We start from the raw sequence: 57,671 nt of genomic DNA, 5'->3' as shown, positions 1-57,671 counted from the left end.
TTAGCGCTGGTGAAGCAGCTAGTTGAGCAATATGGAGGAACTATTGAACTTAAAAGTGAATTAAACAAAGGAAGTTGTTTTACTGTTTCACTCCCAACAACTCAAATAGACAAAACCTCTAACCTTACTGCTCTTGCTGTCTCTAAAAACAATAATTTATGTGCAGTAAAAAGTAATAAGATTCTTATTATTGAAGACAACGATGAAATGCGTGATTTAATAACTTCACTATTTATTAGTAGCTTCACGTGTATAAGTGCAGCTAACGGAGAGCTAGGTTTAGCTTTATGTAAAAACGAAATGCCTGACTTGGTAATAAGTGATGTAATGATGCCTGTTATGGATGGCTATCAGTTTATTAAAGCACTGCGCAGCGACACGGCTATTAGCCATATTCCGGTGTTATTACTTTCAGCAAAGGCAGATACGCACAGTAAATTAAAGGGCCTAGACTTACTTGCTGATGACTATTTGAGTAAACCTTTTGAGCCGCAGCTGTTACTCAGCCGTGTTCAAGGGTTATTAACGATTAGAGAAGTACTTAATCAACATTTAAAACAACAACTACCTGCTTTATCACAAACAACCCAGCTCGACCCACAAATGGCGCAAAGTAAAGATTATGTATTTACCGAGCGTGTAAAAACGACAGTAAAAGAGCATTACCAAGACGAAGCATTTAGCGTAGAAGAATTTGCAGCAGCGCTCTACCTTAGCCCTCGCGCTTTACAATTAAAAATGAAAGCCTTGTACAACCTAACACCAAGCGATTACATTCGAAATATTCGTTTAGAATTTGCACAAGAGCTTTTAAAAAATAGTGAGCTTGCAATTGGCCTAGTAGCACAGCAAGTTGGCTTTAATTCACAAAGCTACTTTGCCCGGTGCTTTAAAGCAAAATATAATATGTCCCCAAAACAGTTTCGCGAACAATCCTGATAAATTTCGCCTGTGTGACTAAATATTTCGCACCAGTACTATTATTAACCTACTGATTTAACTAAATTAACATGAATTTAAATATTAAAGGAAATGCACTGCATTTCCCTTGAGCATATTAATTAAGGACAGTCATATGTTAAAAGCACCACAAAAACTATTATTAACGGCACTATTAACTACCACTCTGAGCGCTTGTCAAAGCACCTCCACAAATGTTACGTCAGGTCAAAATTCACCAGACATAAACACTGTCGCCCAAGAACAATACAATGGGCCCAAAGCTCGCATTGCTGTTGCACGCTTTACCGACAAATCAAACAACTCAAAATGGTGGCGTAAAGAAATAGGCGACGGTATGGCTGATCAATTAACTACGGCACTCGTATCAACAAATCGCTTTATTGTTTTAGAGCGCCAAGCGCTTGATGCTGTTTTATCAGAACAAGACCTAGCAGCCTCAGGTCGCGTTAGTGCATCATCGGGTGCCGCTTATGGTGAGATTGAAGGCGCTGAAATAGTCGTTATTGCTGCCGTAACTGAATTTGATGACGATAGCTCTGGTGCAAGTGTTGGCAGTGGCGGCTTTATGGGTGATGTATTTAGCTCTGTATCCGCTGGTTTCTCAGGCTCGCATATGGCGATTGATCTTCGTCTAATAGATACACGCACATCACGCATTTTAGCTGCAACAAGTGTTGAAGGTGGCAGTAAAGATTTTGACTTTACTGGAGCCGCAACCAACTTTGGTGGCGCACTTGTTGGCGGTAATATTAGTGGATGGTCTGATACCCCTAAAGAAAAAGCCCTTCGTGAAGTTATTATTAAAGCGGTTGAGTTTTTAGAAACTAAAATTCCAGATACTTACTATCGCTATAACAGTAATAACACTTTAGCATCGGGTTACACTGCGCCGCCACCGGCAGCTGTACAAGCAAAAACAGCCAGCAAGAGCGCTGTAACAGTTGATGTACCCACTCATAGAATGCCACATTATGAAAAGATGGATTTAGCAATGTCGCGCCTAAGCTTGGTATGTTTGGGTTACCTAAGAAACCAGCCTGATTACGAAGAATTTGAAACACAGGATGTTGAGTACGATCGTAAAACAGTTATCGCACTTCGTGAGTACCAACAAGATAAAAAACTAAAGGTAACCGGTTTAGCTGATGAAACAACTAAAAAGTCACTTGATGATAGTGGTTGTATTGCTAAAACGAACAAATCAAGCCTCGAAAGTATAAGCAACATGTTTAAGTTTAATTAATGGCTTTGACTTGGGTAGCTAATAAAAAGAGCTACCCAAGTACTCACTATCTAGTTAGCGCCTTTAACAAGTGGCACTCCGTTATTACCTACCGGAATATAAACAGTTGTATGATTAGGTGACTCAGCCATTTTTATTTGTGCATTAATAGCTTCATGTTGAATGTAATTAGCTGTTAGTGTTGCGTTAATGATCTTCTGAGCTTGAGCAATCCCTTTGGCTTCTTCAACCCTAATTTCAGCGTCTTTTTTGGCAATCTCTTTTTGTGTTTCTTTTTCCGATAATAGCTGCTGAGCTGCCAATTTTTTCTCAACTGCATTAGCAACAATATCGGGGTAATTAATATTGCCTACTACAACGTTTGCAAGTTTAAACGGCGTTGTCGACAAATAACTTTGCAGGCGCAGAGTCACTTCCTTCGCAATTTTCTCACGATTTGTTTTAAGCTCGCCACTATCGTATTTTTGTACTGTATCGCGCACATACGTTCTAAAAGTTTCACGTACAAAGCGTTTATACCAATTTTCGGCGCCGTACTGCTCTACCACAGTTTTAACAGAGCCACTCTCAATAGCAATAACAGCATGAAAATCAAATTTAATATTTAAATCATCATTCGCTAAGATTCTAAATGTCTCGGTATATGTATTAGGTCGCATATCGATGTTTACCACTTCATTTCGCAGTAATGACATACCGTAATTAGATGGGCCCTTCATTGTTCCTTGATAACCACCTTCACCAAATACACGCGGCTTTTCGAATACGTAACCTTCTTCACCTGCGGGTGTGCTTGGGTTAGTACATGCAGTTAATCCAAAACCAACGACTCCTACAACCAATGCACCTTTAAATAGGTTATTAAACAGTGTTTGTGTCCCGGAGTTTCTTGCTCTCATCATCTTTCCTTTAATTACTTTTTAATATTGTATAAACGTCACTTAACAAGCTTGAAGCACCAAACCTAAATGTATTTGCTTGCAAATAATCATCACCCATTATTGTGCGTGCTAGCGCTAAATAATCACTGGCATCGGCAACAGTTTTAACACCGCCGGCAGCTTTAAAGCCCACACATTTATCCGAGTTTTTAATGGCTGTTAGCATAATTCTTGTTGATTCAAGGGTTGCATTAATGGCCACTTTACCCGTACTGGTTTTTACAAAATCGGCACCACCTTCAATTGCCAATTGAGTAGCCTGCGTTATTAGCGCTTCGGTTTTTAGCTCACCGCTTTCTATTATTACTTTTAGTTGGGCGCGCGACCCACATGCTTTTTTACTTTCGCTTACATAGCTAAGTACTGTTTGAACATCGCCCGCTATGAGTTTTTTGTAAGGAATAACCAAATCAATTTCGTCAGCGCCGCGCTCTATTGCAATAAGTGTTTCGTTAATTACATCACTCAGTGGCGCATCACCTGTTGGAAAATTAGTGACCGTTGCAACTTTTACGTGATTAAGCTCACGCGCTGCGAGTGCTATTTTTGCATCATCAACAAAGTCGCTATAAACACATACGGCGGCAGGCGTACCTAAGGTAGGATTTATGTTATCAACAAGTGCTTGAATGCTTTTGGTGGTATCGCTGGTATTTAAGCTTGTTAAATCCATCAGTGCGACTGCTAATGCGGCATCTTTTTGGTGTTGTGTCATTAGAGCTCCGTTGCTTATGTAATACCAATTTTATTAAAAACATAATCATTTTAGCGTATTAAATAACTCACTAACTACGTTAAAAATTATTTATATAGAACAACTATGTATCATAATTTTAGCCTTGTTATTGAGCTATTTTCTCGTCGCTATAATAGATCACTAATTTTATGCAATTGGTATAAGTACAAAATTTGATATGCCTCCATATTAACAAATTAAACCAAACTCGCTATAGCTCATAACCAAACACTATAAGCTGTTTATTTTACTTGTAACTCGGCGCAATCCCTTGTTAACTAACTCTTAGGCCTAAAAAGCCCACCTATTATAACTTTTGGTTATATCAACTTGGTTTTAATTATTTTTTACTTATTGATAGCCGCTATATTCTGCTTATCAGAATAAAGCGTTTTCTTATATTTGAATTTGTTTAGGGGTCTTATTAACGTGCAGTATTTACCTATCTTTACCAAACTCGACAACAAACCAGTATTGGTTGTTGGCGGTGGAGAGGTCGCATTACGCAAATGTCGCGCGTTTTTAAAAGCGAGAGCAAGCGTTACTTTAGTAGCGCCTTGGTTTTGCGACGAACTAAAAGAGCATGCGCATAATAATGAAGTAACGCTTATTGATGCTTATTTTGATGAGTCGCATCTCGATGGAAAAATGCTTGTTATTGCAGCAACCGACCGCGATGAAGTAAACAACAACGTATTTGAACTTGCCAATGCCCGCAATGTATTTGTAAACGTGGTTGATGACCAACCTAAATGTACGTTTATATTTCCATCCATTGTTGACCGCGACCCAATTACGATTGCTATATCAAGTGCAGGCACAGCGCCGGTACTTGCGCGTCGCTTACGCGAAAAGCTCGAAACCCTTATTCCGCATCATATTGGCCCACTTGCAACACTTGTAGGTGGCTTTAGAGACAAAGTAAAAAAACGCTTTAAACATTTTTCAGACCGCCGCCAATTTTGGGAAGGCGTGTTCGACTCATCTGTCGTGAGTAAAGTGCAAACCGGTGATACTCAAGCCGCACAGCAGCAACTAGAGCAAATGCTAGATGCTAAAGCAGAACCTGAAGGCGAAGTATATGTAGTAGGTGCAGGCCCTGGCGATCCAGAGCTTTTAACACTTAAAGCACTGCAACTTATGCAACAAGCCGATGTGGTTGTATACGACTTTTTAGTGTCTGACGAAATTATGGAATTAGTGCGTCGTGATGCTGACCTTATTTGTGTAGGCAAACGTTTGGGCGATCATAGTGTTGTTCAAGACGACACCAACCAAATGCTGGTCGACCTTGCTAAACAAGGCAAAAAAGTGTGCCGCATTAAAGGTGGCGACCCGTTTATTTATGGTCGTGGTGGCGAAGAAGTACAAGTACTAGCTGCTAACAACGTAAATTATCAAATTGTACCAGGTATTACAGCCGCTGCAGGTTGTAGTGCTTATGCGGGTATTCCGCTTACGCATCGTGACCACGCACAAGCCATTCAATTTGTAACTGGCCACTGTAAAAAAGACGGTCAAGAACTTGATTGGCAATCGCTGGCAAAAGCAAATCAAACGCTTGCTATTTACATGGGCGTAATTAAATCGCCGCACATACAAAGCGAGCTTTTAAAACATGGCCGCAAAGCCGACACACCTGTTGCCATTATCGAAAACGGTACACGCAAAAATCAGCGTGTAGTAACAGGCCAACTAGGCGAACTTGCCGACTTAATCCAGCGCAACAGTATTATATCACCTGCGCTACTCATTATTGGTGAAGTAGCCGCCCTGCACTCGCAACTAGCGTGGTTTGGGAAAAACGAACAAACAAGCAGCTTTGCACAGCCGCTAACAGATGTATCAAATACATAACCGAATTTTAAATTTGTAACTTTTAATCATTTTAGTAGGACGACTAACAATGGCTTTAACTCACCTTCAGCAACTAGAAGCTGAAAGTATCAAAATCATGCGCGAAGTCGCCGCTGAGTTTGAGAACCCAGTAATGCTTTACTCTATTGGTAAAGATTCGTCGGTACTTTTGCACTTAGCGCGTAAAGCATTTTACCCTGCAAAAATTCCGTTTCCGTTATTACACGTAGACACCAATTGGAAGTTTCGTGAAATGATTGAGTTTCGCGACCGTATAGCTAAAGAATACGGTTTTGACCTACTGGTACACAAAAATCCAGAAGGCATTGAAATGGGTGTAGGCCCGTTTACGCATGGCTCGGGTAAACATACCGACATAATGAAAACCCAAGGCTTAAAGCAAGCACTTAACAAATATGGTTTTGATGCTGCATTTGGTGGCGCACGCCGCGATGAAGAAAAGTCACGCGCAAAAGAGCGTGTTTATTCGTTCCGCGATAAACACCACCGTTGGGACCCTAAAAACCAACGTCCTGAGCTTTGGAACACTTATAACAGCCAAGTTAATCAGGGCGAAAGCATTCGTGTTTTCCCGTTATCTAACTGGACTGAGCTTGATATTTGGCAATACATTTACCAAGAAAACATCGACATGGTGCCGCTTTACCTAGCAAAAGAGCGCCCTGTTGTTGATCGCGATGGCACCCTAATTATGGTTGACGATGAGCGTATGCCACTTAATGAAGGTGAAGTACCGCAAATGAAATCTGTACGTTTTCGTACATTAGGCTGCTACCCACTTACCGGTGCAGTTGAGTCAACAGCCAGTACTTTAACCGAAATTATTGAAGAAATGCTGCTATCTACGTCATCTGAACGTGAAGGTCGTGTTATTGACCATGATTCAGCCGGCTCAATGGAGAAGAAAAAACGTGAGGGGTATTTTTAATGTCTAGCCAAAATAACGATACATTTAACGAAGTAAAAGAAATAGGCATAGACGCCTACCTAGCACGCCAACAAGACAAAAGCTTATTGCGTATGCTTACGTGTGGCAGCGTAGATGACGGTAAATCAACATTGATTGGCCGCCTACTGCACGACAGCCACCAAATTTATGAAGATCAGCTAGCAGCCCTTCATAAAGATAACGAAAAAGTAGGTAATGCAGGTGAAGATCTTGACCTTGCATTATTAGTTGATGGCCTACAAGCTGAGCGCGAGCAAGGCATTACCATTGACGTAGCGTACCGTTACTTTTCAACGGCTAAGCGTAAATTTATTATTGCCGACACACCTGGGCACGAGCAATACACACGCAACATGGTAACGGGTGCATCAACAAGTGATGTCGCCATTATTTTGGTTGATGCGCGTTACGGCGTGCAAGTACAAACCAAGCGCCACAGCTTTATTTGTGACTCGCTTGGCATTAAGCAGTTTGTTGTTGCCGTTAATAAAATGGATATCGTTGATTTTGACGAAACCGTGTATGAAAAAATTAAGGCCGATTACCTTAAATTTGCTGAGCAACTTAACGTATCAAACATTAAGTTTGTGCCTATGTCGGCGCTTAAAGGCGACAACGTAGTAACTCGCTCTGCTCATACACCGTATTACACTGACAAGCCGCTACTTGAATTACTAGAAGATTCGCCAGCAGCCGAAACAGATACAGGCTTTGAAGCGCGCCTACCGGTGCAATATGTAGTGCGTCCTAATTTAAACTTCCGTGGTTTTCAGGGCACACTTACATCGGGCAAGATACACGTAGGCGATGCTATAAAAGTATTACCGTCAGGTAAAACATCAAGCATTAAAGAAATTGTTACCTTTGATGGCAACCTAGACAGCGCAGAAGCAGGCCAAGCAATTACCGTTACCCTAAATAACGAAATTGATATTAGCCGAGGCGACGTAATCGTACCTGCAAATTCAACGGCCGTTGTTACTAACCAGCTGCAAGCTAAAATTGTGTGGATGCATGAGTCGCCATTAGTATTAGGTAAAAGCTATAACCTAAAGCTAGGCAGCAAAAACACTTCAGCTATTGTTACAAAAATTGATTACACGATTGATGTAAACACGCTTGAGCACGGCACTAGCGACTCACTGCAGTTAAACGAAATTGCGATTGTAACGCTTGAACTAACCGAAACTATTTTGGCAGACGAGTACCACAGCAATCACGAAACAGGCTCGTTTATATTAATCGATCGCTTATCAAACCTAACCGTTGCTGCGGGCATGATTGAACAAGTACTGCAAAGCCAAGCACAGCAAAGTAACTTTAGCGAATTTGAAGTTGAATTTAACAGCTTAGTACGCAAGCACTTTCCGCATTGGCAAGCGCTTGATATTTCTAAGTTATAAGTTAACTTTAGCCTGTTAGGAATTTAAAAGCATGGTAGAACAGCTCGTTTTAACAGGCATTATGCTTACCTTAGTCGGGTGCCTTTTTGGCACCCGTATTAATCCAGCATGGTTATTTGTAAGCGCAATTGGCACCAGCTACTTAGCAGGGCTAATCGATCTTGAAAGCATGTTAATTAATTATGCTAACCCGTCGCTTATCACTTTAGTACTATTGGTGTTAGTGTCGACCGCAATAGAAAAAACCACCCTAATTCAAAAGTTAGCGCAATCGCTATCTAAAGGTAGTTTAGTAAAATCGGTAACAAAATTGGGGTTATCAACCGCCTTTTTATCGTCGTTTACTAACAATACCGCCGTTGTTGCATCGCTTATTACCGCGATAAAAGACAACCCTAATCACTCCCCTTCAAAGCTATTATTACCGCTGTCGTACACTGCTATTTTGGGCGGCACTATTACGCTTATTGGTACATCAACCAACTTAATCGTCAATGGCTTTGCAGTTGATGCGGGCATGGAACCGCTGGGCTTTTTTGACTTTACCTTAGTGGGTTTAGGCGCGTTAAGCGTAGGCCTAATTACCATTTTAGTGATGCTTAAATACTTACCCGACAACGGTAAAAGCGACCAAGAAGTCGTGCCTTTTTACCTAGAAGGCAAAGTACAAGCAAACTCAAAGTTAATAGGCCAAACCGTTGAAGAAAACGGCCTGCGTGATTTAAAAGACTTATTCCTTGCTGAAATTATTCGCGATGGCAGCCGCATTTGCGCAGTCACCCCGCAGCAAATTATTCAAAAAGATGACGTGCTGCTTTTTGTAGGTGACATAAAATCGGTGCCATTACTTACCCGTTTCGACGGCCTAAAAGTAGTACACGAAAATCATCAAAAAGACATAGAACACTTAGTAGAAGTCGTTGTAAGTCAGTCTTCAAAATTTATAGGTAAAACCGTAAAAGAAGCCCGCTTTAGAGAACAGTTTCATGCAGCCGTTATTGCCATTCGCCGTGGTCACGACCGCTTACAAGGCGGCCTTGGGCAAGTGCAATTACAAGCTGGCGACTCACTAATACTTGCCCCAGGCAAAAACTTTTATACCTTGCCTAACTTAAAGCGCGAATTTGTGTATATTTCAGGGTTTGACTTACAAGCCCACCTTGCACCTAAGCAATCAAACATTGTGCTACTAAGCTTTGCCGCAGTACTGGGTTTAAGTATTATTGGCATAGTGCCGCTGGTTAAAGGCTTATTAGTATTACTGATTGGCTTAATGCTCAGTGGCACCATAAAACTTAACGAAGTAAAACGCCGTTTTCCTATCGAGTTACTCGTAGTCGTAGGTAGTGCCATTGGCCTTGCCAAGTTAATGATAGGCACCGGACTTGCCGGGCAAATATCCGACGCCATGTTTATGGTACTTGGCGACTTTGGCCCGTACGGCGCATTTATTGCCATATTTTTAATGACCGTATTATTTACCGAGCTTATTACTAATAACGCAGCAGCTGCCTTGTCGTTCCCTGTTGCTTACTCGCTCGCGGTTGGTTTTAATGTAGACCCGCTACCATTTATTATGGCGGTTGCCTTTGGCGCATCAGCCAGCTTTATATCGCCATTTGGGTATCAAACTAATCTAATGGTTTATAGCGCGGGTAACTATCGCTTAAAAGATTACATAGTGATGGGCTTACCCCTTTCTATTATTTATTCAATCACGGTATTAACCTTGATCCCGCTGGTATTTCCGTTTTAATACCTGCGCTCACAGCATAAGAGACTCTCACTATGGATGAAAATATAGTTTGGCATAACTACGCAACTACAAAAGCACAGCGTAGTGAGCAAAAAAAACATAAGCCCGCTATTTTATGGTTTACCGGTTTTTCGGGCTCTGGCAAAAGCACCGTAGCAAACGCACTAGAAGCAGCGCTTAATCAGCAAGGTACGCACACTTACCTGCTCGATGGCGACAACGTACGCCACGGTTTGTGTAAAGACCTAGGCTTTAGCGACGAAGACCGCATTGAAAACATACGCCGCGTAGGCGAAACCGCTAAACTAATGACCGACGCTGGCTTGTTAGTACTTACTGCGTTTATATCGCCTTTTAGAGCGGAGCGCGATATGGTGCGCAGCCTAGTAGATGACGGCGAATTTATTGAAGTATTTATCGATACCCCACTGGATGTATGCGAAAGCCGCGATCCAAAAGGCTTATACAAAAAAGCCCGCGCTGGAGAGATAAAACACTTCACTGGTATCGATTCAAGCTACGAAGTGCCAAATAATCCAGAAATAATTTTAGATACAAGTAAAAACTCCCTAGACCAATCGGTTACACAACTGATAACGTATCTAAAACAAAAGCACATAATATAGGTTAACCCCATGAATCAAACCGAACTGCTAGAAGAAACCCTCATCCTTGCCCGCAAAGCAGGCCAAGCGATAATGGGAATTTACGAAAAGGATTTTAACGTTGAGTACAAAGCCGATGAAAGTCCCGTAACCGACGCCGATTTAGCAGCTCATAAACTGATTGTGGCAGGGCTTCAACAGCTCACACCCGACATTCCAATACTCAGTGAAGAAAACGCCGACATAAGTTGGGATGTACGCCAAACGTGGAAAAGCTACTGGTTAGTTGATCCAATCGACGGCACTAAAGAATTTATTAAAAAGAACGGTGAATTTACCGTAAACATCGCCCTAATTAAAAACGGCACTCCTATTTTAGCCGTAGTAGATGCACCTGCCCTTGGCGTATCGTACTTAGCCGCCGAAGCAATTGGCGCATTTAAAGATAAAGGCGATGAGCGAATTGAGCTTAAAGTAACCACCAAACCTAACAAAGGGTTAATTCGTGTTGTAGGCAGCCGCTCGCACCCATCACCCGATTTAGCCGAGTTTGTAAAACGCTTTGACGAGGTTGAAATGGTGTCTAAAGGCAGCTCACTAAAGCTGTGTTTAGTCGCTGAGGGCAGCGCCGATATTTACCCGCGCTTGGGCCCAACCTGCGAATGGGATACCGGAGCAGGCCATGCAATCGCCGAAATAGCCGGTGCTAAAGTCACTAAGCTTGATGGCAGCCCACTTATTTATAACACCAAAGATGAATACTTAAATCCGTATTTTATTGTGAGTGCGTTGGAAGAATAAAAGCTTCGAGCTGTTAGCCACGAGCAGCTCAATGTAAATCTAAACACCGTAGGTTGGGTTGAGTGGAACGAAACCCAACATGGTTGAGCACTAAACTATAAAGCCTTATACAATAGGCTTTGGTTTCTAATTTCCTCAAGAAGAGGCTTTAGCTACATTCTATTTGAAAATAGTAACCTCATCACAGAGTAAACTAAAACGCTTTGCTGAGAAATATAACAGTATTGTTCGCTCTCACGATAGAGTTTCCTAACTCCTCCGACCTAAACAACATTTAAATTCTCATAAGCAGGTAGTTTAGACGTATTAATGAGAGCTACATTGCTGTTTGTGGGGGCTTCGATGCTAAAACTTGACAGCTGCTCTCCGAAGTAATGGAACTCCCTTTGACTTGTTAGATCTGAAAACTGTTGTTTTGAGTGGTAACTCTGATAACTTTTCATTAAGTAAGTTAATATAAGTTTTCCGAGATCATTAGAATTAAGTTGATCTAACATGTCTTCATATTCAACAGGTACTATATGTGTATATCCTAGATATTTTAAAAGGCGATCAAAATTAACTCTACCATCTTTAATAAACAATAGTTTATTTATTACTTCATAGAAATTTTCTAGGTCTAAGTTATTTGCTATTAACCAAGTAATAGCTAAGTCTATATTTTCGTTTATATTTCTTCCCGGTTCAGCAAACTGCAAAATGCAGGAACTTGGAGTATCAGCCTCAAAAAATTTAACTAAACCTTTTGTGCTATCTTTGCAACAGCGAGGTATGAAAAAAAACCGTTCAACCCCCTGGCTATATTCTTCAGAGAGGGACAACCATTCATTTAAGAATACAACAATACTTTGCGATTCCCTCAACTCAATAATTTTAGCAATTAAGACTTGATCACTTAACTCTCCATTACTAGGTATTTGTTCTAATAATATTCTATTTAAATAATCTATATTCCAAGTCATGCACCCCAAACTTTGTTGTGTATGGCGATTCATATTTAAATTTATCTCTTCTCTATTATTTAAAATCGACTTCTTTTCATGCTCACTAGTCAAAGGATCATTAAGCCTCTGTTTTTGGATAAGCCATTGATACCTTTCTAGAAGAGGCTTTGTACAGAATAAGTGCTTTAATAATTGCTCTAAATTATCGTCTATATTACCCGTTTCATTTGAAGACATCTTTTCAATAAGTGACTTAATTCTTTTACCTTCATACTCTTCAATTATTTTAGGTCTATTTATTTTCATCTTAATAAATGCAGAATAATTCACTTCTTTCAAGCTAATAGCTTGTAATAATGACATAAAGTTAACCTCGCCCATCAACTTTTTAGGTTGCCACACTTGGTCAACTCTGCGTAATATTTTTTTCATTATCCTTAATGAGGTAATAAACTCATTTAAGTGCCGTATATCTTGGTTATTTTTTGAGAACTCAGGTGTATTTCCTCTTAGAGTAAAAATATCACCATCTCGCTTTTCAAGTAGCCCACTATTACCAAAAATATAATAACTTTTATGAGCCGTATTTTTATGAGGGGAAATTGCACTTTCAACACTTAATTTAATGTAATTAAATATCCTTTCAGTCAAATCAATGGTAAAAATATCTTCCCTATAATCAGTCGCCTTTGAAATAACTTCAGCGGCAACTTCATTTTCATTCCCCATCACGACGATAAAATTGATATGACTCAAATCTCGATTTTTCAATCTATCCAACAGTGCAGCAATATCATTTAACCGTTTTTCATTTTCATCGCCTGCTCCACGATCTACATCTTGCAGGGTGATCAGTAATTTGTGGTTGGTTGCATCAAGAACGTCATTAAGCTTTTGAAAACTTCCCTCAATATCAACGGGGCCTGCGAGTAACGTAGATGCAAACTGAAATACACTACCGCCAGACTTCAACGCTTCGGTGTAATGCTTAGGTAACGCACGAAAGGCACACATATCAATATACTGGCTTATATCGTCGATAATATGGCTCAATACAACATGCGCAACACTGCCGCTGGCTGCGCCCCACGTTGATATATCGCTGTGTATCCAAGTACTCTCTTTTTCAGCGGGTTTTGCCAAATCATTCGCAATACTTTCGACTATACTGCTTTTTCCGCAACCATAAGGCCCACAAAGAGCTATGTGTTGTGCTAAATCCTTTTCATCTTTATTACCACCATTTTGCAGCCGCTTGGTGATACGCTTTGCATACACCTGTAAGTCGGGCTCTAATCTTTCTGTGCTTTTGATAGTTGAATCATCTTTAAACCACTTTCTGAAATTTTCTAACGTTTTTAGTTCTGGGCTTTCTTTAGTTTCAATCGGCTCAATTTCAGAAGTAAAATTTTGTTGTTTGCTCTGCCTGTGTTCATCGCACAATAAGTAAATCGCTAAAATTAAATAGCTACCAGCTAGATAAATGAAAGCATCAAAAGCAGGGGGCATATCAGCTAGGTTGACTGCACAAATGATAAAGGCTGCACTAAGAACAACTAATACAGCCGTAAAAATTGGCTTTTGGGTATAGAGCTTTGTCTGATAAATGACAGTTATGAGCATGCCAACAAACGTAAGCACTAGGTATTTTAAGCTTATAAAGCTTTGTGCGTATAGCGCAGCTTCATCAAGTTTTGGGGCTGTATTTAGTATGTAAAAAGCAGCTATAAACAATGACGCTAATACAGCAATTGTTACCGGCGGATATCGCCAGCTAAATACAACACTGCGTTTGGGGTGCGATATATAAAACCTATCAAGCAGGAGCTTTATGCCAATACCCGCTAAAAATGCGCTACTGTAATGCAGGATTGGATTGGCATGTAAAATAGCGCTCCAACTTGAATATGTCTTTTGTACAAAACCGACTTTACTTAAAAATACAGTAATTGTTGCAGCAGTAATTGCGCACAATAAAAGAGAGAGCCAGCGTGTGGCTGTAATAGGGAGAGCTTTAACTTGCGACAACTTAATATCCTTATCAATACGTTACCTTGCCAGTGTATATCAATTGAATATTATTGGATAAGCAAGTTTAAGAAATAAAGTCGCCTCTTGGCTTTACCGCTCGAATGACGCTATGGCTTGTTGGGTTTCGCTTCGCTCTACCCAACCTACGCTTTGATATAAAAATGGAGTTTTATTCCTTTAGGTCCTGTTTTGAGTTTAGGGCGAAAATCAAAAAAGAATGTACCGATCCTATTCCTTCTACAACCCTTAACGATTTTGCTGGGCGATAAAAGCAAGCGAGTGCTGATTGAATAAGTCAGGGCGTTCCACATTGCAGACATGGCCGCAATGGTGAATCGTTTGCAGTACGCTGTTTTTATGACGCTTAACCATTTCTTTAACAGGGCCAAGGAACATATGATCTTCCTTACCCATAATATACAGAATGGGAATATCAATGTCTTTTTCTTTGAAGTACTGCATTAAAGGATTTACGTCCATGGCTAATTTAAACCATTTTATAAACTCTTTTTGGCACAAGCGTTTTGCTTCACGAACAAACAAAAGCCGAGATTCTTTATGGCGCTTTTTAGGCATCATAATAAAAGCAAATAAGCGATACAGCCACATATAAGGCAAGAAGTGTTTAAAAGTATTACCTAAATAAACCAATGTATTACTGCGAGTATTAAAACGAGTAACCGCTCCACCTAGCACCATACTAGAAACATATTGCGGCGCAATTTCAGCAATATTTCGAATAATAATTGTGCCCAATGAAATGCCAACAAAGTGTGCGCTGTTGATATTGTTATGATCTAACACATCGATAATGTCTTTAGAGACATTATTAAATGAATAATTATTATCAACAAAGTTTTGTACTAAGTTATTCGATTTACCGTGACCACGAAGATCTAGCAACAATACATTATATTCTTTTTTATAGGCTTTAAGCTGACGAAACCAGATTGCCGAACTACCACCTGCTCCATGGACAAATACAACCCATGTTTTACTGGTTTCGTGCGCAAAAGTAGTATGGAAGAGAATGTCTTTGCTCATTGCAGTTAGCGGCCTATTTACTTCGTTTGGCATATTCAATTGTAGGAAGTATAACGGAGTTTAATAAAAATCTCTTATGAAGTTGAGAGCAATGGCTTCTACTTAACAACTTTTGGGAGCAGATTTTGATTTTTAAATGAAAACCAATAAAAATGACCTTCCCCTATTTTCACGGCATTGCGCCTCTCTTGGCTTTGCTGATCGGATGACGCAATGCAGTGTTGGGTTTCGCTTCGCTCTACCCAACCTACTCTTCAATTATAATATGGGTGTTGCTATTTAAGGCTTTTGCTCACTTTTACACCACTGTTTCGTATTCATGACACTTACCCTCCAATTGAGTCTAATTAATTAGTCTAAAAATCTCTTCAAAACATGAAAAATGTCTCTAAAAACTATACCCTTCGGCGCAGTTATTATTTAAATAATGGATGAGCACACACACATGACAACATCTCAAGATGCAACGCTTTCAAATGCATCACCAAACACACACACAAATTCAAATACAAAAACTAAATGGAACCTGCACGATACGCAGTGGACATTAAGTTTATTTGGTACCGCCGTTGGTGCGGGTATTTTATTTTTACCTATTAACATTGGTATTGGCGGTTTTTGGCCGTTAATTATTATGGCGTGTTTAGCGTTCCCAATGACCTTTTTTGCGCACCGTGGATTAGCGCGCTTTGTACTTTCATCAAAAAATAAAGATGCCGATTTTACCGATGTAGTTGAAGAGCATTTTGGTGTGACTGCAGGCCGGTTAATTTCCTTGTTGTACTTTTTATCTATATTCCCAATTTTGCTTATTTACGGTGTAGGTTTAACCAATACCGTTGATAGTTTTATGGTTAATCAAATGGGGATGGAATCACCTTCTCGCGTGCTACTTTCGGGTGTATTAGTTGCAGGTATGATTAGCTTAATGATGGGCGGCGAGCGCTTAATGCTACGTGCCTTTGCTATTTTAGTGTATCCGCTTGTGGGCATATTGTTCTTTTTATCACTTTATTTAATCCCTAGCTGGCAAATGCCAGATATGACGGTGCCTGAAATAGGCAGCTTTGGTAAAACGTTGTGGTTATCGATTCCTATTATTGTGTTTTCGTTTAGCCACGCAGCGGCTATCTCAAGCTTTGTAAATGTGCAACGCGGTCATTACGGCGAACAAGCTACACGTAAGTCTGAGGCGATTTTAAAGCGCACTAGCTTGCTACTTATTACCTTTGTACTGTTATTTGTGTTCTCTTGCGTGCTGTCGCTTACAGGCGAGCAAATGGCAGCGGCTAAAGCGGCTAACGTATCGGTTTTATCCTACCTTGCTAATATTACTGATAACTCGTTTATTGCCACACTTGGGCCACTTGTTGCCTTTATTGCTATTACATCGTCGTTTTTGGGTCATTTTTTAGGTGCACGCGAAAGCTTTACAGGTTTAGTAACTAAACAAACAGGCTTAAGTGCTGGCGTTACCGATAAAATTGGTGTGTTAATCATGTTTTTAGCTATTTGGTTTTGTGCTGTTAAAAACCCAAGTATTTTAGACATGATGGATCAGTTATCGGGCCCTATCATTGCGATGATTTTATTCATTATGCCAATGATTGCAGTTTATAAAGTGCCTGCACTTCATAAGTACCGCAACCGTTTAAGCACGCTATTTATATTAGCGGTTGGCTCACTTGCTGTATTTGCACTTTTATACAGTATGCTTAAGTAATAAAACTGTTTATACAAAAGCCCGGCTACTTTTTAGCTGGGCTTTTTTGTGTGCGGTTTATCTCAAATTGTTTTTTTATAGTCGCTCTTCAGGCATGTTATAAATTAACTAGCCTAAAAATAAAACAATTATGCACTTTACTAAACAACTCCTACTTTATGTAAGCTTGCTAACTACGCTTGTTTTAAGCCTCTTTGTTAAAGCTGATGACGCTCCCACTATTTTATCGATGAAAGAGCGCGCTGCGTTTATAGATAAAATAACTGAGCTTAGAGTTAATACCTTAATGCCCTCATTAATGAAGCAGCACAACACTGATATGTGGCTACTTATAAGTCGTGAATATAACGAAGATCCAATATTAAAAACAATGCTGCCTGCAACATGGCTTTCAGCCAGACGCACCACTATTTTGCTATTTGCACTTAATAAACAAGGTGGTGTTGATGCTTACGCTATTGCGCCTTATAAAATAGGTAACGTATTTAAAAAAGGGTGGGATAAACAAACACAACCAAGCCAGTGGGCAGCACTCAATACACTTATTGAGCAATACAAACCTCGCAACATTGCGCTTAATACTTCTACCGACTGGGCACATGCCGATGGCCTTGTGCTAGGCGATTACAAAACATTAATGGCTAACTTGCCCGCCACTTATCACAATAAAATAATTTCTGCCGAGCCGCTTGCTGTTGCCTGGTTAGAGCAACGCATTCCTGAAGAAGTTAAAATGTATAAACATATTGTGGCTATTGCCCATCATATTATTGCAGAGGGGTTTTCGGGTAAAACAATTACGGTTGGTGAAACAACTAGCGATGACTTGGTATGGTGGTTTAGAGAGCGCGTAAAAGAGCTAAAACTACAAACATGGTTTCACCCAAGTATTGCTATTCAGCGCGCCGATGCGAAGTCGTTCGATCATGAAGAAAGCTTTACCAATGGCTACGATGATAACGTTATACAAGCCGGTGACTTGCTTCATGTAGATTTTGGGATTACTTATTTACGCTTAAATACCGACACGCAGCAGCATGCGTATGTGCTCAAAGAAAACGAAACGAGTGCGCCTAGTTACTTAGTTGAAGCACTAAAAAGCGGTAATAAACTACAAGACATATTTACCAGTCAATTTGCGGTAGGTAAAACCGGTAATGAGGTTTTAGCTGCAGCACGAAAAGCCGCTATTGAGCAGGGATTAAAGCCCACTATTTATACCCATCCTCTTGGCTATCATGGCCACGCTGCTGGCACTACATTAGGTATGTGGGATTCTCAGCAAGGTGTACCGGGAGATGGTGACTATCCGCTGCATTTAAATACGGCTTACTCAATTGAGCTTAACAATGCTGTGTTTATAAAACAGTGGAATAAAGAAATAAGAATAATGCTAGAGGAAGATGCTATTTTTGATAAAAGCGGTGTCTGGTATTTAAATGGCCGACAAACACAATTATTGCTTGTAAAATAAAGCAAAAAAAATGGCGCTCACTGAGCGCCATTTTTAATTTAATTCGTTGCTATTATTCTGTATCTGGCAGGTTACGGCCATAGAATATTTCTTGCATTTCACGGGTCAGCTTTGAGCGAATTTCGTCTTCTTCGCCCTCTGATAAATCTGCCGTAGAAAGGCCGAATAAATACGTGTTTAGATCGGTTTCTTTTAACATCATTTTGGTATGGAACAGGTTTTCTTGATACACGTTCACGTCCATCATTTGGTACGCTTCTTTTGTATCTTCTGTCATGAAGTTTTGAATCGAGCTAATAGCATGATCAATGTAGTGCTTAACACCGTTTATGTCGCGGGTAAAACCACGAACGCGGTAGTCAATTGTTACTACGTCTGATTCAAGGCTATGAATTAAGAAGTTTAACGCTTTAAGTGGCGAAATAATGCCACAAGTAGACACTTCAATATCAGCACGGAATGTACAAATACCATCATCAGGGTGAGCTTCTGGGTATGTGTGTACACAAATGTGGCTTTTATCTAGATGCGCAACAACTGAATCAGGTAATGGGCCTGGTGCTTCGTCAGCATCGTAATTTTGCTGCTCTTCTACTGGTTCTTCTGAAACCAAAATAGTTACACTTGCGCCTTGCGGTTCATAATCTTGGCGCGCTACATTTAAAATATTAGCACCAATAATATCAACAACTTCACCTAAAATGTCGGTTAGTCTATCTGCACTGTACTGCTCATCGATATATTCAATATATTCTTTACGTTGTTGCTCGGTCTTTGCGTAACAAATATCATAAATACTAAAGCTTAAACTTTTGGTTAAATTGTTAAAGCCATGAAGTTTAAGTTTATCGAAGGGTTTGTTCATAATAAACCAACCTATAAATTAGTGGGTTCTGCACCTGCAGAATGAAAAGTTCGCGGATTTTATACGAATTTCCCTCGTGGAAAAAGCGTTATTTTGCTTGATCTTGCACAACTTCGTGGCTATGCGTAATTTCTACTGTTTTATCAAGCATTAATGCAACTGAGCAATACTTTTCAGCAGAGAGTGAAACGGCGCGTGCAAGGTGCTTTTCAGACACATTATTGCCTTTAACAACAAAGTGTAAGTTGATTTTGGTAAACACACGTGGGGCTGTTTCGGCGCGCTCTGCACTTAGTTGTACTTGTACATCTGAAAAATCTTGTTTGGCTTTTTTTAAAATACTAACCACATCAACTGATGAACAACAGCCGACAGACATTAAAACCATTTCCATTGGGCTTGGTGCTGCACTATCGCTGCCGCCATCAAACACAACATTGTGGTTAGAATTAGAACGACCAATAAACGTATCGCCTTCAACCCATTTTACATTTGCTTGCATTTTTATATCTCAAAAAAATATTTTCTTGATTGTAAGCAAGTTAGCCGTAGTTGCAAATGAAAATGCAACGCAGGGCTATAAAATGGCTAAGATTGTTGTGTTAAAGCGCTATCAAAGAGGTTTTTTACTAAACCTGCAAATTCATCTATAAAGGCATGCTGTTCAACCGTGACAGGCTGTGAGGTGATGCTGCTGAGGACTTCTTCTAAATCGTAAACAATGCCATCAACTTCGCGTACAATTTGACTACGCTGCTCTGTGTTGAGGTTTGTGTGCTGCTCGCAAATAAGCATCACATTTTGTGCAATAACGTCTTCGATTAATTCCATTACTGTTGGGGCACCTGGTTTTATTTCGCCTGGCTTCTCAAACAATGCTAAATTTTGAGTTAGATACATGATCAAATCATCGTACCCTTGCCTATCTAAAACCATTTTTGTACCACCTTTGTATAATTAATTATTTTTGATTTAAGCAGAAAGCGCTGTTGATTGCTAGCTTTGCGCGTTAGCAATACAAAAAAAGCAGCCGAAGCTGCTTTTATAATAATTAAGTAGTATTACTACTTAATCTATTTTTAAGCCTGGGCTTAGTGTTGCTGGCATAGCTACTTTTTCAAGCTCTACCGAAGCAACTGGGTATGCACAGTAATCAGCTGCGTAATACGCACTTGCTCTGTGGTTGCCCGATGCGCCAATACCACCAAACGGTGCTGCGCTTGATGCGCCAGTAATTGGGCGATTCCAGTTAACAATACCTGCACGAATACGACGTAAGAAATGGTCGTAATCTGCTGCACTGTCACTTAATAAACCAGCCGATAAACCAAAGGTTGTATCGTTTGCTTTATCAATGGCTTGGTCAAAGTCGTCAAAGCGGAATACTTTTAAAAGTGGTCCAAAATGCTCTTCATCTGGGAAGTCACTAATATTTGTACACTCAATAATACCTGGTGTTACAAAGCCAGTATTAGCTGTGTGCTCAAGTTCTACTAATACTTCACCACCAAGCTCAACAAGCTCTTTTTGCGCTTTAACCATGCCTGCAGCTGCAGCTGATGAGATCATAGAGCCCATAAATGGCTGGTCTGCATCATCGTAGTTGCCTACTTTAATCGCTTTAGTTGCAGTGATAAGGCGCTCTAAAATTGCATCGCCTTTGCTACCTTTAGGTAAAAACAATTTACGTGCACATGTACAACGCTGGCCGCTTGAGATAAACGCTGATTGAATAATATCGTGAACAACCGCTTTAGTATCTTCAACGTCAGTAATAATAAGTGGATTATTACCACCCATTTCTAGCGCTAAAATTTTACCCGGTTGACCCGCAAACTGTTCATGTAAAATATGACCAGTACGCGAAGAACCCGTAAAGAACAAGCCATCAATACCTTTGTGGGCAGCAAGGGCTTTACCCGTTTCTACTTCACCTTGTACAAGGTTAATGACACCTGCTGGTAAACCTGCTTTTTCCCACAGTTTAAGCGTAAGCTCAGCTACTTTAGGAGTAAGTTCAGACGGTTTAAACACAACCGTGTTACCTGCTAAAAGCGCTGGCACAATGTGGCCATTAGGTAAGTGACCCGGAAAGTTATACGGACCAAATACGGCTACAACACCATGTGGCTTATGACGAATCATCGCACGGCCAAGTGGCATTGCGTTTTCTACGTCGCCAGTGCGCTCTAAAAATGCTTTTTCAGAAATGGCAATTTTACCAACCATAGCACCCGCTTCTGTGCGAGTTTCCCACAGTGGCTTACCTGTTTCTTGTGCAATAGTAATAGCGAGCTCTTCGCTGTTTTCTTTTAATTGCGCTGCAAATGCTTTAATTATTTCTAAACGCTCAGTAAAGCTTTTATCAGCCCATGCATAAAACGCTTCGCGCGCTGCATTTACTGCGGTGTCTACTTGCGTCGCAGTTGCCGATGAAGCCTGCCAAATAACGTCGTTATTTGCAGGGTTTACTGAATTAAATTCTGTGCCTTGGCCTTGTGACCATTGACCATTTATAAATTGTGCAGGATGAGTCATATACTTTCTCCTAAATTAAATCGTGGTTGCACTAACAATATCGCCAGTTTGCAAATGCAGTGCATCTGCTATTTCTTGCGATAAAATAAGGCTTTTTGCGCGCTCGTCAAATGTCATTGGTGCAACGGTTGCTCTGAAACCTTCAAGCTTTTCGTTAGCTAGTAACACCATAGTGTCGCCAGTCATTTCGCCAATTTCAACGTTAAAGTGATTTGCATTACGAATAGTCGCAATGTTATCTACTTTTGCTTCAACCGTTGGGCCACCGTCAAAAATATCTACGTAGCCATTAAACGTAAAGCCTTCGCTTTTTAATAACTCGATTGCTGGGCGAGTGTTGTCGTGTACTTTACCAATTACGGCTTGCGCATCTTTACTTAGCAAGTTTACGTAAATTGGGTATTTAGGCATTAGTTCAGCAATGAAAACCTTTTGGCCAATACCTGTTAGGTAATCGGCTGTTGGAAAATCCATAGAGAAAAAGTGCTCTTCAAGCCACTGCCAAAAAGGGCTGCTGCCGTTTTCGTCAGACACACCGCGCATTTCTGCAATCACTGTTTGCGCAAAACGCTCTTGATGCTGTTTTATAAACATAAAGCGCGCTTTTGAAAGTAGCTTACCGTTACAATTTTTACGATAACCATCTTTTAAAAACAATGTGCAAAGCTCTGTAGCACCTGTGTAGTCGTTACATAGCGTTAGAATATCAACCGCTTTGTATACGCCTAATGTGCGCGAAGAGTGAATCACTTTACTTAAGTGATAATGATAAAATGCATCATCAAGCCCTACCGCAGCTTCAATTGCAGATGTCCCTACAACTTCACCGGTTTCGCTATCTTCAAGAACAAACAGGTAGCCTTCGTCACCAGGTTGTGACGTTTGTTTAGCAAAAGAGCTTACTGAATGGTCGATCTTTTTTTGCAATAGTTCTTCGTTTAATGGCAAAGACGTAAAACCATGCCCTGATTCATGGGCAATTTTCAGTAATGCTGAATAATCATTTTGCTGGATTGGGCGAAGGATCATCATGAGTCCGCTTGCTCCCTTATAAATAACGGTAAATAGGAATTGCAGGGCAAGCAGTGCTTGCCCTTTATTGGTTGGCTTAAGTCGCTTATACGTTTACTACGCTTGCTACTGCTTTTTCAAAGCGTGCCATACCTTCGCGAATGTCCGCATCAGGAATTACTAAAGATGGAGTGAAACGTATTACGTCTGCACCAGCAACTAATGACATAAGGCCTTGCTCAGTACCTGCCACTAAAAACTCTTTTGCACGACCTTTATATTGCTCGTTCACTACTGCACCAATTAATAAACCTTGGCCACGGATTTCGCTAAATACGTTATATTTTTCGTTAACCGCAGTAAGTAGTTCATTAAATAATGCTGCTTTAGCTTTTACGCCAGCAAGTACTTCTGGCGTATTTACTGTATCAAATGCAGCTTCTGCAACAGCACACGCAAGCGGGTTGCCGCCATAAGTAGAACCATGAGTACCTACTTTAAGATGCTGTGCAATTTCAGTTGTTGTGATCATAGCGCCAATAGGGAAACCGCCGCCAAGTGCTTTAGCTGAAGTTAAAATATCAGGTACTATGTTTAAGCCTTGGTATGCGTATAAATCGCCAGTACGACCAACACCTGTTTGTACTTCATCAAAAATAAGCAGTGCGTTATGCTTAGTACATAAATCGCGAACGCCTTGAGCAAACTCGTCAGTTGGTGAAACAATACCGCCTTCACCTTGAAGAGGTTCCATCATTACGGCACATGTTTTGTCGCTGATTAGCGCTTCAAAAGCAGCTAGGTCATTGTAATCACAATGTACAATGTCGCCAGGCTTAGGACCAAAACCATCTGAATATGCAGCTTGGCCGCCAACAGTTACGGTAAAGAATGTACGACCGTGGAAACCTTTGTTGAACGCGATGATTTGTGATTTTTCTGCGCCAAACTTATCAAGTGCAAAACGACGCGCTAACTTAAGCGCTGCTTCGTTTGCTTCTGCGCCTGAGTTGGCAAAATAAACTTTTTCAGCAAATGTAGCATCAACCATTTTTTTAGCTAGGCGAAGTGCCGGCTCATTGGTCATTACATTTGATAGATGCCAGATTTTTTCGCCTTGCTCTTTTAATGCGCCTACTAATGCAGGGTGGCAATGGCCAAGACAGTTAACTGCAATACCACCAGCAAAGTCGATAAACTCTCGACCTTCTTGATCCCATACGCGAGAACCTTCGCCTCGAACAGGAATTACGCTTGAAGGTGCGTAGTTAGGAACCATTACGTGATCAAATAATTCGCGATTGACTGTCATTTTATTTCCTCTTAATTGTGAGCAACACAAAACATCAAAATAGGTGTTTGGTTAATATTTGTAACCAACTTTATAGGCAAGATCAGTAACCTGATAATTGCGCAAAATTGCTTTGTGGTTCAATTTTCAGACGCACATTATTTCAGAATTACTTATATCTGTCTCGTTAAAAACTTTCATGTATCCCTTGAAAATAAAGGGCTAAAGATATTATTTCATAGATAGTGAATAACTATTTGCATAGCCATTCATACTTGGTTTTAGACAACTAACCGCATGAGCGCAGAGGCAAGCACGCTTTAATCGGCAAATATGCAATATAACAATAGAGTGAGAATGAATGGTTAGTCGCAAAAAAATTAACAAAAAATTCAGATTTTTAGTCAATTTGAATAGCTAAATTGGTAAAATTACTCGATTGGAGGGTTTTTAGTTCCGTTTTAGTGAACTTAAAGTACGAAAACCAGCTTAGAGTTTCATCAGGCTCAATAAGTTGATGCTCTTTTAAATTAAGATATTGAGAGTAGCAACGTGCCTTTAGCATTACTTCTGTTAATGGCAGTAATGTATCGCCCTTATCTACCCCATTTACTAGCTGCTGCATTACACCTTTAAACGGTAAATATTTAAAAGCCATTTTGTCTATTACTTTGGCGCTTACTTCTATCGACTTATTGCTAAGTAGAGTGGTTAAAAATAGCGGGTCGGGCTGTAGCTCTAATAATGCGGTGTGTAAATCTTTTTGGTTTTCATTTCGGGCTAACTGCACTTTGCGTTGCCATACTTTCTCAAACGTTTTTAAGTACAAGCGCACTAATGCAATTCGCCCTACATCTAAAAGCATTCCAAGGGTAAATGCATGTACGTCATTCACATTATTAATTTGTGCAATTTTTTGCGCAGCAATCGCGTTTGCCATCGCGCTGTCGCGTAGCCGGCGTTTTAATAATGAAAATGGTTCGGTGCTATGTGGCATCCAATGACGCGCAGCAAATGTAGGAATAACTAGCTGTAAGTTATCAAGGCCAATATAACGAAGGGCAAGCGATGGTTTATCTACTTTTACAGACGTGTTTTTACTACGCTGATTACGATAGTAAGGTAAATTAACAAGCGTTACTAACTCTCTACCCAACCAGCTTATATCATTAACTAGTGGCTCTAAACGCCCTACTGATGCCGACTTTACAGCTAATATATCGAGTATATTGGCAATGCCATCTTCAATGCCTATAGTACTGTGAATTACACTATCTATATCTTCGAGCTGCTTATATATAGCTGTTTCAATTGTTTTGTGTAGTTGCTCACTCGCTTGAGCGCGGTACTTATGATGTGCAGTACTGCTTTGCTGGCGTTTATTCTGTGCGGCCACTTCAACCTGAAGCAAAGTGCGTTGCTTCATGGGTTCGCCGTAATCTATATCTAATGTATGGATGAAACCAATTTGCTGATGCGCAAAGCTGTGCCCAAGCAATAAGTCATGAGCCCGTTGGTTTAGTATTTTGGCAGTACGCTGCTGGGCTACAAGTTCAGTCATGACATCCATTAATAAAGTATTAAATGCTCTGTGTATTATAACATTAGAAGCGAGTTAAAAAGTTATCAAGCAGTTCTAAGCCTTGATCAGTTAGAATAGCTTCGGGGTGAAACTGCACACCTTCGATTGCTAGTTCTTTATGAAGTAACCCCATAATTTCGTCAAACTCACCTTGCTCAGTCTGAGTCCATGCGGTTACTTCAAGTTCTTTAGGCAAAGTTTGTGCTTTAACCACTAAAGAATGATAACGACATACTGTTAACGGGTTAGCTAAACCTTTAAACACCCCTTTATTAGTGTGAACTATGGGTGATGTTTTACCGTGCATTACTTTTTTAGCACGAATTACATCTCCACCTAAAGCTTGTGCAATAGTTTGATGCCCCAAGCAAATTCCTAAAATAGGATATTGCCCTTTTAGTTGCTCAACAACATTTAGTGAAATACCCGCTTCGTTAGGGGTGCATGGCCCTGGCGATAACACGATGTGTTTCGGGTTCAACTGCTTTATTTGTGCAATGCTTAGCTCGTCATTACGTTTCACTAAAACGTCTTGATCTAAACGCTGAAAATATTGCACTAAGTTGTAAGTAAACGAGTCGTAGTTATCGATCATTAACAGCATTACACAACAAACCTTATAAATTATTGACCACTTACTTCACACAAGTGGTACTAAGCGCTGCATTCTACCACTATTAATTAACCAACATAAATTAGCAAAAAGCGTTAAAAATTAACTCTTTTAGCTAAAATGCATAAAAGCCTTTAGCGGGTATTGGTTTACTTAACCTGAACTCTGGTTAAGAGATTTATTAACGTATTGAATCACGGTGATATTTAAATTTATTTTCTCTAGCCAGAGATTCCTTGCAGCTTGAGCAATAATATCGAACCCTAAGCTTTTTACGAGTAGTTAATACTCCTATTTAGGCTGTATACCCCAACAATAAATTATTGACCTCTAAAGTACATGCGTTTATTGATCGCTCTATTAAATACTTTAGTGAAATACCTTACTGAGCAAAATAAACAGATTGTTTGCGCTACATCAAATTAGCGGCTCAATGGTTGAATTATATCTATGTAAGCCCCAGTGTATTATATGAAAGGCAGTAATTCACTTATACAACTCACTTACTTGTGAGCTCATTTATATCCTATTAAGGAGCGAATATGTTAGGCGAAGACCACTCATTAACTAATGACTTTCCAGAGTACTTAAAGACCATTGCCGAGTTAAATGAAAGCGATACTGAATTTGCAAAAAAAGCAGATAAGTACGACAAGCTAGATAAAGAAATTAGAGTGTTAGAGCTCAAAGATGCCCCCATAAGCGACGAGCAAATGCATCAGCTAAAACACGAACGTACGGAATTAAAAGATTGGCTATACGAGCGCTTGCAGCAAGAGCAGTAATGCCACTAAAAAAAGAGCTCACTGATGAGGTGAGCTCTTTAGATCAACAATGGCTATTTTCTCTAAAACTTTACAAAGCCACCCACAGGTTTCATAAATACACTGCTTGGGTTAATAACATCTTTGCGTTCCTAGCCAGTGCTATCGGTAGCACCGGTAAGTAAAACTGTTTTATTTATGTTGCTCTCTCCTAACTTTGTTTTCGCTATATTAGCAGCCTCCCTACCGCTGATAATTAGGTCAATAATCGAATCAGTTTATCTAATCAATTGATAAAGCTAAGTCTATGTTAGTCAATATAAAAGCATTCCTTTAAAAGGCAGGTAAGTGTTTAAGCTGAATGTTTTTTATGCTTTTATTTGAATTACCCAGCAATCATAACTATTGTTTTTAAACCCCCTTAATAGTAGTATTTATCATATAAATACACTTTTCGAGAAATAACATGAAAGTTTTAGTTACTGGCGGCATGGGTTACATAGGTAGCCACACATGTATTGCATTGCATGAAGCAGGTATTACGCCTGTTATTTATGATAACTTATCTAATGCAAGTGCGCGGGTACTTGACCAACTCGAAAAGATTACTGGTACTCGGTTTGAGTTTATATTGGGTGACATTCAAGACGAGCAACAATTTAAGCTCGCTCTAAAACATACTAAAGCCGAAGCTGTTTTTCACTTTGCGGCTTTAAAAGCCGTTGGCGAATCAACTGAGCAACCACTGCGTTATTATCAAAATAATGTGTCGGGCACATTAAGCATGCTACAAAACATGCAAGATGAAGGCGTTAACCATATTATATTTAGCTCATCGGCTACTGTGTACGGTGAGCCAGACTACCTCCCTATTGACGAAAAGCATCCTATACGCGCAACTAACCCTTATGGTTGGACTAAAGTCATGGTTGAACAAGCCATGCAAGACGTATGTAATGCCAACAGTCAATTTATGGGGATTGCGCTTCGTTACTTTAACCCAGTAGGTGCACACCCAAGTGGTTTATTAGGTGAAAGCCCTAATGGTATTCCTAATAACTTAATGCCATTTATTGCTCAAACTGCAGTAGGCAAACGTGACGTGGTTAATATTTTTGGTGACGACTACGACACCGAAGATGGCACAGGCGTGCGCGACTATATTCATGTTTTAGATTTAGCTAAAGGTCATGTTGCGGCATTTATGCAGCATAAAACAGATACCGCCTTTCATGCTTACAACTTAGGCACAGGGCAAGGTTATTCTGTGCTTGATATGATCAACGCATTTAGCGCATCAGCCAATAAAGATATTCCGTATAAGATTGCGCCGCGCCGAGCAGGTGATATTGCCTGTAACTACGCCGATGCCACAAAAGCGCAAAACACACTTAACTGGCACGCAGAACTAACACTTAGCGACATGACAAACGACACATGGCGCTGGCAAACTAATTACCCAAGTGGGTTGGAGAGTTAACATGGCTTTATTAGAAAGTACTCACAGACGTAAAAATCCGCTAACGGGTCGTTGGGTATTAGTGTCACCACATCGTAATAACCGCCCATGGTTAGGCGCAACAGAAGCCGTTAACGAAAACGTACTACCAAAACACGATGACAGCTGCCCACTTTGCCCAAGTAATACCCGTGCAAATGGCGACAGCAATCCAGATTACAAATACACACACGTATTTAGAAATGACTTTGGCGCATTAACACCTAATGCCAGCGAGCAATTACAAGCCTTAGAGTCAGACAGCGATTTATTTATTGCCGACGAAGCCAGTGGCGAATGCCGCGTAATTTGTTTTTCTCCAGAGCACAATAAAACACTACCAGAGCTTAGCCAAAACGCATTGCACGAAGTAGTAAAAACCTGGAAACAAAATTACACAGAGCTTGCACAGCAGTACGAATGTGTACAAGTTTTTGAAAATAAAGGCGAGATCATGGGTTGCTCGCAACCTCATCCTCACGGCCAAGTATGGGCTCACTCGCATTTATCAACCGAAATAGAAGCCGAAGATACCCAGCAGCTTGCCTATTATAAAAAGCATGGTACAGCTATGCTTGCCGATTACGCGCAAAAAGAGCAAGCAGATCAAACACGTGTTGTATTTGAAAACGAACATTGGCTTGTTGTGGTGCCATTTTGGGCAGCATGGCCGTTTGAAACAATGCTAGTAACTAAAGATAATATTCAAAACTTTAGCCAGCTAAACGATGTGCAAACCGACTCTTTGGCTCAGGCACTTAAAGTATTAACCACTAAGTACGACAACGTATTTAATTGCAGCTTCCCATACTCAATGGGGTGGCACAATGCACCGGCTAACAGAGGCTCTGATGAGCAACATTGGCGCTTACATGCTCATTTTTATCCGCCGCTACTTCGCTCTGCTACTGTTAAAAAACACATGGTAGGCTACGAAATGCTAGGCGAAAGCCAACGCGACTTAAGCGCAGAAACCGCTGCTTCTATTTTAAAAGCAGCCAGTACCACACACTATAAAGATACAGCAGGACACACAGATGAAGCTTAACGAATTCCAACAACAATTTTTGTCACTGTATGGCGCGCCTGCTCAAGGTATTGCTGCAGCACCGGGCCGTGTAAACCTTATTGGCGAATTTACCGACTACAACGACGGTTTTGTTTTACCGTGTTCGTTAGAGTTTCGTACCCAAGTAATGTTTAAAGAGCGCGACGACAATATTATCACTGTGCATTCTTTAAATTATCCAGGCGAGCAAGACAGCTTTAGCGTTGATGAAGAAATTACTGAAGGCCAATCGCAATGGGGTAACTACATTCGTGCTGTTACTTATGTTCTTAAAAGAGCGGGCTACAAACTACGTGGCGCCGACCTACTAATTGACAGTAACTTACCGCAAGGTAGTGGCTTGTCGTCATCGGCCGCACTAGAAGTTGCAGTTGGCGGTATGTTTAACCATATTGCACAGCTTGGTTTACCGCCAGAGCAAATTGCGCTATTTGGCCAAGAAGCCGAAAATGACTTTATGCATTGCCAATGCGGCATTATGGATCAGCTTATTTCAGCTAAAGGCGAAAATGGGCATGCACTATTAATCGACTGTGAAAACCTAGCAACTAAATCAGTTAAAGTTCCTGATGATTTAAATATTGTTATTGTTAACTCTAACTACCCGCGTAAGTTGGTTGATAGCGAATACAACCAGCGCCGTATTGACTGCGAACAAGCAGCTGTAAAAATGGGTGTAGAAACACTTCGCCAAGCAACCATGACTGCCCTGCAAGCAGTAAAAGCGACATTAAGCGAAAACGAATATAAACGTGCACACCACGTAATTAGCGAAAACGATCGTGTAATTGCAGCAACAACTGCACTACAGAATAACGATATGGATGCACTTCGCACCCTAATGGCAGCATCGCATCAATCACTTAAACACGACTTTGAAGTAACCGTACCTGCAACCGATGGCCTAGTAGAGATTTGTAAAGAAGCCATGGGCGACCGTGGCGCAGTACGTATGACGGGTGGCGGCTTTGGTGGTGCTATTGTATGTTTGTGTCGCGATGCGGAAGTACCACTAATTAAAGCTGCGGTAGAAAAGCATTACTTTGAGCGTTTTAGCCTAAATGCTGATATTTACGTATGTTCAGCGGGCTCAGGATTACAAATTACGTCTTTTTAAATAAACTTAAGGAATAAGCATGGCAAAGGTTAATTGGGGAATTATTGGGTGTGGCAATATAGCTCACACCTTTGCTAAAAGCATTGCGCATTGCAGTGATGCACAGCTTATTGGCGCGGCTTCAACGAGTATGCAGCGCGCTAAAGAATTTGCCACACCGTACAATATTCAAGGCTACGAGAGCTATCAAGCTCTTATGCAGTGCCCAAATATAGACGCTATTTATATTGCCAATACGCACGATCAACACTTTAAAACTATCGCCCAATGCTTAACACACAATAAGCACGTGCTAAGCGAAAAACCGATTACCGTTAATGCTAAGCAATTGCAAAACCTCACTGAGCTTGCCAAGCAACAAAACTGCTTTTTAATGGAAGGCGTTTGGATGCGGTTTTTACCAGCCATAGTAAAATTACAACAACTCCTAAGTGAAGGTGTTATTGGTAATGTGCACAGTGTTAATGCCAACTTTAGTTTACCTGGCAGCTTTGCCGACACTCACCGATTAATGAACCCTGTAACAGCGGGTGGCGCCCTGCTCGATTTAGGTATTTACCCTATTTCGATTGCTGATGTGGTATTTAATAAAGCCCCTGAACACATCAAATCCTTTGTATATAAAAGCACAACCGGCGTTGATGAGCGAAGCACTGCTATAGTTGATTACGGTAACGGGCAATTTGCATCTCTTGCCAGCGCACTGCAGCAAAATGGCCCAACAGAAGCATGTATTAATGGTGAGCTTGGCTATATTCGAATACCTCAGTTTGTAGGTGCAAAAACGCTAGAGCTACACATAAACGACCAAGACCCTCAGTACTTTAAATACGATTTTAGCGACGATGAAAACTTTAAGTTTGAAATTGCACATGTCACGCAGTGTATATTACAAAAACAAACCCAAAGCTGTGTATTACCACTGGGTACTAGCTTACGAGTTATGAACATAATGGATACCTTACGAGCACAATGGCAGTTGCAATATAGCAATGCCATCGAGTCAGCTGAACTGACAAATTAAAAAATAAAAATACACAACAAGGACACACAATGACACACACACTCAAGGCGCTTTCAAAAGCCATATTACTTGCTACGTGCAGTTTATCTGCCAGTGTAGCTGTTGCTGAATCTAATAAACCAGAGCAGCTATACCCGCCAATCACTAGCGAAGTACTCCCAGAGCTTGCAGCTAAAGGTAGCTACAATGTAGGTGTGCAAACACTTGATTTAGTTAACCCTGCGCAATTTGACCCCGCTACACAAGGTCAAAAAGATCGCCCTTTAAAAGTAGAAGTGTGGTATCCGGCTGCAAATACAGCAAAAGCGCCACTTAGCAGCTACACAGATGAAACTCGCTCAGGTAAAGAGTTTACTCTGCAAGCCGATGCAATGCGTGATGTCGCCATTAATAATAAAGAACACTACCCTGTGATAGTGCTTTCGCACGGTTATACCGGTTACCGTACAATTATGTACTACCTTGGCGAGCATTTAGCGTCGCACGGTTACATTGTGGTAGCTATTGATCATACTGACTCAACCAATGCCGATGTTGATTTTAAAAATGCGCCGTTCTCTGGCTTTTTTAGCACGCTTATAAATCGCTCACGCGATCAGCAGTTTGTTATTAATTACTTTAATGAGCAAAACAACTTTGCAAGCAAGCAAGTAGATAACAAAAGCGCAGGCGTAATTGGTTACTCAATGGGTGGCTATGGCGCTGTAAATACGATAGGTGGTTGTTACGCTTTTAATGAGCAAACAACGGCTATGTTTACGGGTATGAAAGACCCTGTTCAAATTGAAAAAGTACAGCAATTACTAAACAGCTGCGCTGGTGGGCAATACAAAAACCCAAAAGTAGACCCACGTATAAAAGCGATGGTGGCCTTTGCGCCTTGGGGCGGACAGCACGCTATATTTGATGCCAAAGCGATGGGAAATATTAAAGTACCTTCGCTTTATGTCGCCGGTAACTTAGATGACATTTCTGGCTATGAAGGTATTAAAAACCTTTATAACCAAACAGGCAGCAAAGATAAATACATGCTTACTTACAAAAATGCACGCCATAATATTGCACCACACCCAGCCCCTGCTATTGCACAAAGCAGCAGTGAGCTAGATATAGGCCATTACTACGAGCCTTCGTGGTCTATGCGCACAATTAACGAAACCAACAAGCATTTTGTACTTGCGATGATGGACTGTCATGTAAAAGGCATAACCACTCAATGTGAATACTTAGATTTACCACAAAACGGCGACCAAGCTGTTGTTGACGGTAAACCACTACCACAGTGGCGCGGGTTTGATAATCGCTTTTCTACCGGTATGGATTGGCAGCAAGCTAAACCACACGCTAAATAACTTACTCAACACGGCTATCTTTTTTTATAGCCGTGTTCGCACTTAAAATCACCTCAAAGTAAAACGTGTTTTATTAAAGAGTTACCTGTTAAAAAAACACGCTTACTTTTTAATCAGGAATTTTAAGAAAAAATCATTGCCATTAGCCTCAGTTAAAGGCAATCTAGCTATATATAAGATAAATAATATTAATAATTATGTCCAAATACATACTCTCAATTGATCAAGGAACCACAAGCTCTCGGGCCATCTTGTTTACAAAAGATGCAGACGTTTTTGGTACAGCACAACAAGAATTTTCGCAGCATTTTCCACAAAATGGTTGGGTAGAACACGACCCTAACGATATTTGGCAAACAGTGCTTAGCACTAGTCGCGAAGTGTTAACTAAAAACGATGTAAAGCCTGAAGAAATTATTGCCATTGGTATCACCAACCAGCGCGAAACCACTTTAGTGTGGAACAAAAAAACAGGCAAAACAATTTATAACGCTATTGTATGGCAAGACCGTCGCACAAGTGACTATTGCGAAAGCCTAACAACTGATGAGCTTTGCCAAACGATAAGCGAAAAAACAGGCTTATTGCTCGACCCTTATTTTTCAGCCACTAAAATTCGTTGGATTTTAGATAACGTTGAAGGCGCACGCGAACAAGCCCTCGCAGGCGAACTCGCCTTCGGTACAGTTGACACTTACCTACTTTGGCAGCTAACAGGCGGCAAAGAGCACCGCACCGATGCAACCAATGCATCACGCACCATGTTATTTAATATTCACACCCAGCAGTGGGATCAAGAGCTTCTAGAGTTATTCGATATTCCAGAATCTATGCTGCCAGAAGTAATGGATTCAGCTGACGAGTTTGGTTCAACGAGTGCTGACATTTTTGGCGCGCCAATTCGTGTTTGTGGTATTGCAGGCGATCAGCAAGCTGCGCTTGTTGGCCACGCATGTTTTGAACAAGGCATGGCAAAAAGTACTTACGGTACTGGCTGTTTTTTAATGCTTAACACTGGCGAAAAAGCACTGACCTCAGAAAACCGCTTATTGACCACTGTTGCTTATAGATTAAACGGCAAGCCAACTTACGCCATTGAGGCAGTATATTTATGGCTGGCGCAACTATGCAGTGGATTGTTGAAGGCTTAAAGCTACTTAGCCATGCTGGCGAAAGTGAGTCGATGGTTAAAGATGTACCGCTCGATCATGGTGTATTTTTAGTGCCTTCGTTTACGGGTTTAGGTGCTCCTTATTGGGACCCTAATGCACGTGGCGCTATTTTAGGGCTAACACGCGATTCGGGTATTAGCACCATAGTTGCTGCAGCGCTGCAATCAGTTGGCTACCAGACCAAAGATTTACAAAAAGCGATGGAGCGTGATGGTCTTCGCCCAAGTGTGCTTCGTGTAGATGGCGGTATGGTAAAAAATAATTGGGTTATGACCTTTTTATCAAATATTTTAGGCGCAACAGTTGAGCGCCCAACTGTGACCGAAACCACTTCTTTAGGCGTAGCATATTTAGCAGGCTTACAAACGGGTGTGTACGAGTCAACTGAGCAGTTATCTAAAATGTGGACATGCGACCGTCGTTTTGAGCCAACCATGAGTGCCGACGAGCGTAACGACCTATACGCAAAATGGCAGCACTGCGTAGCTCAAGTATGCTTAACGAATAAAAACTGCCCATAGTAAATACTAAGTGGTTAAGGCCAATACTTTAACCACTTTGCTTTTTTAACTTAGCTAAAGGCTAGATTTAAAAGGCATGCTTTACTGCTTTAAATTGAAAATGGATTGGCGTCAAAATTAACGAATAAAAAACTGGGTTTTCTATTGTCAAATGAAAACAGCAGCTTTATGATGCTTATGTCTTATTTATATTACAAATAAAAAGGTTAGCTCGGTGGAATTAGCAGATAACGAATATGACTTACTAGTCATCGGTGGCGGTGTAAACGGCACTGGAATAGCAGCTGATGCAGCAGGCAGAGGATTAAAAGTACTCTTGTGCGAACAATCAGACCTTGCCTGTGCAACATCTTCAAATAGTTCTAAGCTGATCCACGGTGGTCTACGCTACCTTGAGCATTACGAATTTAGATTAGTAAAAGAAGCCCTAGCAGAGCGAGAAGTGCTACTTAAGAACGCACCCCATATTATGTGGCCACTTACTTTTAGATTGCCGCATCAAAAGCATTTACGCCCTGCATGGATGATTCGCATTGGTTTGTTTATGTATGACAACCTAGCGAAACGCGAAACACTAGCGGGTTCTCGAAGCATTAAATTTGGCGAAAATAGCGTTTTAGAACCCTCTATTACCAAAGGGTTTGAATACTCTGATGGCTGGGTTGACGATTCTCGCTTAGTCGTTTTAAACGCCCTTGCGGCGCAGGAAAAAGGCGCCGTTATTACCACACAAACTAAGTGTGTAAATGCTAAACGTGAGCACGGTAAATGGCAGGTAACGCTTGAACAACAAAAGAGTAAAGCTAAATACAGCATTTCAGCCAAAGGTATCGTTAATGCTGCAGGCCCGTGGGTTGCTAAGTTATTTGATGAAGCCCTAACAGAAAAATCGCCACAAAATATTCGCCTTGTAAAAGGTAGCCACATTGTAGTGCCTCGCATTCACGATGAGAAACAAGCTTATATTTTACAAAATAAAGATCAGCGTATTGTGTTTGTTATTCCGTTTGAAGATGACTTCTCACTTATTGGCACAACCGATGTAGAACACAAAGGTGAAGCACAAGACGTTAAAATTAGTGATGAAGAAATTGATTACTTAATTGATATTACTAATACCTACTTTAAACAACCGATTAAACGCGAAGACATAGTACATACCTTTTCAGGTGTACGCCCATTACTTGATGACGAATCAGTTAATGCGCAAGCCGTTACACGCGATTATAAATTAGAGCTTTCGAGTGATGCTAAACAAACACCTCTACTGAGTGTGTTTGGTGGAAAAATTACAACTTATCGCAAACTTGCCGAAGCTGCGGTTAATAAGCTTGAAGACTTTTACCCACAAATGAGCAAAGCATGGACCAAGCATAGTTCGCTCCCTGGTGGCGATTTTAGCTCTGTAGAAGCACTTAAATCAGAGCTAAAAGCAAAATATGAATGGTTACCTGAAATAACACTTAAACGCTTTGTACGCACTTATGGTACTCGTGCTAAAAATATATTAGGCAGTGCAACTGGGTTGAGTGATTTAGGCCAAGATTTTGGCCATGGTTTATTTGCAGCAGAAGTAGATTACTTGCTAAATGAAGAGTGGGCAGAAAACGCATACAATATTTTATGGCGCCGCAGCAAATTAGGACTACGTTTTAATGAGGCACAAGTTGCTGCGCTTAATGATTATATTGAGCAAAGCAAAGCGGCTAAAATTGCTTAATAACCGCTAAAGTAATTGGCTGTTATAGTCCTAAAAAATTCCCGTGCAACCCCTTTATAATTTAATTATTATAGAGGGGTTTATTTTTTGACTCTAAATTAAATAAGTAATTAAAGCCGCTTAGCGTGGCTGTTTTAATATCAAACTCAACACACTTAACACCAATTTGTTTAAGCGCTGTGGTAAAACACTTATTAAGCTGCTTTGTGCCAATCACCACTACTTGTGTATCACTCAATAATTGCCACTCGCTTGCATGGCGAGCTGCTCGTACATCGCTGCCAATTAATACACCCGACAAATAAGCTTTGGCTTGTACTGGCGTTAACTCTTTTGAAAGCTGGCGTGTACGCACACTAAAAATACCATGAGCCAAGTTACCGCTATCACTACCTAAAGTTAGCTCACAGCCTTGCTCAAATGCTTTAAAATCAAACTCACCTTCTGCGCAGTCATTAGGAATTAAAACACTTTGATGACATAACAAATCGTATAACTCGCCGGTCATGGCTGTTTTAAAGCAAATGATTTCGCCGTTATTTATAAGCACCCATTTGGTATGTGTGCCAGGCAAACATAATAATATTTTACCTTGTTGATATTCTGGATTTTGCTTTAAAAACCCTAAAATTTGCAGCTCTTCGCCGCGCATTACATCAAACAAGCCGTTTTGCAGCGTACACTTTGTGCCAGGTAACGCTTTAATAATATGTCCATCGCAATCAAAGCTAACCGCAGCATTAAGTAGCCCTTCGGGATTAATTGGGCATTCTAAATATGGCGTTTCGTGCCAGCCGATGCTTGAGGTAATTTGCCCTGCAATATATATAGGTAAACTCCCATATTCTTGCTTCCACACCGAAATCGTGTCGATTAGGGTTTGCTCAAAATTTTGATTCGCCTTAACAACGCCAGGGCCATCACGTTGTGCTAATAATTTAAGTGTTGATTGCGCTTGTACTTCGCACAAATAAGCACGTAAATGGCTCGTGCCCCAGTCAACAGCAATAAAAAGAGATGAATTAGCCAAGCTTTAAAGCCTCCCACCGTCAATTTTAATACTTTGCCCGGTGATCATACTGCTTTCATCGGCGGCTAAAAAGAGTGCCAAATTAGCAACATCTTCAGGAGTTACTAATTTTTTAAGCGCCATGGCTTCCATCCACTTAACTTGCTCTTCTTCGGTAAACCAGCTTGCTAGTTGACGGTCGGTAGCCACCCACCCTGGCAAAATAGCGTTAACGCGAATACCAAACTCGCCGTAATCGCGAGCCAATGCCTTAGTCATACCAATTAGCCCTGCTTTTGCGGTTACATAGCCTGCCATTTGTGGCTGGCCCATAATCGCGTTAATAGAGCTAAAATTAATGATACTGCCGGCTCCATCGCCTTTCATAAAAGACATAGCAACTTGAGAGGCAAAAAATGCAGGGTTTAAGTTTATTTGTAAGCACTGATCCCAGTCTTGCACTGTAACGTCTTCGCTCGCTTGGCGGCGGTCGTTCGCTACATTATTGACTAGTACATTAATGGCACCAAAAGCGGCGCATGCATCCACAAGTGATTGCTGAAGTGCATGAGAGTCAGTTACATCAACTTGCCTATACCATAGTTTTGCATTGGGTAAATCACGAATAAGCGATTGCGCTGCCTTATCATCAATATCTATAAATGCTACTTTTGCATTTTGGTTTACAAAGGACTTAACCATTGCTCTGCCAATGCCTGATGCACCACCAGTAATAAAAATAACTTTACCAGAAAGACTATGATATTGAGCTAGGGTGTTCAAATTCAACTCTCCATACAGCGCATTTTCAATTTTAATTAAACCCTTTATAAACTTACATTTACAGTATAAATAGCCAAACTAAGTTGTTATTGCTGTGCTAAAATATTTAACTAATTAAAAGTTTATATCATATCCTTAAGTACATTAATATGATATATGATATATAATAAAGCAATATATCAACTCGGAATCCTGCGCAATGAAAAGCCAACCCCGTCAAAATTTAACACAACAATTAACCCACGATTTGGGTTTTGCTATTGTGCGTGGTGTTTACCCTGTAAGCGAAGGCCTGCCTTCTGAAGCCGATTTATGTATAAAGTATGATGTAAGTCGCAGCGCTACCCGCGAAGCGGTAAAAATGCTCTCTGCTAAAGGATTAATTTCATCCCGTCCTAAGCAAGGTATTCGTGTATTACCTGAAAGTAGCTGGAACATGTTTGATACCGACGTACTACGTTGGATTTTAAGCAGCAAGCCATCACTGTCATTATTAAAAGAGTTTACTCAAGTACGCGTTGCCCTTGAGCCACAAGCGGCCGCTCTTGCAGCACTAAATGCAACTGCTGAACAACTCGCTGAAATTGATAACGCCTTAGCCCGTATGGCTGAAGCAGACGAAGGCTTGGACGACCCACTAGAAGCTGACATTGCTTTTCATACCAGTATATTAGTTGCCAGTAACAATCGCTTTTTTGTGCAGTTAACTGAGTTTATTAGTACTGCCCTTAGAGTAAGTATTCGTTATACAAACCACATTAAAGGTGTACCGGGCGCAGACGTTGCTAAGCACGCTGATATTTTAGAAACCATAAAGTCACGCGATCCTGAACGCGCTAAAAAAGCAGTAGAAACAATTTTAGAAGAAGCACTACAGTTAATTGAATCTAAATTAGTTTAATGTTAGTTCAACATATTGTATAAATATTGAGTCCATCGAATTTACTCTTTGCAGTATATTTTATGGACTTTTTTATTGCCTATAAGGCTTAATACCAATCCGCAATAATACTTAATCATTTTGCGGGGCTAAACGTGTCGCTACCTGCGTTAAAAAATTCTCATTTACGACTGCATGGATGCAGAAGGTAGAGCAATGCAGGAGCAATTGCCGAGAACAACTAAATAGCGAATTTTTTGCCTAGCTACCAACACGTTTTTCCGCCCTCAAAATAGATCATTTAATTAAGCGAATTGGTATAAATTACAGGCGTTAAAAAATCCGATATCAGTCTCCTGATATCGGATTTTTAATTATTTAAATCAGATTAATAACTCTGGTTATTAACTGAGATAAAACGCCTTTTGCAGGCTAGAATTACAATCCTAATTTCTTCTCAAGATAGTGGATGTTAGTACCACCATTTTGGAAGTTTTCATCTGCAAGAATTCTCTTATGCAAAGGAGTATTAGTTTTAATTCCGTCAATTACTAGCTCGTTAAGTGCATTGCGCGCGCGGGCAATAGCTACATCACGGTTTTCACCGTAAGTAATTAACTTACCAATCATTGAATCGTAATGTGGTGGAACCGTGTAGTCAGCGTAAATATGGCTGTCCCAACGAATACCTAAACCACCTGCTGGATGGAAACGTGTAATTTTACCCGGTGACGGGATAAACGTTTCAGGATCTTCAGCATTAATACGACACTCAATAGCATGACCACGAATAACAACGTCGTCTTGAGTGAATGATAACGGTTGACCCGCTGCAATTTTTAACTGCTCTTTCACTAAATCGATACCAGTAACCATTTCAGTTACAGGGTGTTCAACCTGAATACGTGTATTCATTTCGATGAAGTAAAACTCGCCGTTTTCGTATAAAAACTCAAACGTACCTGCACCGCGGTATCCAATTTCGATACATGCACGTGTACAGCGCTCGCCAATGAATTTACGCGTTTCAGCAGTAATTCCTGGTGCTGGAGCTTCTTCAACTACTTTTTGGTGACGACGTTGCATAGAACAATCACGTTCACCTAAATGTACTGCATTACCTTGGCCGTCTGCTAATACTTGAACTTCGATATGGCGTGGGTTTTCAAGGAATTTCTCCATGTAAACCATGCTATTACCAAAGAATTGCTTAGCTTCTTGCTGTGTTAATGCAATTGAATCAATAAGTTCAGACTCGCTGCGAACAACACGCATACCACGACCACCACCGCCACCAGCGGCTTTGATGATTACCGGGTAACCGATACGCTTAGCAATTTGCATGTTGCGTTCTTTATCATCTGATACCGGACCGTCAGAGCCAGGAACACATGGAACGCCGGCTTTACGCATTGCTGCGATAGCAGACACTTTATCACCCATAAGGCGAATAGTGTCGCCACGAGGACCGATAAATACAAAACCACTTTGCTCAACTTGGTCGGCAAAATCAGCATTTTCTGCAAGGAAACCGTAACCAGGATGAATCGCTACAGCGTCAGTTATTTCAGCCGCAGCAATAATGCGCGGAATATCTAAATAACTTTCAGTTGCTGATGGTCTACCAATACAGATGGTTTCATCTGCAAGCAATACATGCTTAAGATCGCGATCTGCCGTTGAATGCACAGCAACCGTTTTGATCCCAAGCTCTTTGCAGGCGCGCAATATACGAAGTGCAATTTCACCTCGGTTTGCAATGACTACTTTATCTAACATTAGAGTTGGCCTTTTAGGTTACGCTATTATTCAATGATGAATAGAGGTTGATCAAATTCTATTGGCTCGCCATTTTCAGCTAAGATAGCTCTTACTGTACCGGCTTTATCTGATTCAATTTGGTTCATCATTTTCATAGCTTCGATAATACAAAGTGTATCGCCAACTTTAACTTGCTGACCAACTTCTACATATGCTGGAGCTTCAGGAGACGCAGCAGAGTAAAAAGAACCAACCATTGGTGATTTAACTTGATGACCCGTAGGCTCAGCTGGTGCTGCTTCAACAGCTACAGGAGCCGCTGCAACTGGTGCTGCTGGCGCTGGTGCATATTGCTGTGGAGCAAATTGCGGGTAACCTGGGCCTGCACTCATGTTGTTACGGTTAATACGTACTGATTCTTCACCTTCAGTGATTTCTAGCTCAGCAATACCTGATTCTTCTACTAATTCGATAAGCTTCTTTATCTTGCGAATATCCATTACACGACCCGCCTGTTAGTTTGTGTGTTAATTTAAATTAAATTGCGCTTTGCAACCGGCTCACAGCGGCATTCAATGCTGCGTGATAACCCATTGCGCCTAATCCACATATCACGCCTTGTGCCACATCAGAAAAATACGAATGATGACGAAAGGCTTCACGTGCGTGCACATTACTTAAGTGCACCTCAAAAAACGGAATATCAACACTCAACAGTGCATCACGTAATGCGACGCTAGTATGCGTAAATGCAGCTGGGTTGATAATTATGTAATCAACCGCTTGCCAAGCATCGTGAATTCGTTCGATGAGTGCTTGCTCACTATTACTTTGAAAATGCGTTAACTCAACATCTAGACTATTAGCAGCACTGGTTAGCTCCTCCATAATCTCACTCAGCGTCTGAAAACCGTATTTATCCGGTTCACGTTTACCAAGCATGTTTAAATTTGGACCATTTATAACTAAAAGGTTAAATTTTGCAGCCATAATACGCGATATATCCTATAAGTAATGAGTTAAGCGGTTACTAACTAGTTTTTCACTTTTAAGTAAGCAGAAAAAGCAATGTAGCAACAATTTCTCACGTTAACCAACTATTATAGTGATTTCGACGTAAATAGCAGCAAAATACTGGTCTTATCAGTGTCGTGGGTACAAATATAAAAAGAATTAAGAAGGTGCCACTTAGTCAATTCAAGTGGCACTATTGCACTATTATTGTGCGCTGGCGCGCACAACTGCTAGGTGTTTAGCAAAGTCCTCAGCATTTAAAAAGCCCGTTACGCGCTGCGTACTAAGCTCTTGTCCTTGAGTATTAAAAAACAAAATACTAGGTAAACCAAACACCGTGTACTCTTCCATTAGCTCAATTGTTTTATTATCACTCTCAGTTAAATCAATTTGAATAAGCTGATAGTGGCTAAACTCACTTTGCACTTTGGCATCAGGAAAGGTGTAATGTTCAAACTCTTTACACGCCACACACCAGTCGGCATATAAATCGACCATAACCATTCGACCTTCGTCGTTTGCTTGTGCAACTGCTTCTTTTAATTCTGCTAAATCAGCAACCTGTTTAAACTCATTATTTTGTGAGCTTACCTGTACTGTTTGTACTTGAACTGGCCAAAAGTAGTTTTTAGTTAACGTAAAGCCTGTAATAACTAATAGAGTTGCAGCAAACCATAATGCAGTTTTTAACTTGCTTTGTGTTTGGCTACTTTGCCAATGATGTAAGTACAGTGCTGTTGCTAATGCAAGCACACCTGCCATTAATAATATAATGTCGGCGCTTACTAGTCGCTCAAGTAATATAAGCGGCACAACGAGCATCACAAAACCAAACAAGGTTTTAACTTGCTCCATCCAACCACCCGCTTTAGGAAGCAATTTACCGCCAGATGTACCAAGTAATAAAAGTGGTAACCCCATACCTAAACTGAGCACGTACAGTGTTAAACCACCTACTAAGTAATCACCACTTTGCGCTACAAATAACAGTGCCGCCGACAGTGGCGCAGTAGTACAAGGTGATGCTATTAAGCCCGAAAGTACACCCATTAAAAATACGCCAACGTAGTTGCCGCCTTTTTGGCTGTTACTTACTTGGGTTAGCTTGCTCATCATACTGCTTGGCAGTTTAATTTCGTACCAACCAAACATCGACATAGCCAATAATACAAACAATAAACTAAAACTGATTAACACAAATGGATGCTGTAAATACCCCTGCACTTGCCCACCAAGCGCCGCAACAACTAAGCCTAGTGCTGCATAGGTAACTGCCATGCCTTGTATATATACAAACGACAACGCAAACGCTTTTTTAGTTGAAAGGTTTTGCTGACCCGCAATTAAGCTCGACAAAATTGGAAACATTGGGAATACGCATGGCGTAAAAGCAAGGCCTACACCAACAGCAAAAAATATGAGTAAATTAGTTATTAAGCTCTGACTGGCTAATTGCTCAGTAAAAGTCAGTTCTTTTTCGGTGTCACCTGAATTTGTTGTAGGTTCAGTAGTTGGCTCGTTGAGTGCTGCAAATGTACTTTGCGCTGTTGCCGCTTCATCTGTAGCGCTATTTTGATCTACATTTTTAATCTGTGCGCCACTAATTACGCTAAGTGGGATACTAATCACTTCTGGTGGATAACAAAGCCCCGCTTTTGCACAGCCCTGATAGCGAACCTTAACAACCGCTCCCTCAGTGATATTACTTAACTTACTAACAACGCTCGCGGTATTAAAAAAGACTTCTGTTTTACCAAAAAATTCATCTTCAATAATTTCGCCACTACCAGAGTCACCTACTTGAATGTTTGCACCCTTGGCAATAACTTCTATTTTCTTTTTATATAAATAATAGTCTGGTGCTATATCCCAACCTACAAACAAGGTGCTGCCTTGCTGGTCAAAGTCAAATACAAACGCTTGGTCTACAGGTAAAAAAGTGTGTTGAGGAGGCCCAAGTAGATCACCAAGCACATTATTAGTCGCAGCCTTTACAGGTACGGTTAATAATGTAACCAACAATAAAAAGAAAAAACGCATTAATTCAGTACCTCGTCCATCCAATTAAAATACGCCAAATTTCCCGTAGAAACTTCTAAAACCTGAATCTCTGGCACTTCGTAGCTATGTAGCTCTTTTATTGTTAGAAACACATCGTTCATTTTGTCTGCTTTTGTTTTTATAAGTAGCTTGGCTTCAGTTGCTTCTACCACTTCGCCTTCCCACATATAGATAGAACCCATGTTAGGTAAAATATTTACACAAGCGGCCAGCTTTTTCTCTACTAGCGCCCTTGCAAGGGTGCGTGCTTCGGCTTCATCTTTGCAGGTCGTAAAAATCATTTTAAATTGCGTACTCATTATGAACCTTTACTTATTGGACAGTGTCTAGCTTCATAGTATCTGATAGCCGATACAATGTGTAGACGCTAAAATATCAGTAAAATGACGATACCTATGCCCTAACCTTGAAAAGAGACCTCGTCACCCTCATTTATATTTCATCAACTCTTTTGAGTGTCATTATTTAGAGAGCGCTATGTTTAGATTTTTATTTGTGTTGTTTATTATCATCCCTATTATCGAAATCGCTTTGCTGATTCAAGTAAGCGACGTGATTGGTGGATTTGCAACAATTGCACTTGTTGTTATTACTGCGATTTTAGGTGCCAAAATGGTTAAAACACAAGGTATGGGTGCGCTGCAAAACGTACAAGCGCAAATGGCGCAAGGGCAAATGCCAACCAAAGAATTATTTACCGGAATATGCGTTGTAATTGCAGGTGTATTGCTCCTTACTCCTGGCATTATGACCGACGTATTTGGGCTACTATTATTAACCCCTGCAATTCGTAACAAATTGGCTGCAGGCCTTGCTAGCCAAGCAACTGTTAGAATGAGCGCTGGCATGCAACAAGGGCCATCGCCGTTTGCTGGGCAGCAACATGCTGAACGAGAGCAAGGGCAAATGGAACAACCAACCACTATTGATGGTGAATATGAGAGAAAAGATTAAAAATTTATCGTTTTTTCTCTTGGAATTTTACACTCTACCCCCATTAATGAATGCAAATTAGAAAAGCTTTTTTCTGTAATGTACAGAAACTGTTAGGAGAACTAAAAAACATGAACATTCGTCCTTTACAAGATCGCGTAATCGTTAAACGTCTAGAAGAAGAAACAAAATCTGCTGGCGGTATTGTATTAACTGGCTCTGCAGCTGAAAAATCAACTCGCGGAGAAGTTGTAGCCGTTGGTAATGGTCGCGTTTTAGAAAACGGTGACGTGAGAGCGTTAGAAGTTAAAGCCGGTGACACTGTGTTATTTGGCTCATATGTTGAAAAAGTTGAAAAGATCGAAGGTCAAGAGTACCTGATCATGCGTGAAGATAATATTTTAGGCATTGTAGGCTAAACCTACTTTTCGTTTATAAACATTTAAGAATTTAGAGGAATTTAAAACATGGCAGCAAAAGAAGTACTTTTTGCAGGTGACGCACGCGCTAAAATGCTAACTGGCGTAAACATCCTGGCAAACGCAGTAAAAGTTACATTAGGTCCTAAAGGCCGTAACGTTGTACTAGATAAATCATTTGGCTCACCAGTTATCACTAAAGATGGTGTATCTGTAGCAAAAGAAATCGAACTTGAAGACAAGTTTGAGAACATGGGCGCACAAATGGTTAAAGAAGTTGCATCTAAAGCAAATGATGCAGCCGGCGATGGTACAACTACCGCTACAGTACTTGCACAGTCTATTGTTAATGAAGGCCTTAAAGCTGTTGCAGCGGGTATGAACCCAATGGATCTTAAGCGCGGCATCGACAAAGCAGTTATTGCTGCTGTTGCAGAGCTTAAAGCGTTATCTGTTCCTTGTTCTGATACTAAAGCAATTGCACAAGTAGGTACTATTTCAGCTAACTCTGATAAAGAGATTGGCGACATCATTGCACAAGCAATGGAAAAAGTAGGCCGTAACAGTGGTGTTATTACTGTAGAAGAAGGTCAATCACTTGAAAACGAACTAGATGTTGTTGAAGGCATGCAGTTTGACCGTGGTTACTTATCTCCTTACTTTATCAACAGCCCAGAAAAAGGCACTGTTGAACTAGATAACCCATTTATTCTACTTGTAGATAAAAAAATATCTAATATCCGCGAATTATTACCAACATTAGAAGCGGTTGCTAAAGCAAGCAAACCACTACTAATCATCGCAGAAGACCTTGAAGGCGAAGCACTAGCTACATTAGTAGTTAATAACATGCGCGGTATTGTTAAAGTATCAGCAGTTAAAGCACCTGGTTTTGGCGACCGTCGTAAAGCAATGCTACAAGATATCGCTGTATTAACTGGCGGTACTGTTATTTCTGAAGAAATCGGCTTAGAGCTTGAAAAAGCAACAGTTGAAGACCTAGGTACAGCTAAGCGCGTAATTATTACTAAAGATGATACAACAATCATTGATGGTGCTGGTGAAGAAGCGGGTATTAGCGGTCGTGTTTCACAAATTAAAGCACAAATCGAAGAAGCAACATCAGACTACGATAAAGAGAAACTACAAGAGCGCATGGCTAAACTAGCTGGCGGTGTTGCAGTAATCAAAGTAGGTGCTGCTACTGAAATGGAAATGAAAGAGAAAAAAGACCGCGTTGAAGATGCATTAAATGCAACTCGTGCAGCGGTTGAAGAAGGCGTAGTACCTGGTGGCGGTGTTGCACTTGTACGTGCAGCTAGCAAGCTGGTTGATTTAGTTGGCGACAACGAAGATCAAAACCACGGTATTAAAGTTGCACTTCGTGCGATGGAAGCACCACTTCGTCAAATCGTAACTAACGCTGGCGAAGAAGCATCAGTTGTAATTAACGCAGTTAAAGGCGGCGAAGGTAACTACGGTTACAACGCAGCAACTGGCGAATACAACGACATGATTGAAATGGGTATCCTAGATCCAACTAAAGTAACACGCTCTGCATTACAGTTTGCAGGGTCTATTGCGGGTCTAATGATCACTACTGAAGCAATGGTAGCTGAAATCCCAAAAGATGAAGCTGGTGGCGCTGATATGGGTGGCATGGGCGGAATGGGTGGTATGGGCGGCATGATGTAATCACCCCCTAAACACCTAGCTCAAATAAAAACCCAGCTTCGGCTGGGTTTTTAGCTATTGGGCACAAATAAAGTAAAAGCCACAGGTGTGGCTAATTAATAAAATGACTTCGCGTATCCCTTTGCTTCTTAAATGCATGCCAAGCCATACTCAGAGTTAATTTTATTTATTAAAAATTATTAAGGATATTAAGATGAATAAAAAACCTGAACTGATCATCTCATCACTCGATGCAGATAGATTGTATGACTTAATGGAATCATTGCCTGCAGGTAGCTTTGCTAATAAAGAAGAATTGGAAGCTGAACTGGCACGAGCTACAATAGTCGAACCTAAAGATATGCCATCGTCAGTTGTAACGATGAACTCAACTGTAAACTTTATTGTTGAGTCTTCTAAAGAAGAATTTACGTTAACCTTGGTGTACCCAAAGAACAGTGACTCTAGCGGCGATAAAATATCGATATTATCACCCGTTGGTAGCGCATTACTTGGGCTAAACCAAGGCGACGAAATTGAGTGGCCTAAACCGAGTGGCGGCTTAATAAAGGTAAAAATAAAAGAAGTAACCTATCAACCAGAACGTGCTGGTGAATTACACAGATAAACACTTTATGCACTTAGTACTAAAAAATCGATTTAAAGTAAACCCAGCCTCGGCTGGGTTTTGCTTTTTATTATAAAGCAGATTGATATTGTTTAATTTATACCCACATCTAAGTTACGTATAACTAAGATTTATATTAAATGGATTTATTAAATAATAACGGAATATTCATCTTCTTTGTTTTTGTTGCCCTTGTGACTGGGTTATTTTCATTCGTAGTTTGGGCTATGCTCAAAATGGTCACGTGGGGTAAAAGTATGTCTAAGGGGGCTTATTTATTTTTGGCATTCTTTCCGCTTATTTCTATTATTCCTATCCCACCGCCTACATACGAAAATGTACAAAAAGCAAAACAAGAACAAAGAAAACGCAAAGAAGACTCAGGTGATCCACCCGATGATGAAGACGAACTCGTAAGTTAATTCATATTACATACTGCGGGCATATACCTGCGTAATCGTTTACTAAATATGATAAAAAGCACATTTATTTAATAGTACGGAGTGAGCTAAACATGACTAACGTTCAACAGCATATCGGCAGCATTGCATTAGTTGTTAAGGACTACGACGATGCCATTGAGTTTTATACTCAAAAGCTTAACTTTGAGTTAGTTGAGGATACTGATTTAGGAGAGGGTAAACGCTGGGTGTTGATTTCACCTCCAAATTCAAACGGGGCTAGTTCAAATGGGACTAATTCGAGCAGGACTAATCTACTGCTTGCTAAAGCCACAACACCCGAACAGATCAGCGCTATTGGTAATCAAACGGGTGGGCGCGTGTTTTTATTTTTGCATACTGATGACTTTTGGCGAGATTATAATTTAATGCTTTTTAAAGGCGTTACATTTAACGAAGAGCCTAGAGTAGAACCCTATGGCACCGTAGCGGTTTTTGAAGACTTGTATGGTACAAAATGGGATTTATTACAGCTTAATAATCAGTGAGATAAAATGCTGTTAAATATAAAAGCAAAATTTTTATTAAGCGCAGGAGTTATTGCATCTGCAGCGGCTGTATGGCATTTACTTTGTATATGGGGTGGCACTAGTTGGTTTATATTTGCTCGCGCCCCAATACAAATAATAGAATCATCACAGCAAGGTACATTCCTTGCGCCTTTAGGTAGTATTGCAATAGCTGGACTCATGTTTGCCTGTACTGCATTTGCCTTATCAGCAATTGGCTTAGTGCGTAACATAGTACTTACTAGAACCGCTTTAACTGCTATTGCAACCTTGTGTATCATACGAAGCTTAATAATTATCCCTGCATTAATACGAGCCGATACGTGGAATATTATAGCGAGCAGTGTTTGGCTTTATGTAGGTGTATGCTTTTTAGTGGGTGCAATAACGTTCCACAATTTAAAGCCGAACACTGATAGTTGAGTGACGCTTAAACTCACGTCACTTTATTAACTAACTCTCTTACAATTGCGAATAAATCACTGGGTAGCATTCCCCTTTGCCCGTCTCGCTCACTTGCAATATCACCGGCTTTAGCATGCAGTGTTACACCATAGCGTGCTGCTTCATCAATAGTTAAACCTTGGGCAAGCAATGCCCCAATAATACCAGTGAGTACATCGCCACTGCCGCCAACGGCCAATGCCGGGTTGCCATCTTCACATACCCACGTGTGCTGGGCATTATCTATTAATGTTCCTGCGCCTTTTAATACACAAGTCGCGTTATAGCGTTTAGCGCAAAGGCGGGCATAATTAAAACGATCAGATTCGATTTCGCTGGTGCTAACACTTAGCAGTCGCGAAGCTTCGCCGGGATGTGGAGTAAGTACGCATTGCTCTAACGTGTATGATGAAGCTTGCTTAGCCAGTAAATTAAGGGCATCTGCATCTATAACCAATGGCATTTTATTGTTTTGGCAATATTGCATTACTTCATCGAATGTTTGTTGTGCCCACTCGTCTTGCCCAAGCCCTGAGCCAATAACAACGCAGCTTGCCCACTCTAGCGCTTGATGTAAGTTATTACTGCTTACCATAAGTTCTGGTCTGCCAATACTAATAGGCGTTATTGAGCTTTCGTGTGTATACACTCTTACCATGCCAGCACCCGTTCTAAGAGCTGCTTCACTACTTAACCTAATTGCACCTGCAGTACCTTGATTGCCACCAACACATAAAAGTTTACCGTGGCTTCCTTTGTGACTATTGATTGCCCGCGTGGCTATTCCTTTAAAGCTATTGATATTAACAAGGGTTCCTGAAGATTGAGCGATACAAGTAAACGCATCGCCAATTGCTAAATCATCAAATACTAACTTACCGCTATATTGTTTACCTGCCGTCGTTGCGAGCCCTTGCTTAATGCCCACAAAAGTAACGGTTGAAGTCGCTTGTACTGCACATCCTAAAGGCTGCCCTGTATTTGCTTCAATACCTGATGGAATATCAATGCTTATTACGGGCTTATCACTGTTATTTACAGCTTTTATTATATTCGCAAAATTATCGCGCACTGCGTTTTTAAGGCCAGTACCAAGGAGCGCATCAATAACTATATCGCACTTATTAAGAGTGTCTTTTGTAAAATGAGAAACCACCCCACCCGCTTCAATCCATAACTGCTGCGCTTTTGCTGCATCACCGGTTAATACTTTATTAGGCTCAGCTGCGCATACTGTTACCTCTTTACCTGATTGCATAATAAGCCTAGCTACAATGTAACCGTCTCCAGCGTTGTTACCATGGCCAACAATAACTAATGTATGCTGTGCATCAAATAACTGCCATTGCTTATATATGGCCTCGCCTGCACGCTGCATTAGGGTAAATAAATCACAATGACTATTTTTAGCAGCTAAAGCTTCACTATCTCTTACTTGTTGTGCGGTAAATAAAGTTTTATTGAGCATGACGGATCCTGTAATAGGTGATACTTCACCTTATCAAATACTTATATCTAGCGGCTAGTTCTGTTAATAATTTTAAACTGCAATTTTATTTAAAGCGTAACTTAGTAAAACACTCCCGAGCCAATTTGGGCATGACCAACATGAGCACGACTAACTTGAGCAAGGTGAGCTAATTAAAGTACAATGCAGTTAATTAAAGGCTTGGCTTACTTGTAACCCAAGCCTGTTTATTTTTAGGTAGATAAAAACATGGCACAAACTCGCGGTAACTTATTTATTTTGTCAGCCCCTTCTGGTGCTGGTAAATCAAGCTTAATCAATGCGTTATTAAAAAAACACGCTGACATGAAAGTATCTGTATCACATACAACTCGCGCCCCTCGCCCAGGTGAAGAAAATGGCGTGCATTATCACTTTGTATCTACAGACGAATTTAAAGCGCTTATTGCCAAAGATGACTTTTTTGAATGGGCTCAAGTATTCGATAATTACTACGGCACATCAAAGCAGGCTATTGAGTCGCAACTTGATGCCGGTATTGATGTGTTTTTAGATATTGATTGGCAAGGCGCTCAGCAAGTGCGCAAAATTATGCCAAGCGTACAAACTATTTTTATTCTACCTCCTTCAAAAGAAGAATTAGAACAACGCTTAAATAACCGTGGCCAAGATTCGGCTGAAATTATTGCCTCTCGTATGGCAAAAGCACAATCTGAAACATCACATTATAACGAATACGACTTTGTAATTGTTAATGATGACTTTGAGAGCGCACTTGCCGACATAGAAATAATTGTAATGGCTCAGCGCTTAACACTAAAAGCGCAAGAAGATCGTCACCAAGTTTTACTAAATAGTCTGCTTAAATAATTTAAGCTTACTTAAATTAGGCTTAGGCAAGTAAAACTGATAAAAATTGAACACTGGCTATTGGCGAAAGTGGCTCCTTGGAGTAAACTACGTCTTTGCTTTTAAATTATTTTTGGAGTGCTGTGATGGCCCGCGTAACAGTTGAAGATGCAGTAGATGCAGTTGGTAATCGTTTTGACTTAATTTTAGTTGCGGCTCGTCGTGCCCGCCAAATTGCTGTTGGTGGTAAAACTCCACTAGTAGACCCTGAAAACGATAAGCCAACGGTAGTTGCTTTACGTGAAATTGAATTAGGTTTAGTTGATAGCGCTTCAATGGACTTAATTGACCGTGAAGAACAACAACACCAAGAAGCAGCAGAATTAGCTGCTGTTGCTGCCATTGTTGGTGGCAACCAATAATCGACCTCCCGGTCTGATTTAGCCAACGGCGCAGTATTTCTACTATAGCCGTTGGCAATCCTTTCATTTCATCGTATATTCGTAGCTTACCTAATTTGCTTCACTAGGGCCTGTTTATCTTTCGAGGTTAAATTTGCAGCAGTATGCTTGGTATTTAGGCAAGGCAGAGCCTATGTAGTGTGGTTATTTCCCATAAATAGGCGATAACGCAGTATAAATGCCAAACATGTGCTGCCCAAAGGGTTCTGCCTAGGGGCAATTTACTCTTTGTTGCTCGATTTTTACTTAGCCCGCTAGGCTAAAAACCTCGCGCCGCGATTAAATCGCCCCTAGATTGAACAAATTTTAATCCTGAAAGGTCAACAGGCCCTAGAACATTGGAGTGTGAATGTATCTTTTTGAAGGTCTTAAAAAGAAAATTTCAGAATACTTGCCCGCTGCTGATGTAGAGCTGGTTCAAAAATCTTACGTGGTAGCCCGAGAGGCCCATGAAGGACAAACTCGCTCAAGTGGCGAACCTTACATAACTCATCCAGTAGAAGTAACCCAAATTCTTGCAGGCATGCATCTTGACCATGAAACGCTCATGGCCGCGCTAATGCATGATGTAATTGAAGATACTGATTTTAGCCAACAAGATTTAGCCGAAATTTTTGGCGAAACTGTGGCAGAACTCGTTGAAGGTGTAAGTAAGCTCGATAAGCTCAGCTTTAAAGATAAAAAAGAATTCCAAGCTGAAAACTACCGCAAAATGATTATGGCAATGACTCAGGATATTCGAGTTATTTTAATCAAGCTTGCTGATAGAACGCACAATATGCGTACTTTAGGGGCACTGCGCCCAGATAAGCGCCGCAGAATAGCACGTGAAACGCTTGAGATTTACGCGCCAATAGCAAACCGCTTAGGTATTCACGATATTAAAAATGAGCTTGAAGACTTAGGTTTTCAAGCTTTATATCCTATGCGTCATCGCGCACTTAAATCTGAAGTAGCTAAAGCACGTGGTAATCGCAAAGAAGTTATCACTAATATCCAACATGAAATAGAAGCACGTCTTGAAGAGTCAGGCATTAAAGCGACTGTGTCAGGCCGTGAGAAACATTTATATAGTATTTATAAAAAAATGCTTAATAAAGAACTGCTATTTAACGAAGTTATGGATATTTACGCGTTTAGAATTGCAGTTGATTCTATGGATACGTGTTATCGCGTATTAGGTGTGGCTCATAGTCTTTATAAGCCTATAGAAACACGCTTTAAAGATTATATTGCTGTACCAAAAACTAATGGTTACCAATCGCTTCATACTTCATTAGTTGGCCCACACGGGATACCTGTTGAGATTCAGATTCGTACTCACGATATGGATCAGATGGCCGACAAAGGTGTAGCGGCGCACTGGATGTATAAAAAATCAGGTGATGGTGCCGGTAATACTTCGCAGCAACGTGCTCGCCAATGGATGCAAAGCTTATTAGAGCTTCAGCAAAGTGCGGGTTCATCGTTTGAATTTATTGAAAACGTAAAAACTGAGCTATTCCCAGAAGAAATTTACGTATTTACACCTGATGGTCGTATTGTTGAGCTACCAATGGGCGCTACCGCAGTCGATTTTGCGTATGCAGTGCATACTGATGTAGGCAACACTTGTGTAGGCGCTCGCGTTAATCGCAAGCCACATCCTTTAAGTCGGCCATTAGATACAGGGCAAACCATAGAGATAATAACAAGCTCAGGTGCCCACCCTAATGCAACATGGCTAAACTTTATTGTTACTGGTAAAGCACGCTTAGGTGTTCGTAATTACCTTAGAAGCCAGCATCATGAAGAGGCTATGCTTTTAGGGCGTCGTTTACTTGATTCGGCATTAGGCGAAAACAAACTAGATAGCATTGCTGATGAAAATATAGCGAGAGTACTTGAAGAGCACGAACTAACTACGCTTCTTGAATTACTTGTAGAAATTGGCTCTGGTAACTTAATGAGTATGTTAATTGCCAAGCGCTTATTGCAAAATGACAATGACGATTTAACTGATATAACAAGCCAAGCTAAAGCGACCATTATTGGTACTGAAGGCATGTTAGTGAATTACTCTAAGTGTTGCCGACCTGTACCAGGCGATGCCATTACAGCTCATATAAGCCAAGGTAAGGGCCTGACCGTTCACCGCCAAGAATGTAAAAATATTCGTGGTTGGGAAAATGAGCGCTCTAAATACTTAGTTGTAAAATGGGACGATAACCCAGAAAAAGAATATATTGCAGCTCTGAGAGTTGAAATTATTAACCATCAAGGCGCGTTAGCTAAGCTAACCAATGTTGTCGCTACAACCCAAGCCAATATTGTCGAAATTGCCACCGATGAAAAAGAAAGTAATTTATACGTGATAGATTTGGGGGTTACCGTTAAAAACCGTATCCACGTTGCTAACATTATGCGCCGCATTCGCGTTATGCCTGATGTACAAAAAGTCTATCGTAAAAAATAAAATAGGAAACACATGAATAAAGCATTTATCTCTACCGACAAAGCACCTGCAGCTATTGGCACTTACAGCCAAGCAGTTAAAGTAGGTACCGCTGTTTATTTATCTGGTCAAATTCCATTAGTTCCAGAAACGATGGAAATGATTTCAGAAGATTTTAGCGAGCAAACGCATCAAGTATTTAAAAATATTGCTGCGGTATGTGAAGAAGCAGGCGGAAAAATTCACGATTTAGTTAAAATCAATATTTACCTAACTGATCTATCTAACTTCGCCACTGTAAATGAAGTGATGAGCCAATACTTTAAACAACCTTACCCAGCGAGAGCTGCATTAGGTGTTCGTGCACTACCAAAAGGTGCACAAGTTGAAATAGACGGAATAATGGAATTACCTTCTACCAATTAAGTATTACAGGCTATAGAGCTTCTCTATAGCCTTTATTTTTCGCTCCACACTTCGTTTTATCTGACTTCTTGACTCAAATGTAAATTTCTAGCAATCTGTAGTTGTGTTTTAAAAAACAAACTTAACTTAAGTAGTAAAAAAGGATTAACTCGTGTTTAAGCTTGCCAACAATGGAAATGTTTTACTTGATGTAAAAGAACATATTCCTCCCAGCGCTGCATTTATTTTAGAGGCTCTCGAAAAGTCAGCTTTTTGCGACTGTAAAATAGATCATGACGCTATTAATGATTTTTTTAAAAACGAAAACACACAACAAACTCTCGTTGTAGCAACAAAACACAATGCCACTTTAAATGTAACAATTAGCGACGATAAAATGCTGGCCATTGGCGAGCTAACGCTTGCCCAAGGTGGAAAGTTATTAAGTTTAGAAGATGCAAAAAAACAACTCGTTAAAGCAGGCATTGTGCGTGGGTATAAACAAGCTTTTTTAGAACAGCTGCTGCAAAAACAATCTGAACACTCTGCGGGATCTGTAGTTAAAGGGATATTAGCTAAAGGTAGGCTCCCAAGCGATGGTTTAGCCACTAAACTAATAACAACCGTAGAGACTTTAAAAGACCGCTTAAAAGCGCCCAAGCTCAAAGAAGATGGCAGTGTGGACATGCGCGACTTTGGCAAGCTTGCAAGCGTAGAACCTGGCTCTGTGCTTATTCGCCAGCAACCAGCAACCCCCGGTAAAGAAGGCTTTACCGTAATAGGTGACATACTGCCCGCAAAGCCCGGAGAAAATAAACAATTAGTGGCAGGCGAAGGGACTGAAATATCAAAAATGAATCCGCTTGAGTTAGTCTCTACTATTGCTGGTGTTCCGGTTGAAATTAATAATGGTATGCGTGTCGACGATATTTTTACCATTTCAGATGTAAATGTAAAAAGCGGCCATATTGATTTTCAAGGCAGTGTTATTGTTACTCGCAATATAGACCCTGGGATGAAAGTAACTGCCAAAGGCGATATTACTATATTTGGCACGGTTGAATCTGGCGAGCTTACCGCAGGAGGAAACATCACGGTTAAACAAGGCATTATTGGCCATCAAAAAATGGATAGTAAGTCACTTTCTTGCAAGCTAATTGCGCTAGGTGATATTCATGTATCTCACTCGCAGTATTGTTACCTCGATGCAAATAATATTTTTATTGATCGCCAAACAAGCCATTGTGTAATAAAAGCTAAGCGCTTACTGCAAGTTGGTCAATCAGACTTACCTAAGGGTAAAATATTTGGTGGTGAAATACTTGATGCAACAACTCTCATTGCTGGCGAAATAGGGAATGAATCAGGCGCTAAAATGATTATTAACCTAGCGGCTTCTGGCGCTGAAATAACAGCGGATACTGATAATTGCTTTAAAGACTTAGCTAAAACAGATGCACAATTAGATACGCTGCAAGCAGCGCTAGAAAAAACTGATTTAGTGAAGGATGCCGAAAAGAAGAAAATATTAATTACTAAAATTGGAGCTACTCAAAAACATTACTGTGAGCAAGCAGAGAAATTAGAAAAACGTCTTTCAAACTTAGATCACGACTTACACGATTTACTTAGCGACGCTAATTTAACGGTGAATTCTGTTTTGCATTCAGGTGTAGAGATTCATATTTTTGATAAAGTACTTAAAACAATCCGCAATTACCCTCCGTGCAACGTTAAACTTTTAAATAATAAAATTGAAATAGAGTTTAAAACACACTAAAAAATTGAGTGCTCTATTGAGCACTCAAATTAACTCACTTTTTTACAATTTAAAGTAAGCCACTTACCGTATCATAAGTTTGACTTGGCCATACACCCACTTGTACTTGGCCAATATGCTGCTTTTGTAGCAATAGCATAGCCAAGCGAGACTGCCCTATTCCACCGCCAATCGTTTGCGGAAATTTACTTTGTAGTAGCGCTTTATGCCAATCAAACTCTAAGCGGTCTTCATCTCCAGTTGTACTTAACTGCGCTTTTAAAACCTCAGGGCTTACACGTATACCCATTGATGATATTTCAAATGCATCTTCAAGTACTGGGTTCCATACTAAAATATCACCATTTAAACCCATATATTGATCGCATGTTGGCGTAGACCAATCATCGTAATCTGGGGCTCTTACATCATGAATTTTGCCATCTCCAAGCGCGCCACCAATACCAATCAAAAATACAGCACCATATTCTTGTGCAATGGCTTTTTCGCGTTGCTTAGCACTAAAGTCAGGATACATTTTACGTAGCTCTTCACTGTGCACAAACTTAATATCGTCCGGTAAAAAAGGCGTTAAGCCATAAGACTCTCTTACAAAAGCTTCCGTCTCTTTTATCCCTTTATAAATAGATTGAACAGTTTGCTTTAGTGTAGCCAGCGAACGCTCTGTCGTTTCGCTAATTACTTTTTCCCAATCCCACTGATCAACATATACAGAATGAATAGGACTTAATGAATCTTCGTCTGGGCGCAAAGCCTTCATTTGAGTGTAAATACCCTCACCAACACTAAAGCCATAAGTTGCCAGTGTTTTACGTTTCCACTTAGCCAGTGAATGCACCACTTCGTAGCGGCTATCTGTAATCGCTTTCACATTTACAGCAACTGCGTTTTCATGGCCGCTTAAGTTATCTTGCGTACCGTCGCCAACCTTAGCCAAAATTGGGGCTTGAACCTCAACCAGCCCAAGTTGGGTTTCTAGTTGTTGTGAAAAAAATTGCTTAACTTTACTTATTTGCTGCTGTTGCTGCACATAGTGTGAACTCATAATAATTGGCCTCATTCCCAGTTAT

Annotated in this window: 51 protein-coding genes and 1 pseudogene (1 of these 52 running past the window's edge); 31 read left to right on the top strand and 21 right to left on the bottom strand. The window is 40.5% G+C overall.

Annotated elements, in window-relative coordinates; translation table 11 throughout:
* Positions 1–939, top strand: partial view of a hybrid sensor histidine kinase/response regulator transcription factor gene (locus tag CXF76_RS19710; RefSeq protein WP_101164437.1) — the 3' end only. The gene continues 3,042 nt to the left of window position 1, outside the view; only the last 939 of its 3,981 coding nucleotides appear in the window; its start codon lies off the left edge, out of view; the stop codon is at positions 937–939.
* Positions 940–1,075: 136 nt separating this feature from the next.
* A complete protein-coding gene (locus CXF76_RS19705) occupies positions 1,076–2,206 on the top strand; it encodes a CsgG/HfaB family protein (protein WP_101164436.1) in 1,131 nt (376 codons plus the stop codon).
* A gap of 50 nt (positions 2,207–2,256) precedes the next feature.
* Here the strand turns inward: CXF76_RS19705 and CXF76_RS19700 are convergent, their stop codons facing one another.
* Both CXF76_RS19700 and deoC read right to left on the bottom strand, forming a co-directional pair.
* Entirely contained in the window at positions 2,257–3,105 is an 849-nt protein-coding gene (locus tag CXF76_RS19700; RefSeq protein ID WP_007580116.1) for an SPFH domain-containing protein, read from the bottom strand.
* 10 nt (positions 3,106–3,115) lie between these two features.
* A complete protein-coding gene (gene deoC / locus CXF76_RS19695; protein ID WP_101164435.1) occupies positions 3,116–3,862 on the bottom strand; it encodes a deoxyribose-phosphate aldolase in 747 nt (248 codons plus the stop codon).
* Between the two features lie 450 nt (positions 3,863–4,312).
* On the opposite strand from deoC, the gene cysG reads away from it, so the two are divergent.
* The 6 genes from cysG to cysQ are packed head-to-tail and all read left to right on the top strand — an operon-like array spanning position 4,313 to position 11,275.
* Positions 4,313–5,740 carry a siroheme synthase CysG gene (gene cysG, locus CXF76_RS19690; protein ID WP_101164434.1) on the top strand — a complete coding sequence of 476 codons (1,428 nt, stop codon included), beginning with the start codon at positions 4,313–4,315 and terminating at the stop codon, positions 5,738–5,740.
* 49 nt (positions 5,741–5,789) lie between these two features.
* A complete protein-coding gene (cysD, locus tag CXF76_RS19685) occupies positions 5,790–6,689 on the top strand; it encodes a sulfate adenylyltransferase subunit CysD (protein ID WP_007580110.1) in 900 nt (299 codons plus the stop codon).
* Positions 6,689–8,113, top strand: coding sequence for a sulfate adenylyltransferase subunit CysN (gene cysN, locus CXF76_RS19680; protein ID WP_007580108.1), 1,425 nt, complete (start codon positions 6,689–6,691; stop codon positions 8,111–8,113). The genes cysD and cysN overlap by 1 nt, the downstream gene beginning before the upstream one ends.
* Before the next feature lie 31 nt (positions 8,114–8,144).
* Positions 8,145–9,869 (top strand): SLC13 family permease, encoded by a 1,725-nt coding sequence (locus CXF76_RS19675; RefSeq protein WP_010555007.1) that lies wholly within the window; start codon positions 8,145–8,147, stop codon positions 9,867–9,869.
* Positions 9,870–9,901: 32 nt separating this feature from the next.
* On the top strand, positions 9,902–10,495 hold the full coding sequence (gene cysC, locus CXF76_RS19670) for an adenylyl-sulfate kinase (protein ID WP_101164433.1): 594 nt from the start codon (positions 9,902–9,904) through the stop codon (positions 10,493–10,495).
* Positions 10,496–10,504: 9 nt separating this feature from the next.
* On the top strand, positions 10,505–11,275 hold the full coding sequence (gene cysQ / locus CXF76_RS19665) for a 3'(2'),5'-bisphosphate nucleotidase CysQ (RefSeq protein WP_101164432.1): 771 nt from the start codon (positions 10,505–10,507) through the stop codon (positions 11,273–11,275).
* A gap of 263 nt (positions 11,276–11,538) precedes the next feature.
* Here the strand turns inward: cysQ and CXF76_RS19660 are convergent, their stop codons facing one another.
* Both CXF76_RS19660 and CXF76_RS19655 read right to left on the bottom strand, forming a co-directional pair.
* Positions 11,539–14,247 carry a P-loop NTPase fold protein gene (locus CXF76_RS19660; RefSeq protein WP_101164431.1) on the bottom strand — a complete coding sequence of 903 codons (2,709 nt, stop codon included), beginning with the start codon at positions 14,245–14,247 and terminating at the stop codon, positions 11,539–11,541.
* A gap of 249 nt (positions 14,248–14,496) precedes the next feature.
* On the bottom strand, positions 14,497–15,294 hold the full coding sequence (locus CXF76_RS19655; protein ID WP_101164430.1) for an alpha/beta fold hydrolase: 798 nt from the start codon (positions 15,292–15,294) through the stop codon (positions 14,497–14,499).
* Positions 15,295–15,739: 445 nt separating this feature from the next.
* Between CXF76_RS19655 and CXF76_RS19650 the strand changes: the two genes are divergently transcribed.
* Both CXF76_RS19650 and CXF76_RS19645 read left to right on the top strand, forming a co-directional pair.
* A complete protein-coding gene (locus CXF76_RS19650; protein ID WP_101164429.1) occupies positions 15,740–17,017 on the top strand; it encodes an aromatic amino acid transport family protein in 1,278 nt (425 codons plus the stop codon).
* A 130-nt stretch (positions 17,018–17,147) separates the two neighbouring features.
* Entirely contained in the window at positions 17,148–18,491 is a 1,344-nt protein-coding gene (locus tag CXF76_RS19645; RefSeq protein WP_101164428.1) for a M24 family metallopeptidase, read from the top strand.
* A 52-nt stretch (positions 18,492–18,543) separates the two neighbouring features.
* On the opposite strand, the gene speD is transcribed toward CXF76_RS19645, so the two are convergent.
* The 8 genes from speD to CXF76_RS19605 all read right to left on the bottom strand — a co-directional run bounded on the left by speD (position 18,544) and on the right by CXF76_RS19605 (position 26,382).
* Positions 18,544–19,356: an adenosylmethionine decarboxylase gene (gene speD / locus CXF76_RS19640; RefSeq protein ID WP_007376266.1), complete on the bottom strand. Its 813-nt coding sequence runs from the start codon at positions 19,354–19,356 to the stop codon at positions 18,544–18,546.
* An 88-nt stretch (positions 19,357–19,444) separates the two neighbouring features.
* A complete protein-coding gene (locus CXF76_RS19635) occupies positions 19,445–19,858 on the bottom strand; it encodes an OsmC family protein (protein ID WP_002958863.1) in 414 nt (137 codons plus the stop codon).
* Positions 19,859–19,944: 86 nt separating this feature from the next.
* Entirely contained in the window at positions 19,945–20,292 is a 348-nt protein-coding gene (locus CXF76_RS19630; protein WP_007580087.1) for a DUF3802 family protein, read from the bottom strand.
* A 132-nt stretch (positions 20,293–20,424) separates the two neighbouring features.
* Positions 20,425–21,894, bottom strand: coding sequence for a succinylglutamate-semialdehyde dehydrogenase (astD, locus tag CXF76_RS19625; protein ID WP_024589580.1), 1,470 nt, complete (start codon positions 21,892–21,894; stop codon positions 20,425–20,427).
* Positions 21,895–21,909: 15 nt separating this feature from the next.
* The gene (gene astA / locus CXF76_RS19620; RefSeq protein WP_024589579.1) at positions 21,910–22,926 is read right to left on the bottom strand and encodes an arginine N-succinyltransferase; all 1,017 of its coding nucleotides are present in this window, start codon (positions 22,924–22,926) and stop codon (positions 21,910–21,912) included.
* A gap of 85 nt (positions 22,927–23,011) precedes the next feature.
* On the bottom strand, positions 23,012–24,217 hold the full coding sequence (locus tag CXF76_RS19615; RefSeq protein ID WP_101164427.1) for an aspartate aminotransferase family protein: 1,206 nt from the start codon (positions 24,215–24,217) through the stop codon (positions 23,012–23,014).
* A 379-nt stretch (positions 24,218–24,596) separates the two neighbouring features.
* Positions 24,597–25,757, bottom strand: a complete 1,161-nt coding sequence (locus CXF76_RS19610) for an HDOD domain-containing protein (protein ID WP_101164426.1) — start codon at positions 25,755–25,757, stop codon at positions 24,597–24,599.
* A 43-nt stretch (positions 25,758–25,800) separates the two neighbouring features.
* Entirely contained in the window at positions 25,801–26,382 is a 582-nt protein-coding gene (locus CXF76_RS19605; RefSeq protein ID WP_101164425.1) for an anthranilate synthase component II, read from the bottom strand.
* Between the two features lie 551 nt (positions 26,383–26,933).
* On the opposite strand from CXF76_RS19605, the gene CXF76_RS19600 reads away from it, so the two are divergent.
* The 8 genes and pseudogenes from CXF76_RS19600 (at position 26,934) to glpD (ending at position 36,628) form a co-directional block, all read left to right on the top strand.
* Positions 26,934–27,176, top strand: coding sequence for a YdcH family protein (locus tag CXF76_RS19600; protein ID WP_007580070.1), 243 nt, complete (start codon positions 26,934–26,936; stop codon positions 27,174–27,176).
* Positions 27,177–27,621: 445 nt separating this feature from the next.
* Positions 27,622–28,635, top strand: coding sequence for a UDP-glucose 4-epimerase GalE (gene galE / locus CXF76_RS19595; protein WP_101164424.1), 1,014 nt, complete (start codon positions 27,622–27,624; stop codon positions 28,633–28,635).
* A gap of 1 nt (position 28,636) precedes the next feature.
* Positions 28,637–29,701 (top strand): UDP-glucose--hexose-1-phosphate uridylyltransferase, encoded by a 1,065-nt coding sequence (locus tag CXF76_RS19590; RefSeq protein ID WP_101164423.1) that lies wholly within the window; start codon positions 28,637–28,639, stop codon positions 29,699–29,701.
* Positions 29,691–30,839, top strand: coding sequence for a galactokinase (galK, locus tag CXF76_RS19585; protein WP_101164422.1), 1,149 nt, complete (start codon positions 29,691–29,693; stop codon positions 30,837–30,839). The genes CXF76_RS19590 and galK overlap by 11 nt, the downstream gene beginning before the upstream one ends.
* A gap of 19 nt (positions 30,840–30,858) precedes the next feature.
* Entirely contained in the window at positions 30,859–31,863 is a 1,005-nt protein-coding gene (locus CXF76_RS19580) for a Gfo/Idh/MocA family protein (protein ID WP_101164421.1), read from the top strand.
* 29 nt (positions 31,864–31,892) lie between these two features.
* A complete protein-coding gene (locus CXF76_RS19575) occupies positions 31,893–33,215 on the top strand; it encodes an alpha/beta hydrolase family protein (RefSeq protein ID WP_101164420.1) in 1,323 nt (440 codons plus the stop codon).
* A gap of 197 nt (positions 33,216–33,412) precedes the next feature.
* Positions 33,413–34,908: pseudogene (glpK, locus tag CXF76_RS19570) on the top strand (glycerol kinase GlpK).
* 214 nt (positions 34,909–35,122) lie between these two features.
* Positions 35,123–36,628 carry a glycerol-3-phosphate dehydrogenase gene (gene glpD, locus CXF76_RS19565; protein WP_101164419.1) on the top strand — a complete coding sequence of 502 codons (1,506 nt, stop codon included), beginning with the start codon at positions 35,123–35,125 and terminating at the stop codon, positions 36,626–36,628.
* A 61-nt stretch (positions 36,629–36,689) separates the two neighbouring features.
* On the opposite strand, the gene CXF76_RS19560 is transcribed toward glpD, so the two are convergent.
* Complete coding sequence (locus CXF76_RS19560) at positions 36,690–37,658, bottom strand: 2-dehydro-3-deoxygalactonokinase (RefSeq protein WP_024589568.1); 969 nt, start codon at positions 37,656–37,658, stop codon at positions 36,690–36,692.
* A 3-nt stretch (positions 37,659–37,661) separates the two neighbouring features.
* Positions 37,662–38,420: an SDR family NAD(P)-dependent oxidoreductase gene (locus CXF76_RS19555; protein WP_002958845.1), complete on the bottom strand. Its 759-nt coding sequence runs from the start codon at positions 38,418–38,420 to the stop codon at positions 37,662–37,664.
* Between the two features lie 199 nt (positions 38,421–38,619).
* On the opposite strand from CXF76_RS19555, the gene CXF76_RS19550 reads away from it, so the two are divergent.
* Entirely contained in the window at positions 38,620–39,321 is a 702-nt protein-coding gene (locus tag CXF76_RS19550) for a FadR/GntR family transcriptional regulator (protein WP_007580047.1), read from the top strand.
* Positions 39,322–39,738: 417 nt separating this feature from the next.
* On the opposite strand, the gene accC is transcribed toward CXF76_RS19550, so the two are convergent.
* The 5 genes from accC to cutA form a co-directional block, all read right to left on the bottom strand.
* Positions 39,739–41,079, bottom strand: a complete 1,341-nt coding sequence (accC, locus tag CXF76_RS19545; RefSeq protein ID WP_007580045.1) for an acetyl-CoA carboxylase biotin carboxylase subunit — start codon at positions 41,077–41,079, stop codon at positions 39,739–39,741.
* A 26-nt stretch (positions 41,080–41,105) separates the two neighbouring features.
* The gene (gene accB / locus CXF76_RS19540; RefSeq protein WP_024589567.1) at positions 41,106–41,561 is read right to left on the bottom strand and encodes an acetyl-CoA carboxylase biotin carboxyl carrier protein; all 456 of its coding nucleotides are present in this window, start codon (positions 41,559–41,561) and stop codon (positions 41,106–41,108) included.
* Between the two features lie 37 nt (positions 41,562–41,598).
* Positions 41,599–42,051, bottom strand: coding sequence for a type II 3-dehydroquinate dehydratase (gene aroQ, locus CXF76_RS19535; RefSeq protein ID WP_007580040.1), 453 nt, complete (start codon positions 42,049–42,051; stop codon positions 41,599–41,601).
* Between the two features lie 228 nt (positions 42,052–42,279).
* Positions 42,280–44,115, bottom strand: coding sequence for a protein-disulfide reductase DsbD (locus CXF76_RS19530; protein ID WP_101164418.1), 1,836 nt, complete (start codon positions 44,113–44,115; stop codon positions 42,280–42,282).
* Positions 44,115–44,435: a divalent-cation tolerance protein CutA gene (gene cutA, locus CXF76_RS19525; protein WP_024607669.1), complete on the bottom strand. Its 321-nt coding sequence runs from the start codon at positions 44,433–44,435 to the stop codon at positions 44,115–44,117. The genes CXF76_RS19530 and cutA overlap by 1 nt, the downstream gene beginning before the upstream one ends.
* Before the next feature lie 178 nt (positions 44,436–44,613).
* Between cutA and CXF76_RS19520 the strand changes: the two genes are divergently transcribed.
* From CXF76_RS19520 to CXF76_RS19490, 7 genes are all read left to right on the top strand, one after another.
* Positions 44,614–45,090, top strand: a complete 477-nt coding sequence (locus tag CXF76_RS19520; RefSeq protein WP_101164417.1) for an FxsA family protein — start codon at positions 44,614–44,616, stop codon at positions 45,088–45,090.
* A gap of 110 nt (positions 45,091–45,200) precedes the next feature.
* A complete protein-coding gene (locus CXF76_RS19515) occupies positions 45,201–45,488 on the top strand; it encodes a co-chaperone GroES (RefSeq protein ID WP_007580032.1) in 288 nt (95 codons plus the stop codon).
* A gap of 48 nt (positions 45,489–45,536) precedes the next feature.
* Positions 45,537–47,183, top strand: coding sequence for a chaperonin GroEL (groL, locus tag CXF76_RS19510; RefSeq protein WP_024589564.1), 1,647 nt, complete (start codon positions 45,537–45,539; stop codon positions 47,181–47,183).
* 193 nt (positions 47,184–47,376) lie between these two features.
* Positions 47,377–47,790, top strand: coding sequence for a nucleoside diphosphate kinase regulator (gene rnk / locus CXF76_RS19505; protein WP_010555031.1), 414 nt, complete (start codon positions 47,377–47,379; stop codon positions 47,788–47,790).
* Between the two features lie 227 nt (positions 47,791–48,017).
* Complete coding sequence (locus CXF76_RS19500; protein ID WP_198551867.1) at positions 48,018–48,212, top strand: hypothetical protein; 195 nt, start codon at positions 48,018–48,020, stop codon at positions 48,210–48,212.
* 92 nt (positions 48,213–48,304) lie between these two features.
* Positions 48,305–48,739 carry a VOC family protein gene (locus CXF76_RS19495; RefSeq protein WP_024607667.1) on the top strand — a complete coding sequence of 145 codons (435 nt, stop codon included), beginning with the start codon at positions 48,305–48,307 and terminating at the stop codon, positions 48,737–48,739.
* A 6-nt stretch (positions 48,740–48,745) separates the two neighbouring features.
* Positions 48,746–49,183 (top strand): hypothetical protein, encoded by a 438-nt coding sequence (locus CXF76_RS19490; protein ID WP_024589561.1) that lies wholly within the window; start codon positions 48,746–48,748, stop codon positions 49,181–49,183.
* A 13-nt stretch (positions 49,184–49,196) separates the two neighbouring features.
* Here the strand turns inward: CXF76_RS19490 and CXF76_RS19485 are convergent, their stop codons facing one another.
* A complete protein-coding gene (locus CXF76_RS19485; RefSeq protein ID WP_101164416.1) occupies positions 49,197–50,672 on the bottom strand; it encodes an NAD(P)H-hydrate dehydratase in 1,476 nt (491 codons plus the stop codon).
* 249 nt (positions 50,673–50,921) lie between these two features.
* On the opposite strand from CXF76_RS19485, the gene gmk reads away from it, so the two are divergent.
* The 5 genes from gmk (at position 50,922) to CXF76_RS19460 (ending at position 56,601) form a co-directional block, all read left to right on the top strand.
* Positions 50,922–51,542, top strand: coding sequence for a guanylate kinase (gene gmk / locus CXF76_RS19480; protein WP_024589559.1), 621 nt, complete (start codon positions 50,922–50,924; stop codon positions 51,540–51,542).
* Between the two features lie 125 nt (positions 51,543–51,667).
* A complete protein-coding gene (gene rpoZ / locus CXF76_RS19475) occupies positions 51,668–51,943 on the top strand; it encodes a DNA-directed RNA polymerase subunit omega (RefSeq protein ID WP_007378835.1) in 276 nt (91 codons plus the stop codon).
* A gap of 388 nt (positions 51,944–52,331) precedes the next feature.
* A complete protein-coding gene (spoT, locus tag CXF76_RS19470) occupies positions 52,332–54,437 on the top strand; it encodes a bifunctional GTP diphosphokinase/guanosine-3',5'-bis pyrophosphate 3'-pyrophosphohydrolase (RefSeq protein ID WP_007580016.1) in 2,106 nt (701 codons plus the stop codon).
* Between the two features lie 12 nt (positions 54,438–54,449).
* Entirely contained in the window at positions 54,450–54,842 is a 393-nt protein-coding gene (locus tag CXF76_RS19465; protein ID WP_007580015.1) for a RidA family protein, read from the top strand.
* A gap of 151 nt (positions 54,843–54,993) precedes the next feature.
* Positions 54,994–56,601, top strand: a complete 1,608-nt coding sequence (locus tag CXF76_RS19460; protein ID WP_101164415.1) for a DUF342 domain-containing protein — start codon at positions 54,994–54,996, stop codon at positions 56,599–56,601.
* Between the two features lie 49 nt (positions 56,602–56,650).
* Here CXF76_RS19460 and asnA read toward each other — a convergent pair whose 3' ends face one another.
* A complete protein-coding gene (gene asnA / locus CXF76_RS19455) occupies positions 56,651–57,646 on the bottom strand; it encodes an aspartate--ammonia ligase (RefSeq protein ID WP_101164414.1) in 996 nt (331 codons plus the stop codon).
* Positions 57,647–57,671 lie beyond the last annotated feature (25 nt).

Source organism: Pseudoalteromonas sp. 78C3 (assembly GCF_002836695.1).
GTDB classification, from domain to species: domain Bacteria; phylum Pseudomonadota; class Gammaproteobacteria; order Enterobacterales; family Alteromonadaceae; genus Pseudoalteromonas; species Pseudoalteromonas arctica.
This window is presented reverse-complemented; position numbering and strand designations above follow the sequence as displayed.

What these genes read in the sequence shown, in the direction of transcription:
- CXF76_RS19675 (WP_010555007.1), top strand. Translation starts at nt 8,145, where the DNA reads ATGGTAGAACAGCTCGTTTTAACAGGCATTATGCTTACCTTAGTCGGG.
- CXF76_RS19655 (WP_101164430.1), bottom strand. Translation starts at nt 15,294, where the DNA reads ATGAGCAAAGACATTCTCTTCCATACTACTTTTGCGCACGAAACCAGT.
- aroQ (WP_007580040.1), bottom strand. Translation starts at nt 42,051, where the DNA reads ATGGCTGCAAAATTTAACCTTTTAGTTATAAATGGTCCAAATTTAAAC.
- CXF76_RS19485 (WP_101164416.1), bottom strand. Translation starts at nt 50,672, where the DNA reads ATGCTCAATAAAACTTTATTTACCGCACAACAAGTAAGAGATAGTGAA.
- CXF76_RS19495 (WP_024607667.1), top strand. Translation starts at nt 48,305, where the DNA reads ATGACTAACGTTCAACAGCATATCGGCAGCATTGCATTAGTTGTTAAG.
- rpoZ (WP_007378835.1), top strand. Translation starts at nt 51,668, where the DNA reads ATGGCCCGCGTAACAGTTGAAGATGCAGTAGATGCAGTTGGTAATCGT.
- cutA (WP_024607669.1), bottom strand. Translation starts at nt 44,435, where the DNA reads ATGAGTACGCAATTTAAAATGATTTTTACGACCTGCAAAGATGAAGCC.
- cysD (WP_007580110.1), top strand. Translation starts at nt 5,790, where the DNA reads ATGGCTTTAACTCACCTTCAGCAACTAGAAGCTGAAAGTATCAAAATC.
- CXF76_RS19590 (WP_101164423.1), top strand. Translation starts at nt 28,637, where the DNA reads ATGGCTTTATTAGAAAGTACTCACAGACGTAAAAATCCGCTAACGGGT.
- galE (WP_101164424.1), top strand. Translation starts at nt 27,622, where the DNA reads ATGAAAGTTTTAGTTACTGGCGGCATGGGTTACATAGGTAGCCACACA.
- CXF76_RS19615 (WP_101164427.1), bottom strand. Translation starts at nt 24,217, where the DNA reads ATGACAGTCAATCGCGAATTATTTGATCACGTAATGGTTCCTAACTAC.
- CXF76_RS19515 (WP_007580032.1), top strand. Translation starts at nt 45,201, where the DNA reads ATGAACATTCGTCCTTTACAAGATCGCGTAATCGTTAAACGTCTAGAA.
- astD (WP_024589580.1), bottom strand. Translation starts at nt 21,894, where the DNA reads ATGACTCATCCTGCACAATTTATAAATGGTCAATGGTCACAAGGCCAA.
- CXF76_RS19645 (WP_101164428.1), top strand. Translation starts at nt 17,148, where the DNA reads ATGCACTTTACTAAACAACTCCTACTTTATGTAAGCTTGCTAACTACG.
- CXF76_RS19520 (WP_101164417.1), top strand. Translation starts at nt 44,614, where the DNA reads ATGTTTAGATTTTTATTTGTGTTGTTTATTATCATCCCTATTATCGAA.
- astA (WP_024589579.1), bottom strand. Translation starts at nt 22,926, where the DNA reads ATGATGATCCTTCGCCCAATCCAGCAAAATGATTATTCAGCATTACTG.
- speD (WP_007376266.1), bottom strand. Translation starts at nt 19,356, where the DNA reads ATGAACAAACCCTTCGATAAACTTAAACTTCATGGCTTTAACAATTTA.
- spoT (WP_007580016.1), top strand. Translation starts at nt 52,332, where the DNA reads ATGTATCTTTTTGAAGGTCTTAAAAAGAAAATTTCAGAATACTTGCCC.
- CXF76_RS19550 (WP_007580047.1), top strand. Translation starts at nt 38,620, where the DNA reads ATGAAAAGCCAACCCCGTCAAAATTTAACACAACAATTAACCCACGAT.
- CXF76_RS19600 (WP_007580070.1), top strand. Translation starts at nt 26,934, where the DNA reads ATGTTAGGCGAAGACCACTCATTAACTAATGACTTTCCAGAGTACTTA.
- CXF76_RS19700 (WP_007580116.1), bottom strand. Translation starts at nt 3,105, where the DNA reads ATGAGAGCAAGAAACTCCGGGACACAAACACTGTTTAATAACCTATTT.
- CXF76_RS19500 (WP_198551867.1), top strand. Translation starts at nt 48,018, where the DNA reads ATGCTCAAAATGGTCACGTGGGGTAAAAGTATGTCTAAGGGGGCTTAT.
- CXF76_RS19490 (WP_024589561.1), top strand. Translation starts at nt 48,746, where the DNA reads ATGCTGTTAAATATAAAAGCAAAATTTTTATTAAGCGCAGGAGTTATT.
- cysC (WP_101164433.1), top strand. Translation starts at nt 9,902, where the DNA reads ATGGATGAAAATATAGTTTGGCATAACTACGCAACTACAAAAGCACAG.
- CXF76_RS19650 (WP_101164429.1), top strand. Translation starts at nt 15,740, where the DNA reads ATGACAACATCTCAAGATGCAACGCTTTCAAATGCATCACCAAACACA.
- groL (WP_024589564.1), top strand. Translation starts at nt 45,537, where the DNA reads ATGGCAGCAAAAGAAGTACTTTTTGCAGGTGACGCACGCGCTAAAATG.
- deoC (WP_101164435.1), bottom strand. Translation starts at nt 3,862, where the DNA reads ATGACACAACACCAAAAAGATGCCGCATTAGCAGTCGCACTGATGGAT.
- CXF76_RS19575 (WP_101164420.1), top strand. Translation starts at nt 31,893, where the DNA reads ATGACACACACACTCAAGGCGCTTTCAAAAGCCATATTACTTGCTACG.
- CXF76_RS19530 (WP_101164418.1), bottom strand. Translation starts at nt 44,115, where the DNA reads ATGCGTTTTTTCTTTTTATTGTTGGTTACATTATTAACCGTACCTGTA.
- CXF76_RS19705 (WP_101164436.1), top strand. Translation starts at nt 1,076, where the DNA reads ATGTTAAAAGCACCACAAAAACTATTATTAACGGCACTATTAACTACC.
- galK (WP_101164422.1), top strand. Translation starts at nt 29,691, where the DNA reads ATGAAGCTTAACGAATTCCAACAACAATTTTTGTCACTGTATGGCGCG.
- accB (WP_024589567.1), bottom strand. Translation starts at nt 41,561, where the DNA reads ATGGATATTCGCAAGATAAAGAAGCTTATCGAATTAGTAGAAGAATCA.
- CXF76_RS19605 (WP_101164425.1), bottom strand. Translation starts at nt 26,382, where the DNA reads ATGCTGTTAATGATCGATAACTACGACTCGTTTACTTACAACTTAGTG.
- gmk (WP_024589559.1), top strand. Translation starts at nt 50,922, where the DNA reads ATGGCACAAACTCGCGGTAACTTATTTATTTTGTCAGCCCCTTCTGGT.
- asnA (WP_101164414.1), bottom strand. Translation starts at nt 57,646, where the DNA reads ATGAGTTCACACTATGTGCAGCAACAGCAGCAAATAAGTAAAGTTAAG.
- CXF76_RS19465 (WP_007580015.1), top strand. Translation starts at nt 54,450, where the DNA reads ATGAATAAAGCATTTATCTCTACCGACAAAGCACCTGCAGCTATTGGC.
- accC (WP_007580045.1), bottom strand. Translation starts at nt 41,079, where the DNA reads ATGTTAGATAAAGTAGTCATTGCAAACCGAGGTGAAATTGCACTTCGT.
- CXF76_RS19580 (WP_101164421.1), top strand. Translation starts at nt 30,859, where the DNA reads ATGGCAAAGGTTAATTGGGGAATTATTGGGTGTGGCAATATAGCTCAC.
- CXF76_RS19635 (WP_002958863.1), bottom strand. Translation starts at nt 19,858, where the DNA reads ATGCAAGCAAATGTAAAATGGGTTGAAGGCGATACGTTTATTGGTCGT.
- cysQ (WP_101164432.1), top strand. Translation starts at nt 10,505, where the DNA reads ATGAATCAAACCGAACTGCTAGAAGAAACCCTCATCCTTGCCCGCAAA.
- CXF76_RS19610 (WP_101164426.1), bottom strand. Translation starts at nt 25,757, where the DNA reads ATGACTGAACTTGTAGCCCAGCAGCGTACTGCCAAAATACTAAACCAA.
- CXF76_RS19630 (WP_007580087.1), bottom strand. Translation starts at nt 20,292, where the DNA reads ATGGTTTTAGATAGGCAAGGGTACGATGATTTGATCATGTATCTAACT.
- rnk (WP_010555031.1), top strand. Translation starts at nt 47,377, where the DNA reads ATGAATAAAAAACCTGAACTGATCATCTCATCACTCGATGCAGATAGA.
- cysN (WP_007580108.1), top strand. Translation starts at nt 6,689, where the DNA reads ATGTCTAGCCAAAATAACGATACATTTAACGAAGTAAAAGAAATAGGC.